Annotated in this window: 44 protein-coding genes and 1 pseudogene (1 of these 45 running past the window's edge); 23 read left to right on the top strand and 22 right to left on the bottom strand. The window is 75.8% G+C overall.

Annotated elements, in window-relative coordinates:
* A partial coding sequence (locus ACI79X_RS14095; protein WP_457026033.1) for a PRC-barrel domain-containing protein occupies positions 1 to 618 on the bottom strand: 618 nt, incomplete at its 3' end.
* Between the two features lie 313 nt (positions 619 to 931).
* Between ACI79X_RS14095 and ACI79X_RS14090 the strand changes: the two genes are divergently transcribed.
* Positions 932 to 1,741 carry a DUF3097 domain-containing protein gene (locus tag ACI79X_RS14090; RefSeq protein WP_457026032.1) on the top strand — a complete coding sequence of 270 codons (810 nt, stop codon included), beginning with the start codon at positions 932 to 934 and terminating at the stop codon, positions 1,739 to 1,741.
* A gap of 83 nt (positions 1,742 to 1,824) precedes the next feature.
* Here ACI79X_RS14090 and ACI79X_RS14085 read toward each other — a convergent pair whose 3' ends face one another.
* Together ACI79X_RS14085 and ACI79X_RS14080 are read right to left on the bottom strand one after the other, a co-directional pair.
* Positions 1,825 to 2,664 carry an aldo/keto reductase gene (locus tag ACI79X_RS14085; RefSeq protein WP_457026031.1) on the bottom strand — a complete coding sequence of 280 codons (840 nt, stop codon included), beginning with the start codon at positions 2,662 to 2,664 and terminating at the stop codon, positions 1,825 to 1,827.
* A gap of 72 nt (positions 2,665 to 2,736) precedes the next feature.
* The gene (locus ACI79X_RS14080; RefSeq protein WP_457026030.1) at positions 2,737 to 3,993 is read right to left on the bottom strand and encodes an MFS transporter; all 1,257 of its coding nucleotides are present in this window, start codon (positions 3,991 to 3,993) and stop codon (positions 2,737 to 2,739) included.
* A 281-nt stretch (positions 3,994 to 4,274) separates the two neighbouring features.
* On the opposite strand from ACI79X_RS14080, the gene moaA reads away from it, so the two are divergent.
* The 5 genes from moaA (at position 4,275) to ACI79X_RS14055 (ending at position 8,313) form a co-directional block, all read left to right on the top strand.
* The gene (moaA, locus tag ACI79X_RS14075) at positions 4,275 to 5,336 is read left to right on the top strand and encodes a GTP 3',8-cyclase MoaA (RefSeq protein WP_457026029.1); all 1,062 of its coding nucleotides are present in this window, start codon (positions 4,275 to 4,277) and stop codon (positions 5,334 to 5,336) included.
* 4 nt (positions 5,337 to 5,340) lie between these two features.
* Positions 5,341 to 5,583: a MoaD/ThiS family protein gene (locus ACI79X_RS14070; RefSeq protein ID WP_457026028.1), complete on the top strand. Its 243-nt coding sequence runs from the start codon at positions 5,341 to 5,343 to the stop codon at positions 5,581 to 5,583.
* Positions 5,584 to 5,667: 84 nt separating this feature from the next.
* On the top strand, positions 5,668 to 7,056 hold the full coding sequence (locus tag ACI79X_RS14065) for a hemolysin family protein (protein WP_457026027.1): 1,389 nt from the start codon (positions 5,668 to 5,670) through the stop codon (positions 7,054 to 7,056).
* On the top strand, positions 7,049 to 8,098 hold the full coding sequence (locus ACI79X_RS14060; protein WP_457026026.1) for a hemolysin family protein: 1,050 nt from the start codon (positions 7,049 to 7,051) through the stop codon (positions 8,096 to 8,098). Before ACI79X_RS14065 ends, ACI79X_RS14060 begins: the two co-directional genes overlap by 8 nt.
* On the top strand, positions 8,095 to 8,313 hold the full coding sequence (locus ACI79X_RS14055; protein ID WP_457026025.1) for a hypothetical protein: 219 nt from the start codon (positions 8,095 to 8,097) through the stop codon (positions 8,311 to 8,313). The genes ACI79X_RS14060 and ACI79X_RS14055 overlap by 4 nt, the downstream gene beginning before the upstream one ends.
* 6 nt (positions 8,314 to 8,319) lie before the next feature.
* Here the strand turns inward: ACI79X_RS14055 and ACI79X_RS14050 are convergent, their stop codons facing one another.
* The 8 genes and pseudogenes from ACI79X_RS14050 to ACI79X_RS14015 all read right to left on the bottom strand — a co-directional run bounded on the left by ACI79X_RS14050 (position 8,320) and on the right by ACI79X_RS14015 (position 14,236).
* Complete coding sequence (locus tag ACI79X_RS14050) at positions 8,320 to 9,891, bottom strand: SpoIIE family protein phosphatase (protein ID WP_457026024.1); 1,572 nt, start codon at positions 9,889 to 9,891, stop codon at positions 8,320 to 8,322.
* 136 nt (positions 9,892 to 10,027) lie between these two features.
* The gene (locus ACI79X_RS14045; protein WP_457026023.1) at positions 10,028 to 10,453 is read right to left on the bottom strand and encodes a molybdenum cofactor biosynthesis protein MoaE; all 426 of its coding nucleotides are present in this window, start codon (positions 10,451 to 10,453) and stop codon (positions 10,028 to 10,030) included.
* Positions 10,450 to 11,031 carry a nucleotidyltransferase family protein gene (locus ACI79X_RS14040; protein WP_457026022.1) on the bottom strand — a complete coding sequence of 194 codons (582 nt, stop codon included), beginning with the start codon at positions 11,029 to 11,031 and terminating at the stop codon, positions 10,450 to 10,452. Before ACI79X_RS14040 ends, ACI79X_RS14045 begins: the two co-directional genes overlap by 4 nt.
* 117 nt (positions 11,032 to 11,148) lie before the next feature.
* The gene (locus tag ACI79X_RS14035; RefSeq protein ID WP_457026034.1) at positions 11,149 to 11,604 is read right to left on the bottom strand and encodes a TOBE domain-containing protein; all 456 of its coding nucleotides are present in this window, start codon (positions 11,602 to 11,604) and stop codon (positions 11,149 to 11,151) included.
* Positions 11,605 to 11,724: 120 nt separating this feature from the next.
* Positions 11,725 to 12,168 (bottom strand): annotated as a pseudogene (locus ACI79X_RS14030) (ATP-binding cassette domain-containing protein); the annotation flags it as partial.
* A 29-nt stretch (positions 12,169 to 12,197) separates the two neighbouring features.
* The gene (locus ACI79X_RS14025) at positions 12,198 to 12,995 is read right to left on the bottom strand and encodes an ABC transporter permease (RefSeq protein WP_457026021.1); all 798 of its coding nucleotides are present in this window, start codon (positions 12,993 to 12,995) and stop codon (positions 12,198 to 12,200) included.
* A 10-nt stretch (positions 12,996 to 13,005) separates the two neighbouring features.
* Entirely contained in the window at positions 13,006 to 13,797 is a 792-nt protein-coding gene (gene modA / locus ACI79X_RS14020; RefSeq protein WP_457026020.1) for a molybdate ABC transporter substrate-binding protein, read from the bottom strand.
* Between the two features lie 43 nt (positions 13,798 to 13,840).
* Positions 13,841 to 14,236: a TOBE domain-containing protein gene (locus ACI79X_RS14015; RefSeq protein WP_457026019.1), complete on the bottom strand. Its 396-nt coding sequence runs from the start codon at positions 14,234 to 14,236 to the stop codon at positions 13,841 to 13,843.
* A gap of 119 nt (positions 14,237 to 14,355) precedes the next feature.
* On the opposite strand from ACI79X_RS14015, the gene ACI79X_RS14010 reads away from it, so the two are divergent.
* From ACI79X_RS14010 to ACI79X_RS13995, 4 genes are all read left to right on the top strand, one after another.
* Positions 14,356 to 14,574: a hypothetical protein gene (locus ACI79X_RS14010; RefSeq protein WP_457026018.1), complete on the top strand. Its 219-nt coding sequence runs from the start codon at positions 14,356 to 14,358 to the stop codon at positions 14,572 to 14,574.
* A 255-nt stretch (positions 14,575 to 14,829) separates the two neighbouring features.
* On the top strand, positions 14,830 to 16,542 hold the full coding sequence (locus tag ACI79X_RS14005; RefSeq protein WP_457026017.1) for a RecQ family ATP-dependent DNA helicase: 1,713 nt from the start codon (positions 14,830 to 14,832) through the stop codon (positions 16,540 to 16,542).
* 106 nt (positions 16,543 to 16,648) lie between these two features.
* On the top strand, positions 16,649 to 16,849 hold the full coding sequence (locus ACI79X_RS14000; protein ID WP_457026016.1) for a hypothetical protein: 201 nt from the start codon (positions 16,649 to 16,651) through the stop codon (positions 16,847 to 16,849).
* A 4-nt stretch (positions 16,850 to 16,853) separates the two neighbouring features.
* Positions 16,854 to 18,245 (top strand): amidase, encoded by a 1,392-nt coding sequence (locus tag ACI79X_RS13995; protein ID WP_457026015.1) that lies wholly within the window; start codon positions 16,854 to 16,856, stop codon positions 18,243 to 18,245.
* 22 nt (positions 18,246 to 18,267) lie between these two features.
* Here the strand turns inward: ACI79X_RS13995 and ACI79X_RS13990 are convergent, their stop codons facing one another.
* Positions 18,268 to 18,918: an FMN-dependent NADH-azoreductase gene (locus tag ACI79X_RS13990; RefSeq protein ID WP_457026014.1), complete on the bottom strand. Its 651-nt coding sequence runs from the start codon at positions 18,916 to 18,918 to the stop codon at positions 18,268 to 18,270.
* Between the two features lie 145 nt (positions 18,919 to 19,063).
* Between ACI79X_RS13990 and ACI79X_RS13985 the strand changes: the two genes are divergently transcribed.
* The 4 genes from ACI79X_RS13985 to ACI79X_RS13970 all read left to right on the top strand — a co-directional run bounded on the left by ACI79X_RS13985 (position 19,064) and on the right by ACI79X_RS13970 (position 23,320).
* Entirely contained in the window at positions 19,064 to 19,558 is a 495-nt protein-coding gene (locus ACI79X_RS13985; protein ID WP_457026013.1) for a MarR family winged helix-turn-helix transcriptional regulator, read from the top strand.
* Positions 19,559 to 19,668: 110 nt separating this feature from the next.
* Positions 19,669 to 21,318, top strand: a complete 1,650-nt coding sequence (locus ACI79X_RS13980; RefSeq protein ID WP_457026012.1) for a carbamoyltransferase family protein — start codon at positions 19,669 to 19,671, stop codon at positions 21,316 to 21,318.
* Positions 21,319 to 21,531: 213 nt separating this feature from the next.
* Positions 21,532 to 21,984, top strand: a complete 453-nt coding sequence (locus tag ACI79X_RS13975; protein WP_457026011.1) for a DUF4383 domain-containing protein — start codon at positions 21,532 to 21,534, stop codon at positions 21,982 to 21,984.
* A 124-nt stretch (positions 21,985 to 22,108) separates the two neighbouring features.
* Positions 22,109 to 23,320: an acyl-CoA dehydrogenase family protein gene (locus ACI79X_RS13970; RefSeq protein WP_457026010.1), complete on the top strand. Its 1,212-nt coding sequence runs from the start codon at positions 22,109 to 22,111 to the stop codon at positions 23,318 to 23,320.
* Between the two features lie 67 nt (positions 23,321 to 23,387).
* On the opposite strand, the gene ACI79X_RS13965 is transcribed toward ACI79X_RS13970, so the two are convergent.
* Both ACI79X_RS13965 and ACI79X_RS13960 read right to left on the bottom strand, forming a co-directional pair.
* Positions 23,388 to 23,588 carry a hypothetical protein gene (locus tag ACI79X_RS13965; RefSeq protein WP_457026009.1) on the bottom strand — a complete coding sequence of 67 codons (201 nt, stop codon included), beginning with the start codon at positions 23,586 to 23,588 and terminating at the stop codon, positions 23,388 to 23,390.
* Between the two features lie 81 nt (positions 23,589 to 23,669).
* Entirely contained in the window at positions 23,670 to 23,921 is a 252-nt protein-coding gene (locus ACI79X_RS13960) for a hypothetical protein (RefSeq protein ID WP_457026008.1), read from the bottom strand.
* A gap of 117 nt (positions 23,922 to 24,038) precedes the next feature.
* On the opposite strand from ACI79X_RS13960, the gene ACI79X_RS13955 reads away from it, so the two are divergent.
* Positions 24,039 to 24,332, top strand: coding sequence for an ArsR/SmtB family transcription factor (locus ACI79X_RS13955; protein ID WP_457026007.1), 294 nt, complete (start codon positions 24,039 to 24,041; stop codon positions 24,330 to 24,332).
* The gene (locus ACI79X_RS13950; protein ID WP_457026006.1) at positions 24,317 to 24,709 is read left to right on the top strand and encodes a VOC family protein; all 393 of its coding nucleotides are present in this window, start codon (positions 24,317 to 24,319) and stop codon (positions 24,707 to 24,709) included. The genes ACI79X_RS13955 and ACI79X_RS13950 overlap by 16 nt, the downstream gene beginning before the upstream one ends.
* Before the next feature lie 4 nt (positions 24,710 to 24,713).
* Here ACI79X_RS13950 and ACI79X_RS13945 read toward each other — a convergent pair whose 3' ends face one another.
* A complete protein-coding gene (locus tag ACI79X_RS13945; protein ID WP_457026005.1) occupies positions 24,714 to 26,315 on the bottom strand; it encodes an LCP family protein in 1,602 nt (533 codons plus the stop codon).
* Between the two features lie 243 nt (positions 26,316 to 26,558).
* Between ACI79X_RS13945 and ACI79X_RS13940 the strand changes: the two genes are divergently transcribed.
* On the top strand, positions 26,559 to 27,371 hold the full coding sequence (locus ACI79X_RS13940) for an exodeoxyribonuclease III (protein WP_457026004.1): 813 nt from the start codon (positions 26,559 to 26,561) through the stop codon (positions 27,369 to 27,371).
* A gap of 30 nt (positions 27,372 to 27,401) precedes the next feature.
* On the opposite strand, the gene ACI79X_RS13935 is transcribed toward ACI79X_RS13940, so the two are convergent.
* On the bottom strand, positions 27,402 to 27,692 hold the full coding sequence (locus ACI79X_RS13935) for a hypothetical protein (RefSeq protein ID WP_457026003.1): 291 nt from the start codon (positions 27,690 to 27,692) through the stop codon (positions 27,402 to 27,404).
* A gap of 61 nt (positions 27,693 to 27,753) precedes the next feature.
* Positions 27,754 to 28,284, bottom strand: a complete 531-nt coding sequence (locus ACI79X_RS13930) for a gamma carbonic anhydrase family protein (protein ID WP_457026002.1) — start codon at positions 28,282 to 28,284, stop codon at positions 27,754 to 27,756.
* 88 nt (positions 28,285 to 28,372) lie between these two features.
* Here ACI79X_RS13930 and ACI79X_RS13925 point away from each other — a divergent pair, with 88 nt between their 5' ends.
* From ACI79X_RS13925 to ACI79X_RS13910, 4 genes are all read left to right on the top strand, one after another.
* Positions 28,373 to 29,509 (top strand): spore photoproduct lyase family protein, encoded by a 1,137-nt coding sequence (locus tag ACI79X_RS13925; protein WP_457026001.1) that lies wholly within the window; start codon positions 28,373 to 28,375, stop codon positions 29,507 to 29,509.
* A gap of 99 nt (positions 29,510 to 29,608) precedes the next feature.
* Positions 29,609 to 30,355: a peroxide stress protein YaaA gene (gene yaaA / locus ACI79X_RS13920; protein ID WP_457026000.1), complete on the top strand. Its 747-nt coding sequence runs from the start codon at positions 29,609 to 29,611 to the stop codon at positions 30,353 to 30,355.
* A 153-nt stretch (positions 30,356 to 30,508) separates the two neighbouring features.
* A complete protein-coding gene (locus tag ACI79X_RS13915) occupies positions 30,509 to 33,121 on the top strand; it encodes a SpoIIE family protein phosphatase (RefSeq protein WP_457025999.1) in 2,613 nt (870 codons plus the stop codon).
* A gap of 97 nt (positions 33,122 to 33,218) precedes the next feature.
* Entirely contained in the window at positions 33,219 to 33,665 is a 447-nt protein-coding gene (locus tag ACI79X_RS13910; RefSeq protein ID WP_457025998.1) for an iron chaperone, read from the top strand.
* Between the two features lie 9 nt (positions 33,666 to 33,674).
* Here the strand turns inward: ACI79X_RS13910 and ACI79X_RS13905 are convergent, their stop codons facing one another.
* Positions 33,675 to 35,372, bottom strand: coding sequence for a DEAD/DEAH box helicase (locus ACI79X_RS13905; protein ID WP_457025997.1), 1,698 nt, complete (start codon positions 35,370 to 35,372; stop codon positions 33,675 to 33,677).
* 52 nt (positions 35,373 to 35,424) lie between these two features.
* Between ACI79X_RS13905 and ACI79X_RS13900 the strand changes: the two genes are divergently transcribed.
* Positions 35,425 to 36,849 (top strand): amidase, encoded by a 1,425-nt coding sequence (locus tag ACI79X_RS13900; protein WP_457025996.1) that lies wholly within the window; start codon positions 35,425 to 35,427, stop codon positions 36,847 to 36,849.
* 60 nt (positions 36,850 to 36,909) lie between these two features.
* On the opposite strand, the gene ppk2 is transcribed toward ACI79X_RS13900, so the two are convergent.
* The 4 genes from ppk2 to ACI79X_RS13880 all read right to left on the bottom strand — a co-directional run bounded on the left by ppk2 (position 36,910) and on the right by ACI79X_RS13880 (position 44,260).
* Positions 36,910 to 37,929: a polyphosphate kinase 2 gene (gene ppk2 / locus ACI79X_RS13895; RefSeq protein WP_457025995.1), complete on the bottom strand. Its 1,020-nt coding sequence runs from the start codon at positions 37,927 to 37,929 to the stop codon at positions 36,910 to 36,912.
* 24 nt (positions 37,930 to 37,953) lie between these two features.
* Complete coding sequence (locus ACI79X_RS13890; RefSeq protein ID WP_457025994.1) at positions 37,954 to 38,700, bottom strand: 1-acyl-sn-glycerol-3-phosphate acyltransferase; 747 nt, start codon at positions 38,698 to 38,700, stop codon at positions 37,954 to 37,956.
* A 202-nt stretch (positions 38,701 to 38,902) separates the two neighbouring features.
* Entirely contained in the window at positions 38,903 to 43,810 is a 4,908-nt protein-coding gene (locus ACI79X_RS13885; protein ID WP_457025993.1) for an NAD-glutamate dehydrogenase, read from the bottom strand.
* A gap of 81 nt (positions 43,811 to 43,891) precedes the next feature.
* A complete protein-coding gene (locus tag ACI79X_RS13880; protein ID WP_457025992.1) occupies positions 43,892 to 44,260 on the bottom strand; it encodes a phage holin family protein in 369 nt (122 codons plus the stop codon).
* A gap of 257 nt (positions 44,261 to 44,517) precedes the next feature.
* Here ACI79X_RS13880 and ACI79X_RS13875 point away from each other — a divergent pair, with 257 nt between their 5' ends.
* Positions 44,518 to 45,187, top strand: the 5' portion of a protein-coding gene (locus ACI79X_RS13875) for an AAA family ATPase (protein WP_457025991.1). The gene runs 518 nt beyond the window's last position; the window shows 670 of its 1,188 coding nt (coding positions 1–670); the start codon lies at positions 44,518 to 44,520; its stop codon lies off the right edge, out of view.

Below are 45,187 nucleotides of genomic sequence, written 5' to 3'. Positions count from 1 at the left end.
GACGTACTTGCGCAGGCGGGCGCGGCCGGCCTCGACCCGCTGGGTGCCCACGTTGAGGTGCTCCTCGGAGCGGGTCATCGCGTTGTCGGTGGTGGGGCCCGAGGTGTCGTGGCCCACCGCGCCGCGGGTCTCGAGGTCGTCACGGACGCCGTCGTGGTCGCGGTCGGTGCCCGTGCCCGCGGTGCCGGTGCCCGCGGTGCCGGCCATGCCGGTGCCCGCCGTCGTCAGGTCCTGCTGGCTGCGGGTCTGGTCCATCGAGTAGGTGCCGGCGGTGCCGGTGTCCGTGGTGGTCTGCGTGCCGGAGCCGTAGCCCAGGCCGTAGTACCGGTACAGCTCCTGCTCCTCCTGCGGGGAGAGGTGGCCGTCGGTGTCGACCTTCGGGGCGTCCTTGACCTGGGCCTTGGTGACGCTCACGCGCAGGCCGTCGTTGGTCAGGTCGGCGTCACGCAGCGGGACGAAGGACTCCTTGGTGCCGAACAGACCGGTGCGCACCGTGGCCCACTCCGGCTGACCGGTCTCGTCGTCGAGGTAGACCTCGGAGGCGGACCCGATCTTCTCGCCCGACTGGTCGTAGACGTCCTGTCCGATCACACGGCTGATGGTGTCGGTGCCGATCATCGTCGTTTCGCGCTCCCATCTGAGCTCTGGTGTAACGGTCGACTCAATGGGTGACCGGCCTCGGCGGACCGAAACGAGCGGATCGGATCTTCGTCCGCCCGTCACCGTCCGTCCCCGTTCCGGCAACCGCGGCCCTCCCCCGCCGGGACGTCGTCCGCGCAGGTCAGCGCGGTGTGTCGGAGGACGCGGCCGTCCCGCTCCCCGAGCGACGACTCGTCGCGGTACGTGACCGTCCGGTCGCCCGGGCGTGTCGGGCTCGTCCCGCCCGGCGCGTCTCCACGGCTGCCGCGCCGTCATCGGCTCTATTGGAGGCGTGCCGCCCCGCTCGCCCTACGACAACCTGGTGCACCCCCGCACGGTGAAGAAGCCGCCGCCGCAGGTGGCCGCCGAGCGCGACCTCGTCGTCGAGGACCCGTCGTCCGGCTTCGTCGGCGCCGTCGTGCGCTGCGAGAAGGACGTCGTCCACCTCGAGGACCGGTTCGGGAAGGTGCGCGCCTACCCGCTCGGCCCGGGGTTCTGGGTCGACGGCCGGCCGGTGGTGCTCGTGCGCCCGACGCCGAAGGGCCCGGCGACGCCGACCCGCAGCGCCTCGGGCTCGACCTACGTCGCCGGCGCCCGCGCCCGCGTCGCCCGCGAGGGCCGCATCTACGTCGAGGGCAAGCACGACGCCGAGTTGGTCGAGAAGGTGTGGGGCCACGACCTGCGCATCGAGGGCGTCGTGGTGGAGCCGCTCCACGGCGTCGACGACCTGCCGGCCATCGTCCGCGAGTTCCGCCCCGGCCAGGGCCGGCGGCTCGGCGTGCTGGTCGACCACCTGGTGCGCGGGTCGAAGGAGTCGCGGATCGCCGAGCAGGTGACCGGGCAGCACGCGCTCGTCGTCGGGCACCCGTTCATCGACATCTGGCAGGCGGTCAAGCCCTCCGTCGTCGGCATCCGCGCCTGGCCGGAGGTGCCGAGGGGCGAGGACTGGAAGACCGGCGTCTGCCGCCGGCTGGGCTGGGAGGACGACACCGGCTACGTCTGGGCGCAGCGGGTCCTCGCCCGCGTGCGCACCTGGACCGACCTGGAGCCCGCGCTCATCGGCCGCGTCGAGGAGCTCATCGACTTCGTCACGATGGACTGAGCCCGGAGACGATCACGGCGCCGTGACCGTCCCGGAGGGGTCTCCGGTGGTCACGGCGCCGTGATCGCGGGCGCGCGCCGGGGTCAGCGCGGCACGTAGTCGAACGTGTCCGGGTCCGGGCCGGTGCGCTCGCCGCGGTCGAGGCCGGTGATGGTGGCCATCTGGCCCTCGTCGAGCTCGAAGTCGAACAGCGCGAAGTTCTCCTCCACGCGCTTGCGCGTCACCGACTTCGGGAAGACGACGTCGCCGCGCTGCACGTGCCAGCGCAGCACGACCTGGGCCGGGGTGCGGCCGAGGGTCTCCGCGATGGCGGTGATCGCCGGGTCGTCGAGCACCTTGCCCTGCGCGATCGGCGACCAGGCCTCGGTGACGATCTCGTGCTCGGCGTCGAAGGCCCGCACCTCGTCGTTGGCCAGGTACGGGTGCGCCTCGATCTGGTTCACCGCCGGGCGCACCTCCGTCTCGGCGAACAGCCGGCGCAGGTGGTGCGGGTTGAAGTTGGAGACGCCGATCGCGCGGCAGCGGCCGCCGGCGTAGATCTCCTCCATCGCCTTCCACGTCTCGACGTAGTCGACGTCGATGGTCGGCAGCGGCCAGTGGATGAGGAACAGGTCGAGCTGCTCCAGGCCGAGGTCGGTCATCGTCTGGTCGAAGGCGCGCAGGGCGTCGTCGCGGCGGTGGAAGCCGTTGTTCAGCTTGCTCGTGACGAAGACCTCGGCCGGGTCGATCCCCGACTCGCGGATCGCCTGCCCGACCTCCTTCTCGTTGCCGTACATCTCGGCGGTGTCGATGTGCCGGTAGCCGACCTCGAGCGCGGTGCGCACGGCCTCGACGGTGTTCTCCGGCTCGACCTGGTAGACGCCGAAGCCCAGCTGCGGGATCTCGACGCCGTTGTTCAGGCGGATGGTGGGCACGGTGGCCACGGGTGCTCCCTCTCGTCGTGGACGGTGGGCGGCGCGCCACTCGGTGGCGCGCGCCTCTCCCGTCGAGGGCCGCTACCCGCCGACCGCGTCCTCAACCCGCGACGCGGGCTCCGTCACAGGAACCGCGGCGCCCCGGCGCAGCAGCGGGGCCCCGGCCAGCGCGATGAGCGCCGCCCCCGCAGCGGCCACGGCCGGCACGGCGAAGGCGGCCTGCGCGCCCCAGGCGTCGACGGCGGCGCCGGCCAGCGCCGAGCCCGCGGTGACGCCGACGGTCAGCCCGGTGTTGGACCACGACAGCGCCTCGGTGAGCGCCGCCCGCGGCACCCGCGACTCGATGAGCGAGGCGCCCGAGACCAGCACCGGCGCGACGGCGAGCCCGGCGAGGAAGCCGGCGCCCACCAGCAGCGGCAGCGACGTCACCGCCCACAGGCCCTGGGCCGCCACCCCGAAGAAGACGGCGGTGCCGAGGAAGCGGGCCGCGAGCGTGCCGGGCAGCCGGGCGACGCCGTAGGCCAGGCCCGCCACGAGGCTGCCGCCGGCGTAGAGCGCCAGCGCGACGCCGGCCAGCGCCGGCACCCCGAGGGACTCGGCGAACCCCACGACGACGACGTCCATGGCGCCGAAGACGGTGCCCACGCCGAGGTACGCGGCGCAGACGAGCAGCACCGCGGGGCCCAGCGCGGCCAGGCGCCGCGACCCGACGCCCTCGCCGGTCGGGGTGACGACCGGCTCGGTGGCGCGCTGGCGCGCCAGCCACAGCCCGCCGACCGTGCCGAGCACGATGCCGGTGGTGAAGCCGGCGGCCGGGGCCACGAGCGTGCCGAGCACGGTGACCAGCGGCGGGCCGACGACGAACACCACCTCGTCGACGACGGACTCGAAGGCGAACGCGGTCTGGCGGCGCTCGGCGTCCTCCAGGGCGGCCACCCACCGGGCGCGCACGAGCGCGCCGATGTTGGGCAGGCTCGCGCCGGTGAGCGCGGCGAGGCCGAACCACGTCCAGCGCGGCGCGTCGGCGACGACGACGCCGACGAACGCCAGGCCGGTGATCAGGTAGGCCGCCATGGCCACCTGCAGCACCCGGCCCTGGCCGCGGCGGTCCATGGCGCGCGCCCACTGCGGGCCGGCGACCGAGGCGGTCAGCGCCAGCGTGCCGGAGACGGCGCCGGCGAGGGCGTAGCTGCCCGACTCGCCCTCGACGAGCAGGACCGCACCGAGGCCCAGCATCGGCAGCGGCAGGCGGGCGACCCAGCCGGCGAAGGAGAACCAGGCGGCTCCGGGGACGGTGAACAGGCGTCCGTAGGGACCGAGGAGGGTGCGGGGTGACACGGGCTTCTCTCGCGCTTCCTGGCCACAGGCGAGTGCGGGACTGCCCGCCGGACTCTCGGGTGGCGACCCGACCGTAACAACGGGCGGGGACGGCGTCGTCCCGGTTTCCCGGCCGACCGCGTGCCGCCGGCCGCCCTCCCCCGGGCGTGCAACGTCGGTGCAGCACACGCATCCGCGGACGCGGCCGGGACGACCCGGCGGCGTCCGCGGATGCGGCGTCTCCGGCCCCGGAGGCCGCGCGCCCGGGGACGGGCGGGCCTCCCGCGGCTACATTCGCCAGCGTGAGTGCCACCCCGCTGCCCGACCCCCGGCCCCGCGCGAGCGCGCTCCCGGCCGGCGCGGCCCCGGGGACCGGCGGCCTGGTCGACCGGCACGGCCGGGTCGCCACCGACCTGCGGGTGTCGCTCACCGACCGCTGCAACCTGCGGTGCTCCTACTGCATGCCGCCCGAGGGGCTGCAGTGGCTGCCCAAGGTCGAGCAGCTCACCGACGACGAGGTCGTCCGGCTGGTGCGCATCGGCGTCGAGCAGCTCGGCATCCGGGAGGTCCGCTTCACCGGCGGCGAGCCGCTGCTGCGCCCCGGCCTGCCCGGCATCGTCGCGGCCGCCACCGCCCTCGCCCCGCGCCCCGAGGTCAGCCTGACCACGAACGCGATCGGGCTGTCCCGCGTGGCCCCGGCGCTCGCCGAGGCCGGGCTGGACCGGATCAACGTCAGCCTCGACACCCTCGACCGCGAACGCTTCAAGGCCCTCACCCACCGCGACCGGCTCGACGACGTGCTGGCGGGCCTGCGGGCCGCGCACGACGCCGGGCTGACCCCGGTGAAGGTCAACGCCGTCCTGCTGCGCGGCGTCAACGAGGAGGACGCCGTCCCGCTGCTCGACTACTGCCTCGAGCACGGCTACCAGCTCCGCTTCATCGAGCAGATGCCGCTCGACGCCCACCACGCCTGGACCCGCGGCGAGATGGTCACCGCCGAGGACATCCTCGAGCGGCTGTCGGCGGCGCACGTGCTCACCCCCGACACCGAGGAGCGCGGCTCGGCGCCCGCCGAGCGGTGGCTGGTCGACGGCGGCCCCGCCACGGTCGGCGTCATCGCCTCGGTCACCCGGTCGTTCTGCGGCACCTGCGACCGCACCCGGCTGACCGCCGACGGGCAGATCCGCAACTGTCTGTTCGCCCGCGACGAGTCCGACCTGCGGACGGCGATGCGCGAGGGCGCCACCGACGCCGAGCTGGCCGACCGCTGGCGGATCGCCACGCTGGGCAAGCTCCCCGGCCACGGCATCGACGACCCGAGCTTCCTGCAGCCCAGCCGGCCGATGTCGGCCATCGGGGGCTGAGACCGTGCCGGTGACCGTGCGCTACTTCGCCGGCGCCCGCGCCGCGGCCGGGGTCGACACCGAGACCTGCGAGGCCGCCACGCTCGAGGAGCTGGTCGGCCGGATCGTGGCGGCCCACGGCGAGCGCCTCGAGCGGGTGCTCACCGCCTGCTCGTTCCTGGTCGACGGAACGCAGACGCGCGACCGCGCGTTGCAGCTGGGACCCGGGGCGGTCGTCGACGTGCTGCCCCCCTTCGCCGGAGGATGACCGCCCCCTCGTGAGCTCGCCTCACCATACGAGCCGCCCCCGTACCGCCCCCGCCGCCGGGGCCCGCCCGCGCGAGGCCCGGCCGTGATCGAGTGGCTGCTCGTCCTCGTCGGCGTCCTGCTGGTCGCCGCCTGCGCCGCGTTCGTGGCCTTCGAGTTCTCCCTCGTGACCGTCGACCGGCCCACCGTGGAGCGCGCGGCCGACGCCGGCGACCGGCGGGCCGGCGGCGTGCTCGCCGCCCTGCGCACCCTCTCCACGCAACTCTCGGGCGCCCAGCTGGGCATCACCGTCACCAACCTGGCGATCGGCTTCGTCGCCGAGCCCTCGATCGCCGAGCTGCTGCGCGGGCCGCTGGAGTCGGCCGGCCTGTCCGGCGCCGCCGCGCGGTCGGTGTCGATCACGCTCGCGCTGGTGCTGGCCACCGTGCTGACCATGGTGTTCGGCGAGCTGGTGCCCAAGAACGTGGCGATCAGCGAGCCGCTGCGCACCGCCCGCGCCGTCGCCGGCTTCCAGCGCGGCTTCACCCGGGCCACCGCGCTGGTCATCCGGTTCCTCAACGGCTGGGCCAACGCGCTGCTGCGCCGGCTGTTCGGCGTCGAGCCGCAGGAGGAGCTGGCCTCCGCCCGGTCGCCGGAGGAGCTGACCTCGCTGGTCCGCCGCTCGGGCCGGCAGGGGACGCTGCCCACGGAGACCGCCGCCCTGCTCGAGCGCGGCCTGGCCTTCGGCGAGCTGCGCGCCAGCGACGCCGCCACCCCGCGCACCCGCATGACGACGGTGCCCGCCGACGCCCCCGTCGACGAGGTGCTCACCGCGGCCCGCGACTCGGGCCACTCGCGCTTCCCCGTCGTCTCCGGCGCCGGCATCGACGACGTCGTCGGCATGGTCCACGTGAAACACGCCCTCGCCGTCCCGCGCGACCGGCGCGCCGCCACCGCCGTGTCCGCGGTGATGCTGCCGGCGCTGTTCGTACCCACCTCCCGCCGCCTCGACGACCTGCTCGGCGACCTGCGCCGCGGCGGCCTGCAGATGGCCGTCGTCGTCGACGAGTACGGCGGCACCGACGGCGTGGTGACCGTCGAGGACCTCGTGGAGGAGCTGGTCGGCGACCTCGCCGACGAGTACGACGAGGAGGCCGGCGACGACGTGGTGGACCGCGGCGACGGCACCTGGTCGGTGTCGGGCCTGCTGCGCCCCGACGAGGTGGCCGCCGCGACCGGCCTGGCGGTGCCGGCCGACCGGCACTGGGAGACCGTCGGCGGCCTCGTGCTGCACGTGCTCGGCCGGATCCCCGGGGTCGGCGACCGCATCGAGGCCCGCCCGATCCTGCCGCCGGAGCTCGCCGCCGAGGCCGAGGGCCTGCCCGCCGGGGTGTGGGTGCAGGTCGAGCGGGTCGACGGCACGCGGGTGGAGCGCGCCGTCGTCGGCGGCCTGCCCGCCACCACCGGCGACGACGAGGAGGACGACCGTGGGTGACTGGCTCGGCGTCCTGGTCGCCGTCGTCCTGCTCCTGGCCAACGCGTTCTTCGTCGGCGCGGAGTTCGCGCTGATCTCCGCGCGGCGCTCGTCGATCGAGCCGCTGGCCGAGGCCGGGTCCCGCCGCGCCCGCACGACGCTCGCGGCGATGGAGCGCGTCTCGCTGATGATGGCCGGCGCGCAGCTGGGGATCACCGTCTGCTCGCTGGGCCTCGGCGCCATCGGCGAGCCGGCCGTGGCGCACCTGCTGGAGCCGGTGTTCGAGGCGCTGTCGGTGCCCGAGGGCCTGGTGCACCCGATCTCGTTCCTCATCGCGCTGACCGCCGTCGTCGCCCTGCACGTGGTGATCGGCGAGATGGTGCCGAAGAACCTGGCGCTGGCCGGTCCCGACCGGGCGGCACTGCTGCTCGCTCCCCCGCTGCGCGCTGTCGTCACCGTCCTGGGGCCGGTCATCGTGGCGCTCAACGCGCTGGCCAACGGCGTGCTGCGGCTGCTGGGCGTCTCGCCCAAGGACGAGGTGACCAGCGCGTTCACCCGCGACGAGGTGGCCGGGCTGCTCGACGAGTCCCGCGCCGGCGGCCTGCTCGACGAGCGCGGCCACGAACTGCTCACCGGCGCGCTGCAGCTGGAGGACCGCGACACCCGTTCGGTGCTCATCCCGCGCGCCGCGCTCACCACCGTGGCGCCCGGCGACGGGACCGACGCCGTCGAGCGGGCGGCCGCGGCCACCGGCTTCTCCCGGTTCCCCGTGGCCGACGGCGACCGGCTGCTGGGCTACGTGCACGTCAAGGACGTGCTGGTGGCCGACGGCGCCCCGGAGCCGCGGGTCCGCGACATCACCCGGCCGCTGCCGCGGGTGGCCGCCGACGACGACCTGCGGCGCACGCTGGGCGTGATGCAGGCCGGCCGGGCACAGTTCGCGGCGGTGACCGACGGCGGCCGGGTGGTCGGCGTCGTGGCCCTGGAGGACATCCTCGAGGAGCTGGTCGGCGAGATCCGGGATGCTGCACACAGGGGTACGGAGAGGACGGGAACGCGATGAGCTTCGTGGACAAGGCGAAGGCGAAGGCCGAGGAGCTGCTGGGCCGGGCCGAGGAGGTCTACGGCCAGTCGCACGGCGACGCCGCCGCGCAGGTGGCCGGTGAGGCGCACCGCCTGGAGGCCGAGGTGGAGCTCGAGGAGGAGCGCGCCGAGGAGGCCGCCCGCGGGCACGGTGCCGCACGCCCGACCGACGAGGACGGCCGCACCGTCGGCTGAGCCCGCTCAGCCGCCGAGCCGCAGGGCCACCAGCGCCACGTCGTCCTCGGGAACGCCCTGCACGAGCCGGTCGACCAGCTCGTCGCACAGCGCCTCGAGCGGCCGGCCGGCGAGCTCGGTGACGGCCTGCGCCAGCCGGGCCAGGCCGGTGTCGAGGTCGAGGCCGCGCCGCTCGACCAGGCCGTCGGTGTACAGGAGCACCGTGCTCCCCCGCTCCAGCGGCAGCGAGCTCTCCGTCCGCGGGCTGTCCGGGTCGACGCCGAGCAGCAGGTCGCCGGGGGTCGCGGGCAGCGGGACCAGCCGGCCGGCGGGGTCGAGGACGACCGGGGGCAGGTGCCCGGCGCTGGACCAGCACATGCGGGCCCGGCCGGCGGCGGCCTCCTGCGGCGTCTGCTCGAAGCGGGCCACCGCGGCCGTGGCGTAGGTGTCCACGCCGAGGGTGGCCATCGCGGAGTCCAGGCCGCGCAGCACCTCGGCCGGGCCGGCGTCGCTGTACGCGGCGATGCCGCGCAGCAGCGACCGCAGCTGGCCCATCGCGGCCGCCGCGGCGGTGTCGTGCCCGACGACGTCGCCGATGACCAGCGCCGTCGCCCCGCCGGGCTGGGCGAACGCGTCGTACCAGTCGCCGCCCACGCGGGCCGCCTCGGCCGCCGGGGTGTAGCGGACGACCACCCGGCCCAGCCGTGACCGGCGCGGCGTGGTGAGCAGGCTGCGCTGCAGCGCCTCGGTGAGCTGCCGCTGGCGCGCGAGCAGCCGCGCGTCGTCGAGCGCCAGCCCGACCCGGCCGGCCACCTCCTGCGCGGTGAGCGGGTCGGCCGGGACGCTGCCGGCGAGGAACGTGAGCGCCCCGATGACCCGGTCGCGCCCGGGCAGCGGCACGGCGAGCACGCCCGGCGCGCCGAGCTCGCGGTAGAGGTCGCGGGCCTCGTCGTCGGCGATCGCGGCGAGCACCTCGGCGCCGGTGGCCCGCACGGCCTCCCCCGCCAGGGCGCGCACCACCGGTGCGGCCGACGGCATGCCGGGCAGCCGGACGGCGGCGTAGCGGGCCAGCAGGCCGCGCCGGGCCGGGTCGCGGTGCCACGATGCGAGGTCGCGGGGGCGGCCGTCGTCGTCGACGACGGTGAGCAGGCAGCCCTCGCCCAGCTCGGGCACGACCAGCCGCGGGATGCGGCGCACCGCCTCGGTCAGGTCGAGGGTGCCGGCGAGCTGCGCGCCGACGCGGGCCAGCAGCGCGAGCCGGTCCTGGGCGAGGCGGCGGGCGGTGACGTCGGTGAAGTACATGGCCACGCCGTCGGGCAGGGGGACGGCGTCGACCTCGAACCAGGCGTCGAGCGGCTCGGGGTAGAAGGCCTCGACCGTGCGGGGCTGCCCGGTGGCGGCCACCTCGCGGTAGGCCCGGCCGAACTCGTCGTCGACGGTGGCGGGGAAGGCCTCCCAGTAGGAGCGGCCGACCAGCTCGTCCCACGTCGCGCCGACGACGGCCTCGCCGTTCGCGTTGACGTAGGTGATCCGCCAGTCGCCGTCGACGGCGATGTAGCCCAGGGGCATCGCCTCGAGGACGGGGTCGCGCTGCGGCACGGGGGGCTCGTCGTCCTCCTGCGGGGTGCCCGAGGTACCGCCCCGCCTCTGGAGCCCTCGGACCGTGTTTGTGACACGGTGCACGGTGAGCGTCAAGCCGCCGGGCGGCGTCGTCACCCGGTTGCAACCCACCGCCTCAGGGGCAGGCGACCCACTCCTCCTCGCCGTCGGTGAAGACCTGGCGCTTCCAGATGGGCAGCCGCTTCTTCACCTCGTCGACGAGCTCGGCGCACGCGGTGAACGCCTCGCCGCGGTGCGCGGAGCTGACCGCGCAGGCGAGGGCGACGTCGCCGATGCCGAGCAGGCCGACACGGTGGGAGACCGCGACCGCGCGCACGCCGGGACGGGCGGCGAACTCCTCGGCCAGCTCGGTGATGACCTGCTCGGCGGTCGGGTGGCCGACGTACTCGAGCTCGGTGACCGAGCGGCCGCCGTCGGTGTCGCGGACGACGCCGGAGAAGGAGACGACGGCGCCGGCGCCCGCGTCGGCGACGGCCTGCTCGTGCTCGGCGACGGACAGCGGCTCGTCGACGACTCTGGCGATCAGGTGGCCGGCGATCACGGGCCCGAAGCTACCCCGCCGGGCGGCACGTCGAGGTCGACCGGGTCGGCGAGGCCGGTGCAGTCGACCTCGGTCACGTCGTGCGCGGCCAGGTAGCGGCGGGCGCCCTCGTCGCCGGTCGCCGTCGCCGCCACCCCGGCCCAGTGCTCGCGGCCGAGCAGCACCGGGTGCCCGCGGGCGCCGTCGTAGGTGGCGACGGCGAGCGCCCCGGGGTGGGCGTGCGCGGCGACGGCCCGCAGCGCCTCCGGCGTCATCCCCGGCATGTCGACGAGCGTGACCAGGGCGGCGTCGATCGCCCCGGGCCAGCCGCGCAGGCCGTCCAGGCCGGTCCGCAGGCTCGAGGCCATGCCGGTCTCCCAGTCGCGGTTGGCGAGCACCGTGGCGCCGGTGAGGTCGGCGGCCTGCCAGACGTCGACGGCGCGGGCGCCGAGGACGACGAGCACCGGGTCGCAGACGCCGCGCGCCGTCCGCACCGCCCGCTCGACCAGCAGGCTGCCGCCGTACTCGACCAGCGCCTTGGGCATCCCGTAGCGGCGTCCCCCGCCCGCGGCGAGGACCAGCCCGGCGACCGTGCTCATGCCCCCACCCTCTCCTCCCGCGGACGATCAGCCGGCCTGGTCATACCGCGTCCTGGCTCACCGCCGACCGTGAGCCAGGACGCGTTCCGGTGATCCCACCTGATCATCCGCCGGGTCTCAGCGCGCGTAGACGGCGACCTCGGAGGCCTTCACCACCGCCCACACCGGCGATCCCGGCGCGAGGCCCAGCTCCGCGAACGCGGTGGCGGTGACGTCGGCGAGCAGCGGCACCTCGCCGTCGAGCTCGCACCGCACCGTGGAGCCGTGCGGCGTCGCGCCGGCCACCGTGGCGGGCCAGGCGTTGCGCGGGCTGCCCGCGGGCCGCGACGGGTACAGCGCCACCGACTCCGGGCGGACGGCGACCAGCACCGGCCCGCTCGCCGGCTCGGCCACGGTCACCGCTCCCCCGCCGTCGAGGCGCACGGTGGTGCCCTCGGCGGTGCCGGGCAGCAGCGAGAGGCCGACCAGCCGGGCCACGTAGTCGGTGCGCGGGTGCCGGGCGACGTCGGCCGGCTTGCCGGCCTGCACCACGACCCCGTCCTCGACGACGAGCACGCGGTCGGCCAGCGCCATCGCGTCGACCGGGTCGTGGGTGACCAGCACGGTGCTGCCGGCGAAGTCGGCCAGGTGCCGCCGCAGCTCGGCGCGGACGGCGAGGCGGGTGCGGGCGTCGAGCGCCGACAGCGGCTCGTCGAGCAGCAGCAGCGCCGGGTCGCCGACGAGCGCCCGGGCCAGCGCGGCCCGCTGCGCCTGCCCGCCGGAGAGCTGACCGGGCCGCCGCGGGCCGTGCTCGGCCAGCCCGACGCGCTCCAGCCACGCGGCCGCCGCGGCCCGCGCCTCCCGCTTCGGCACCCCGCGAGTGCGCGGGCCGAAGGCGACGTTCTCCAGCACCGACAGGTGGGGGAAGAGCAGGTGGTCCTGGAACACCATCCCGAGCGGGCGGCGGTGGGCGGGCAGGTGCACCCGCGCGGCGACGTCGTCCCACGGCGTGCCGTCGACGGCGACCCGCCCGCCGTCGGGCGCGAGCAGCCCGGCGAGCACCCGCAGCACGGTGGACTTGCCCGCACCGTTGGGACCGAGGACGGCGAGCACCTCGCCGTCGGCCACCTCGAGGGCGACGTCGACGGTGAGCGGCCCCCGGCGGACGACGACGCGCGCCTCCAGGCTCACGCGGCCGCTCCCCCGCGGCCGAGCCAGCGGTCGCGCAGCAGCAGGAGGGTGGCCACCGAGACGACGAGCAGGACGAGGGAGAGCACGATCGCCGCCTGCGGGTCGCGCTGCAGGGCGAGGTAGACGGCGAGCGGCATCGTCTGCGTGGTGCCGGGGAAGTTGCCGGCGAAGGTGATCGTGGCGCCGAACTCGCCGAGCGCGCGGGCCCAGCACAGCACCGCGCCCGCGGCGACACCCGGCGCCACCAGCGGCAGCGTGACGCGGCAGAAGGTGGTCCACCGGTCGGCGCCGAGGGTGGCGGCGGCGTCCTCGTAGCGGACGTCGGCAGCCCGCAGCGCGCCCTCGACGCTGATGACGAGGAACGGCATGGCCACGAACGTCTCGGCGATGACCACCGCCGTCGTGGTGAACGGGATGGTCAGGCCGAAGGCGTCGTCCAGCCAGCTGCCGACGATCCCCTGCCGGCCGAGCACGAGGAACAGCGCGACGCCGCCGACGACCGGTGGCAGCACCAGCGGGACGGTGACCAGCGCGCGCAGCACCGACCGCCCGCGGGCGCGCGAGCGGGCGAGCACCCAGGCCAGCGGCACGCCGAGGACGACGGAGACCAGCGTGGCCAGCGTCGCCGAGACCAGCGACAGCCGCAGCGCCTGCCCGACGCCCGGCGCGGTGAGCAGGGCGCCCAGTTGCGACCAGGGGGTGCGGACCAGCAGCCCGGCCAGCGGCAGGACCAGGAAGGCGACGGCCAGGGCCGCCGGGACCAGCAGCGGCGCCGGGGTGCGGGCCCCTCTCACGGTGCCCGTCCTACGGGGCGCGGAAGCCGGCGTCCTCGAGGGCCCGCTGTCCCTCGTCGGAGAGCACCAGGTCGACGAAGGCGCGGGCGGCGTCGGGGTCGGGGGCGTCGGCCAGCGTGCAGAGCGGGTAGTCGTTGACGGCGTCCTCGGCCTCGGGGAAGGCGATGCCCTCGACGGCGTCCCCGGCTGCCACGACGTCGGTGGCGTAGACCAGCGCGGCGTCGACCTCGCCGAGCTCCACCTTGGTCAGCGCGGCGCGGACGTCCTCCTCCTGCGTGTCCGGGCGCGGGCTCACGCCGGCCGCCGCGAAGACGTCCTCGGCGGCGGCCCCGCACGGCACCTCGGGCGCGCAGACGGCGAGGGCGAGCTCCTCGCGGGCGAAGTCGGCGAGGCCGGTGACCCCGGCGGGGTTGCCCGCGGGGACGGCGATCCGCAGGACGTTGGCGGTGAAGACGGTGGGGTCGCCGTCGGCCAGGCCGGCGTCGGTGACCACCGACATCTGGGTGCTGTTGGCGGAGGCGAAGACGTCGGCCGGGGCGCCCTGGGTGAGCTGGGTGGCCAGCGCGGAGCTGCCGGCGAAGTTGAACTGCACGGTCAGCCCGTCGTTCTCCTCCTCCAGCTGCCGGCCGAGATCGGTGAAGACGTCGGTGAGCGAGGCGGCGGCGAAGACGGTCAGGGTCCCGGTGGGACCGCCGTCGTCCCCGGTGGGCGTCGTGGCGGCCGCGCCGTCGTCGCCGCTCCCGCAGGCCGACGCACCCAGGGCCACCGCCGCCAGCACCGCGAGGAACCGTCCGCTCCGCATGCGCGGGAGACTAGCCCCTCATCGACCGCTCGTGCGGACCTCGTCAGGGGACGTCCACGCTCACCTGCGTCGCCTTGACCGTGGCGACGGCCCGGACGCCGACGTCGAGGCCGAGCTCGTCGGCGGCCTCGCGGGACATGAGCGACACCAGCCGGAACGGGCCGGCCTGGATCTCGACCTGGGCCATCACGGTGTCGCGGACGACGCGGGTGACGATGCCGGCCAGCCGGTTGCGCGCCGAGGAGCCGCGGGTGGTGCCGGGATCGGGCGCCTCGTGCAGCTCGGTGGCCAGGCGGGCGAGGTCGGCGCCGCCGACGTGCGCCGGGCCGCCACCCTCCCGGGAGGCGGGCAGCCGGCCGCTGTCGATCCACCGGCGGACCGTGTCGTCGCTGACCCCGAGCAGGGCCGCGGCTTCGGCGATCCGGTAGCTCGCGCTCACGCCGGGCGACCCTAGTCGCCGCGACGACAGGACCCGGCGCCGCGCCGCGGGCGGTGGACGACGGGCCGCCGTCCCCGGGGGTCCCGCGCCGCGCCGGGCCCCGGCGCGACCATCCGGGGGTGCTCGACGACGCCTGGCTCACCGACCTGCTGCGCTCCCGCGGCGCCCCGCCCGTCCTGCGGTCGCGGCAGGGAGCGGTCGACGAGGCGTTCACCGCGCTCTTCCCGCGCGTGCGCACGAGCCGCGGCCGCTCGACGGTGGACGGTGCGGGCTCCCGGGCCGGGCGCGCCGCCGCCGACACCGCCGACGTCGGCACCCGCCGCGCCTCCCTGCGCTGACCGGCGCCCGGGGCCGACGCGGCGCCGCAGGGTCCGGCGCAGGGTCGCCGCAGGGTCGCGGCAGGGTCCGGCGCAGGTCCGGCGACCCGCGCCGTGTGCACACACCGCGCCCGGGACCCGCGCGCGGGCGCGCTGCGTGCACAGGACGCCGACCCGGGACGGGCCGCGGCGTTCCCGCCGAGACGTCCGCCACCCCGGCGGGCGGCACCACCAGCGTTCCGTTTGCCGATCACGGCGCCCGGGGAGTGGCAGCCGGTGTCACGCACCCCCAGCGACAACCCCGCCGGCGGCTCGGCCGCCGTCCGCACCCGCCGGCTGCGCGAGACGGCCCGCGACGTCCTCGGCTTCGGGGAGTTCCGGCCGGGCCAGGAGCGCGCCATGCAGACGGTCCTCGCGGGCCGGGACACGCTGGCCGTGCTGCCGTCGGGCGCGGGGAAGAGCGCCGTCTACCAGGTCGCGGGGCAGCTGCTCGACGGCCCGGTCGTCATCGTCTCGCCGCTCATCGCCCTGCAGCGCGACCAGGTCGAGCGGCTCGCGGAGCTCGGCGAGGCGGCCGGGCGCGCCGCCCAGCTGAACTCCAGCCTGTCCGCCGGCGACCAGCGCGCGGCCCTGGAGGGCATCGCGGACGGAACGGTCCGCTTCCTGTTCCTCGCCCCCGAGCAGCTGACCAAGCCCGAGGTGGTCGAGGCCGTCCGCGACGCCGGCCCGGCGCTGTTCGTCGTCGACGAGGCGCACTGCGTCTCCGCCTGGGGCCACGACTTCCGGCCCGACTACCTGCGCCTCGGCCAGGTCGTCGAGCAGCTCGGCCACCCGACCGTGCTGGCCCTCACCGCCACCGCCGCGCCCCCTGTGCGCGCCGAGATCGTCGAGCGGCTGGCCATGCGCGACCCGGAGGTGGTCGTCGCCGGGTTCGACCGCCCCGAGATCCGCCTGGAGGTCGACCACCACGCCGACGCGCACGCCAAGCGCGCCGCCGTCCTCGACCGGGCCGCCGGCGAGGTCGAGGCCGGCCGCGGCCCCGGCATCGTCTACAGCGCCACGCGCAAGGGCACCGTCGACCTCGCCGACGCGCTCACCGAGCGCGGCCTGCGCGCCCGGCCGTACCACGCGGGCCTCAAGAAGAGCGAGCGCGAGGACACCCAGCGCGCGTGGATGGAGGACGAGCTCGACGTCGTCGTCGCCACCACCGCCTTCGGCATGGGCATCGACAAGCCCGGCACCCGCTTCGTGGTGCACGCCGAGCCCGCCGACTCCGTCGACAGCTACTACCAGGAGATCGGCCGGGCCGGCCGCGACGGCGAGCCCGCCCTCGCGGTCCTCGTCTACCGCCAGGAGGACCTCGGCCTGCGCCGGTTCTTCGCCGCCGGCGCCCCCGCCGAGGAGGAGCTCCAGCAGGTCGCCGGACTGGTCGCCGCCGCGCCGGCGGCCGGCCTCGACGACGGCGTCGACGTCAGGAAGCTCCGCGAGGAGACCGGCCGCGGCGCCACCCCGCTGGCCCGCGACCTCAACCTGCTCGAGCAGGTGTCGGCCGTCGTCCTCGACGAGGAGGGCGCCGCCCACCCCGCCGAGGGCGCCCCCGCCCCCGGCGACGCCGCGGCCGCCGCGCGGGAGCTCGCCGAGCACCACGAGCGGGTCGACCAGAGCCGCGTGGAGATGATGCGCGGCTACGCCGAGACCACCGAGTGCCGCCGCCAGTACCTGCTCGGCTACTTCGGCGAGCAGCTCGAGGAGCCGTGCGGCAACTGCGACACCTGCTCGGCCGGCACCTCGCACGAGCAGCACGTCGGCGACGACGCCGAGACGCCCTTCCCACCCGAGACCCCGGTGACCCACACCGAGTGGGGGCCCGGCGTGGTCATGCGGGTGGAGGACGACCGGGTCGTCGTCCTGTTCGAGGAGGTCGGCTACAAGACCCTGGCGCTCAAGGCGGTCGAGGCCAACGACCTGCTGCAGGTCCGCGGCACCTGACGGGGGACGACGGGGAGGACCGTCGGGGACGATCCTGCGCGGGCGCGGGCGGGGGCAGCCGGGCATGCTGTGCGGCACGTCACACCTCGACCGGAAGAGGGAGCCCATGGCCTCGACCCCGCGGTCGCCGCTCGGCGACGAGGCGCTCGACCAGCTGCTCGCCCACGCCCGCCTGGAGCTCGGCCCGGACCGGCGCACAGCCGCCACCCCCGCCGTGACCATGGTCCTGGGCCTGTACGACAGCCTCGACGGGATCGCGGTGGGCGAGACCCCGCCGGCCACCGGCTTCGACGCGCGGTGGGAGTGAGGACGTGCAGCCCTTCGAGCTGAGCATCGCCGAGGCCGCCCGGCAGATCGAGCAGCGCGCACTGTCCCCGGTCGAGCTCGTGCAGTCCGCCCTCGACCGCATCGAGGAGGTCGAGGACCGGCTGGGCGCCTTCGTCGTGGTGACCGCCGACGCGGCGCTGGAGGCCGCCCGCCGGGCGGAGGAGGAGATCGGCGACGGCGGGTACCGCGGCCCGCTGCACGGCATCCCCGTGGGCATCAAGGACCTCTACGACGTGGCAGGCCTGCCGACGACGTCCAGCTCCGCGGTGCGCTCGGGGCACGTCGCCACGGAGGACTCCGCCTGCGTCGCCCGGCTCCGCGACGCCGGGGCGGTCGTGGTGGGCAAGACGCACACCCACGAGTTCGCCTACGGCGTGCTCACGCCGACCACCCGCAACCCCTGGGACACCCGGCGCGTGCCGGGCGGCTCCAGCGGCGGGTCCGGGGCCGCGGTGGCCGGCGGGGAGTGCCTGATGGGGATGGGCACCGACACCGGCGGCTCCATCCGCATCCCGGCGTCCGTGTGCGGCACCGTCGGCCTCAAGCCGACCTACGGCCGGGTGTCCCGCGCCGGGGTCACCTCGCTGTGCTGGTCGCTCGACCACGCCGGTCCGCTCACCCGCACCGTGCGCGACGCGGCCCTGACGCTGCAGGCGATCGCCGGGTTCGACGCCCGCGACCCCGGGTCGGCGAAGGAGCCGGTCCCCGACTTCACGGCCGGCCTCGACGCCGGGGTCGCCGGCCTGACGCTCGGCGTCCCGGCCAACTACTTCTTCGACGACGTCGACCCCGAGGTGGAGGCGGCCGTCCGGGAGGCGATCGGCGTCCTCGAGGCCCGGGGAGCGCGGCTGCGCGAGGTGGAGATCCCCTACGCCGAGCACATGATGGCCGTCGAGTTCGGGGTCCTCGTGCCCGAGGCCAGCGCCTACCACCAGGAGATGCTGCGGGAGTCCGGGGACCTCTACACCGACGACGTCCGGGTCTTCCTCGAGGCCGGCGAGACGGTGCTCGCCACGCAGTACATCAAGGCGCTGCGCGTCCGGACGCTGGTGCAGCAGGCGTTCCGCCGCGCCTTCGAGGGCATCGACGCGCTCGTCTGCCCGACCCTGCCGGCCGCGGCGGCCGAGGTGGGGCAGCAGACCTTCACCTTCCCCGGCGGCACGGAGAAGGCGGTCATCGACGCCTGGGTCGGGCACTCGGCCCCCGGCAACGTCACCGGCCTGCCGGCGCTCACCGTCCCGTGCGGCTTCACCTCGGCCGGGCTCCCGATCGGCCTGCAGGTCATCGGCCGGCCGTTCGACGAGGGAGGCGTGCTCCGCGTGGGGCAGGCCTACGAGTCCGCGACCGACTGGGGGGCGCGGCGCCCTCCGCTGTAGGAGGGCGCCGGCGCCCGGGGCGTCAGCCCACCGGCAACGCGCCCAGCGCCCGGCCGGCCTCGCGGGCGGCACTGAGGGCCGCCACGTGCATCTCGGCGGCGGTGTCGGTGAAGGCGTCCAGGGCGGGGTTGACGCCGACCAGCGTGAACTCCCGCTCGACGACGGTGAGGTCGGCGCCCCAGACGTCGGCGAGGATCCGCCGCAGGTAGGCGGTGGAGTGGTCCCAGCCCTCGCGCGGGGTGCCGGCGCCGTAGGCACCGCCGCGGACGGTGGCCAGCACGGTGGGCGTGCCGGCCAGCAGCGGCGCGGAGCCACCGGCAGCGCGCGGGTCGGCGATGACGAGGTCCATCCACGCCTTCACGTGCTGGGAGATGCCGAAGTTGTAGAGCGGCACCGCCAGCAGCACGGCGTCGGCGGTCGTGAGCTCGTCGACCAGCGCGGCGCTCAGCGCCAGCGCCGCGCGCTGCTCGGGGCTGCGCAGCTCCTCCGGCGTCGCCGCCCCCGAGACGGCGGCGGCCCAGGCGCCGGAGGGCAGCGGGTCCAGGCCCACGTGCCGGCGGACGACGACGTCGCCGGGGTGGGACTGCTGCCACTCGGCCTCCACGACGTCGGCGATCTCGCGGCTGGCGGAGCCCTCGGGGCGGATGGTGGCGTCCAGGCGGAACAGGGTCACGGCGGTCTCCCAGGGATGAGGAACGGGGGTGTCCCCGGGTGGCGGCGTCGCCGGCGGGGTACCCGGAACATTCCGCCGTGAGATGTTCTGTGTCAAGAAGTTCTGAGGACGGAAGGCTGGTTGTCCCCCTCGGTACCGTGGGGACGTGACCGCGACCGAGGACGACACGGGCCCCGCGCCCGTGCACTCGGCGCTGACCGGCGACCTCACCTGGCTGCTGCAGCGCGTGGGCAGCGGGCTGGCGGGCGCGATGGACCACGTCGCCCGCGTACACGGCGGCAGCCTGCGCAGCGTCGTCGTCCTGCGGCTGCTGGCCGCCTGCCCGCCGGCGACGCAGCTGGCGCTCGGCTCGTCCGCCGGCCTGGACAAGACGACGGTCACCTCCGCCCTCGACGCGCTCGAGCGCGCCGGCTGGGCGGTCCGCCGCCCGTCGGCGCACGACCGCCGCGTCCGCCTGGCCGAGATCACCGACGCCGGCCGCGAGTGGCTGGCCGCCGTCGAGCCGGAGCTCGCGCGGGTCGAGGACGAGCTGCTCGCCGACCTCCCCGCCGCCGACCGCGAGCACCTGGTGGGCACCCTGCACCGGCTCGCCGCCGGCCGGTTCGCCAGCGCCGCGCCCCCGTCGGGGTCCTGCGTCTAGGTCGCCCGACCGGGCTCCCCCGGCCCGCTCGCCCTGCGGGACCGCCGCCGCGCGCCGAAGATCAACCGCAGAGAGCCGGGCACCGCGCCCGGTGCGGGAGGAGTGCGCACGTGAAGGTCCTCGGCATCAACGCCATCTACCACGACCCCGCAGCGGCGCTCGTCGTCGACGGGAAGGTCGTGGCCGCGGCCGAGGAGGAGCGCTTCAGCCGGCGCAAGCACGGGAAGCGGCCCCTGCCGTGGAGCGCCTGGGAGCTGCCCGAGCTGTCGGCGGCCTGGTGCTTGGAGCAGGCCGGCATCCGCCCGGAGGAGCTCGACGCCGTCGCCTACTCCTTCGACCCCGCCCTCATGGGCACCCCGGAGGACTCCGGGCTGTTCGACGACGGCGACACGATGCGCAAGCGGTACGCCGAGATGGCGCCGGACTTCCTCGCGCACGCCCTCCCCGGCCTGGACCCCGCGAAGGTCCGCTTCGTCAAGCACCACGTCGCGCACGCCGCCTCGGCCGGCAAGGCCGCCCCGCAGCGCGACAACGCCGTCCTGGTGCTCGACGGCCGCGGCGAGGCGCACAGCCACCTCGCCGGACGCTACGTCGACGGGCAGCTGGAGGTCCTGGCGGGGCAGTCGCTGCCGCACTCGCTGGGCCTCATGTACGAGGAGCTCACCGACCACCTGGGCTTCCTGCGCAGCTCCGACGAGTTCAAGGTCATGGCGATGGCCTCCTACGGCAAGCCGCGCTTCCTCGGCGAGCTGTCCGAGCTCATCCGCGCCACCGGCGACGGCGGCTTCCGGACCGAGCGGATCGACTTCTCCGAGTTCGCCCCCCGCCTCGCCAAGGACGAGCAGTGGACCGAGGACCACGCCGACCTCGCCGCCAGCGTCCAGACGCGGCTGGAGGAGGTCCTGGTCGACCTCGCCCGCTGGGTGCACGAGCAGACCGGCGAGAAGACGCTGACGATGGCCGGCGGCACCGCGCTCAACTGCGTGGCCAACACCCGCATCCTCGCGGAGAGCCCGTTCGAGCAGGTCTGGGTGCAGCCGGCCGCCGGTGACGCGGGCACCGCGCTCGGCGCCGCCCTGCACGTGGCCGCCGAGCTCGGCGAGCGCACCGAGCCGATGCCGGGCGCGGCGCTGGGCCGCGGCTGGAGCGACGACGAGATCGAGCGCTGGCTGCAGACCGCGGCCATCGACTACGAGCGGCCCGACGACGTCGCCGAGGCCGTGGCCGAGGTGCTCGCCGACAACGGCATCGTCGCCTGGTTCCAGGGCCGCAGCGAGTACGGCCCGCGGGCGCTGGGCCACCGGTCGCTGCTCGCCCACCCCGGCTTCGAGGCCAACCTCGAGCGGATGAACGACGTCAAGGGCCGCGAGCAGTTCCGCCCCGTGGCGCCGATGGTGCTGCTCGAGAAGGCGCCGGAGATCTTCAGCCGCGGGCCGATCCCCTCGCCGTACATGCTCTTCGTGCACGACGTCGCCCCGGAGTGGAAGGACCGCATCCCCACGGTCACCCACGTCGACGGCACCGCGCGCATCCAGACCATCGACCCGGACACCGAGCCGCTGGTGCACCGGATGATCTCCGCGTTCGAGCGGCGCACCGGGCTGCCCGTCGTCGTCAACACCAGCCTCAACACCGCCGGGCGACCGATGGTCGACGACCCCCGCGACGCCCTCGAGTGCTTCGGCTCCGCGCCGGTCGACCTGCTGGCCATCGGCCCGTTCGTCGTCCGCCGGCCGGTGCGCACGCCCCGTCCCGAGTAGCCCCGCGGCGGTCCGCCCCCTCCCCGGACGGGGGAGGGGCGAACCGGACCGGCCCGGCGTGCGAACCCCGTGTGCACGGCGGCCTCCGGCAACGATCCGGCATCGACGGTCCCCCGAACGGGGGTCCGGCGTTCCGGGCCGCGCACCGGGGGTATCCACCACCAGCGTCCGCCACGACGGCGGGCGCACCACACACGCGGAGGAACTCACACGATGGCTACTACGGGGAACACCGGCGCCCGGCCGGGGATGACCTGGCCGCAGATGCTGGCACTCGCCTTCGGCGTCATCTACCTGCTGGTCGGCATCGTCGGCTTCTTCATCACCGGCTTCGACGGGTTCGTCAGCAACCGCACGGCCGACGGCAACGACGACATGCTGCTGTTCTTCATGATCAACCCGCTGCACAACATCGTGCACATCGTCATCGGCCTGGCCGGCATCGCCCTGTCCCGCACCCTGTCCGGTGCCCGCACCTACGGCTGGCTGCTCGCGGTCGGCTACGGCGCGGCCTTCGTCTACGGCCTCATCGCCGTCGGCAAGGACTGGGACTTCCTCAACATCAACGCCGCCGACAACGTGCTGCACATCGCCACCGCCGTCATCGGCCTGGTGATCGCCCTCGGCCCCGTGAACAACACGGTCGCCCGCCCCACGCGCGCCTAGACCCAGCGCCGCTCACCGGAGCCGGTCCCCCGTCCGCGGGGGGCCGGCTCCGGTGCGTCCGGGACCGGGACGCACGCCACACCCCGCCGCGACGACCGGTCCGCCGCGGTCTACCTTCCGACGCATGGACTTCGCCCTCTCCGCCCGAGCCGAGGACGTCTGCGGCCGGATGTGGGACTTCATGCGTGAGCAGGTCTTCCCCGCCGAACCCGTCTACGACGCGTGGCGCGCCGAGCGCGGCCACGACGACCACGGCCACCCGCCGGTCCTCGAGGACCTCAAGAAGGAGGCCCGCGCCCGGGGCCTCTGGAACCTGTTCCACCACGAGCTCGCGGGGCTGACGAACCTCGAGTACGCGTCGGTCGCCGAGATCATGGGCTGGTCGCCGACCATCGCCCCCGAGGCCACCAACTGCGGTGCCCCCGACACGGGCAACATGGAGACGCTGATGCTGTTCGGGACGCCCGAGCAGAAGCAGCGCTGGCTCGACCCCCTGCTGGAGGGCGAGATCCGCTCCGGCTTCGCCATGACCGAGCCCGACGTCGCCTCCTCCGACGCGCGCAACATCCAGACGTCGATCGTCCGCGACGGCGACGAGTACGTGATCAACGGCCGCAAGTGGTGGACCACCGGCGCCGCCGACGAGCGCTGCCAGATCTTCATCGTCATGGGCAAGACCGACCCCGACGGACCGCCGCACCGGCAGCAGTCGATGGTGCTCGTGCCCCGCGACACCCCGGGCCTGGAGATCGTCCGGCACCTGCCGGTGTTCGGGTACCAGGACCAGCACGGCCACTCCGAGCTGCGCTTCACCGACGTCCGCGTGCCGGTGACCAACATCCTGGCCGGCGAGGGCGACGGCTTCATGATCGCCCAGGCCCGGCTCGGCCCCGGCCGCATCCACCACTGCATGCGCGCCATCGGCATGGCCGAGCGGGCGCTCATGCTCATGGTCGAGCGGTCCAAGCAGCGGGTCGCCTTCGGCCGCCCGCTGGCCGACCAGGGCACCGTGCGCGACGCCATCGCCCGCTCGCGGATCGAGATCGACCAGGCCCGCCTGTACGTGCTCAAGACGGCGGACCTCATCGACAAGTACGGCGCCAAGGGCGCGCGCACCGAGATCTCGGCGATCAAGGTGGCCGCGCCGCAGGTCGCGCTCGACGTCATCGACCGCGCCATCCAGATCCACGGCGGCGCCGGCGTCAGCAACGACACCGTGCTGGCCCGCTTCTACGCCAGCGGCCGCACGCTGCGCATCGTCGACGGCCCGGACGCCGTGCACATCCGCGGCGTGGCCAAGGAGGAGCTCGCCCGCGAGCGCCCCTGGGTGGGCTAGCCGCCCGACGACGGGCCCGGCACCTCCGCGAGGTGCCGGGCCCGTCGTCGTCTCCGGGGGTCCTCCCTCAGATCTGCAGGTTGCCGCCGATCGCGCCGCCGGCGAGCTTGGCCTGCAGCGTCGAGCGGTCGAGCCCCGCCGCCTCGAGCGCGTCGGCGTGGGCGTCGGTGTCGATCTCGTCGGGCAGTTGCGCGTCGACCGCGTCGGCCCGGTCGTTGTCGCCCTCGCCCCGCAGCACCTGCACGAGCTCCTGCTTGCTCAGCTTCACGCGCGTCTCCCGTCGTCGGACCCTGCCTGCTCCGGGGAGTGTGGTGCCGGTCACGGAGCCGCCGCAAACGGGCGATCCCGTTCAGCGGGCGCGGGACCGCCGCAGCAGCACGCCGCCCGCGACCAGGAGCCCGGCGGCCAGCACGAGCTGGCCGGCGCCCACGCCGGACCGGCCGCTGCCGAACCAGGTGACCGACGTCAGCAGCAGCACCGCGCCGATGCCCAGCACCAGCAGCGCCACGAGCCGTTCCCGCCCGGCCGCCCGGCCGCGGTCCCGGCCGCCACCGGCGCCGCCGGCGCCGCCGCCGTCGCCGCCCCGGGGTGCCCCCGCCATGTCGCCTCCGCTCCGGCCGGGCACCCGCCGCGGCCTGCCCCGAGCCAACCAGACGACGTCGGTGCGCGGGCGCGCGAGGTCTCGACAGGCAAGCAATCACTTGCGTATGGTTCGGCCGTGGGCGACGTGTTCAAGGCCCTCGCCGACCCGACCCGCCGCGCGCTGCTCGACGAGCTGCAGGACCGGGACGGCCAGACGCTGTTCGAGCTGTGCACCCGGCTGCTGCACCGGGGCGTCTCCTCGTCGCGCCAGGCCGTCTCCCAGCACCTCGACGTGCTCGAGCAGGCGGGACTGGTCCGGCGGCGGCGGGAGGGGCGCTACACGTTCCACTCCCTGGACACCGCGCCGCTGCGCGCCATCACCGAGCGATGGCGCACCGACCCCGAGGAGGGCCCGTGCGGATCACCCTGACCAGCGTCCTGGTCGACGACCAGGAGAAGGCGCTGCGCTTCTACACGGAGGTGCTGGGCTTCGTGAAGAAGACCGAGGTCCCCCTCGGCGAGCACCGCTGGCTGACCGTCGTCTCGCCGGACGCGCCCGACGGCGTCGAGCTGGTCCTGGAGCCGGGCGCCCACCCGGCCGTACCGCCCTTCAAGGAGGCCCTCGTCGCCGACGGGATCCCCTTCACCTCGTTCACCGTCGACGACGTGCACGCCGAGGCCGAGCGCCTCCGGGGCCTCGGCGTCCGGTTCACCCAGGAGCCGCTGGCCATGGGCCCGGTGACCACCGCCGTCTTCGACGACACCTGCGGCAACCTCATCCAGATCGCGAGCGTGCCCGCGGCCTGAGCGGTCAGCCCCGGCGCGTGGGGGGCTCGCCGGCCGCGAGCGCGGCCTGCGCCTGGGCCGGGTCGTAGGCGCAGGCGTCGGCGACGTCGGCGGCCGGTGCCGCGCCCTCGACCGGCTGCGGCGGCGAGCCGTTGGGCACCTCGGCGCCCGAGGCGCTGGTGCCCGGGGCGGGCGCCGGCGCCGGGGCCGACGTCGCCGTGCCGGCGAGGGTCTCCTGGACGATCTGGCGCATCTTCGGGTAGTCGGGGTACGCCGGGTCGATCAGGCTGGTGTCGAAGACGACGCTGCGCACCTCGGCGTCCTTGACCAGGAAGGCCAGGTCGACGAAGTCGTCCAGCGCCGAGCGCGGGATGTCGGTGCTGACGATGTCCTGCGTCGTCGCCGCCAGCTCCTGGTACTGCTCGAGCAGGGTGATCGGGTCGGCGGCGTCGATGATCGCGTCGATGGTGCAGCGCTGGCGGGCCATGCGGTCGTAGTCGGTGAGGCCGAACCGGCCGCGCGCGAAGTGCAGCGCCGTCTCACCGTTCATCGTCTGGTCCGGCCCGGGCGCGATGTAGGCGTCGGGGAGGATGCCCAGCGTCGGCTCGCCGTTGATCGGCACGTAGTAGTTGACGTTGACGGTGATCCCGCCGAGCGCGTCGACCAGCCGGCTGAACCCGTCGAGGTTGACCAGCACGAAGTAGTCGATGGGCAGGCCGAGGGCCTCCCCGACGCCGAGCTTCAGGAAGTCGGCGCCCGGGTCGTCGGTCGGGCCGAGGACGTCGGGGTGGTCGGCCGGGCCGTTGCGGTAGACGGCGTTGAGCAGGCTCTCGCTCTCGCTGCCGGACTCGAAGCCCTCGGGGTAGATGGCGGCGAGCGGGCTGCTCGCCGGGAAGGGCAGGTCCTCGAGGTTGCGCGGCAGGCTGATCAGCGTCGTCTCGCCGGTCTCGGTCTCGATGCTGGCGACGATGACCGTGTCGGTGCGCACGCCCTCGCGGCCCTCACCGCCGTCGCCGCCGAGGAGCAGCACGTTGACCCGCTCCTGGTCACCGAACGGGTCGGGGGTGTCGACGACGGTGGCCGACTCGCGGTCCTCGGCGAAGACGCCCTCGAGCAGCCCGCGCTGTGCGGCGGCCACGGTGCCGACCCGGTAGGCCGGGTAGGCGACGGCCGCGACGAGGGCGGCGACGAGCAGCCCGCCGAGCAGGTGCCGCGGCCGGCTGCTGTGGCGGGGCAGCAGCGACCGGTAACCGGTGACGATGACCGCGGCCCAGGCGACGGCGAGCACGGCGATGCCGGCGATCAGCCAGACCAGTCCGGTGGAGTCGACGGCGAGCTGCACGGCGCTGCGGCGGCCCGCGGTGGCCAGCCAGACGCCGCCGCCGACGAGCAGGAGCGCGACGACGAGCACGGCCGCGCCGACGCGGCGCCGTCCCGAGGCGAGGAAGGCGGTGCCGGGGACGGCGGCGTTGAGGGCCGTGAGCCCGAGGACGGAGGCCAGCGACCGGGACTCCGGGCGCCCGCGCCGGGACCGGCGCCCGCTCGCGGTGGCGGAGCGGCCCTGCGGGACCGGCGGCAGGTCGGGGGCCTCACCGATCGGGCGGGTGAGGTCCTGGTCGTCGGTCACGGGCGCACCCGGGACGGGACGGGTCCGTCCTCCCTGGCTCGGCTCGTCCGGATCACGGTCACCCGGCCATGATCCCACTGCCTGGGTGCGGTCACGACCGTTCCGTACCCCGCGCACGGTCGGCCCACCCGGACGGACGTGAGATGCGTCTCCCCAGGTCACGGGCGGTGTCCGGGTGGCGGCCGGCCGTGACGGACGCCGCCGGGAGGAGGCCGTCGGCGCCGTCTCCTAGGCTCGGGTGCCGTGCGACTGGCCACCTGGAACGTGAACTCGATCCGCACCCGCGTCGACCGGGTGGCCGCCTGGCTGCAGCGCCGCGACGTCGACGTCCTGGCGCTGCAGGAGACCAAGTGCCGCGACGACCAGTTCCCGCAGGAGCGGTTCCGCGAGCTCGGCTACGAGGTCGCGCACGTCGGCTACTCGCAGTGGAACGGCGTCGCCGTCCTGTCCCGGGTAGGGCTGGCCGACGTCGAGGTCGGCTTCCCCGGCATGCCCACGTGGACGGCCAAGGAGGGCGCTGAGCCGGCCGCGGAGGCGCGCGCCCTGGGCGCCACCTGCGGCGGCGTGCGGGTGTGGAGCCTCTACGTGCCCAACGGCCGCCAGCTCGGCGACCCGCACTACGCCTACAAGCTCGAGTGGCTCGCGGCGCTGCGCGCCGCGGCGGGCGGCTGGCTCGCCGCCGACCCGGCGGCCCAGGTGGCGCTGGTCGGCGACTGGAACATCGCCCCGCAGGACGACGACGTGTGGGACATGTCGGTGTTCTCGCACTCGACGCACGTCTCCGAGCCCGAGCGGGCCGCGTTCCGCGCGGTCGTGGACGCGGGCTACGCCGACGTCGTCCGCCCCCTGGCGCCCGGTCCCGGCGTCTACACCTACTGGGACTACACGCAGCTGCGCTTCCCGCGCCGCGAGGGGATGCGGATCGACTTCACGCTGGCCTCCCCCGCGCTGGCCGGCCGGGTCACCGCGGCGCTCATCGACCGCGAGGAGCGCAAGGGCAAGGGCGCGAGCGACCACGCCCCCGTGGTGGTCGAGCTCGCCGACCAGCAGGCCTGACGGGCCGGCGCCTGCGGCAGCCGGGGTCGGTCAGCCCGCGGCGGGAACGGCTCCGGCCGGCCGCGGCGCGGGCGTCGCACCGGCCCGGCCGGCCTCGGGGGCCCGGAGCGCCGCCGTCGTCACGGACGCCTCGTAGCACCACCACACGCGGCCCCGGGTGTCGCGCTCGCGCCGGGGTGCGGAGACCCGCAAGCCCGCCCAGTCCGGCTCGCCGTCGTCGCCGGCGTCCTCCAGGCAGCGGCACAGCTGGGCGCGCAACGCCAGCGCCGCCCGCTCCGGATGCCTGCGCCGTAGTGCCGTCACCGCCCAGTAGGTCGCCATGGCGCACAGGGTGGGGCCGGGTCGTGCGCCCGTCGTCCCCCGGAGGGGTCGGACGCCGGGGTCAGTTCCCGTCGAGGCGCTGCACCGTCGCCGCGTGCCGGCGGGCGAGCTCCTGGTAGATCGCGGGATTGCCGTCGACCCACACCGCGGCGCCCTCGGTCAGCGGGCCGCGCACCGTCGCCGGCGCGCCGAAGGCGAGCACCTCGTCGGGCACCACCATGCCCGGCGGCACGAGGCTGCCGGCGCCGACGAGCGACCGCCGGCCGATGCGGGCGCCGTCCTGCACGGTCGACCCGTTGCCGATCAGCGCCTCGGCGCCGATCACCGAGCCGTGGACGACGCACACGTGCCCGATCGTGGCGCCGGGGCCGACCTCGGTGACCGGGTCGTCGCCGCCGTGCAGCACCGAGTTGTCCTGCACGTTGGCCCCGGCCCGGACGACGATCGCGCCGAAGTCGGCGCGCAGCACCGCCCCGTACCAGACGGAGGCACCCGCCTCGACGACGACGTCGCCCACCAGCGTGGCCGTCGGCGCCACCCACGCGTCGGGGTGCACCTGCGGCGATCGGCCCTCGAAGGAGAACAGCGGCACGGTCCGGCAGCCTAGACCGCGAGGTGGCCCACCTCACCGCCTGACCTGCGCCGATGTCCTGCGGCGGGGCATCGGCGGGGGGCCCGCGGTGTTGTACCTGCCGATGACCGCGCCCGCTCTCCTCGCCGCTCCCGACGCCGCTCCTGACGCCGCCCCCGCCCCGTCCCGCCTGTGGACGCCGAAGCGCGTCCTCGTCACCCGCTCGGCCGCCGAGCGCCCGCACGGGCAGCGCGTGCTGTCCCGGCTCGAGGCCGCCGGCGTCGACGCGATCGAGCTGCTCCCCGGCGACCGGTTGCCGTCGCTGCGGGGCGACGACGACCGCGCGGCGTTCATGGCCGCCAAGGACACGATGGCCCTGGTCGTCCCGCCGCCGTCCAAGCGCAAGCTGCAGCCCATCCCGCCGTCGGCGGACTTCCGCCTCGACCTGGCCGAGGGATGCCCCGCGCACTGCCAGTACTGCTACCTCGCGGGCTCCCTGTCCGGCCCGCCGATCACCCGCGTGTGGGCCGACCTCGACGAGGTGCTCGAGGGCCTGGACGACTACGTCGGCCGCGGGACCATCACCTCCGGCACGCTCGAGCGCGGCGGCGAGGGCACCACGTTCGAGGCGTCCTGCTACACCGACCCGCTGGCCATCGAGCACCTGACCGGCGGCCTGTCCCGCATGGTCGAGCACTTCGGCACCCACGCCTGGCCCGGCCCCGTGCAGCTGCGCGCCACCACCAAGTTCGATGACGTGGCCGGCCTGCTCGACCTCCCCCACGGCGGGCGCACCCGGCTGCGCTTCTCGGTCAACGCCACGGCCGTCGACCGGCGTTTCGAGGGCGCGACGGCGAAGGTGCCGGCCCGGCTGCGCGCGCTCGCGGCGGTGGCCGCGGCCGGTTACCCGGTCGGCGTCACCATCGCGCCGATCATGCCGGTGGAGGGCTGGCGCGAGCAGTACGCCGAGCTCCTCGACGGCATCGCCGCCGCCGTCCCGGCCGGGCACGACCTCACCGTCGAGTGCATCACCCACCGGTTCACGCCGGGTTCCAAGGAGACGCTGCTCGACTGGTACCCGCGGACCAAGCTCGACATGGACGAGTCCCGCCGCACCACCAAGCGCGGCAAGTTCGGCTCGGTCAAGCACGTCTACCCCCGGGAGACGATGGCCGAGCTGCGCGGCTGGTTCGAGCGCGAGGTCGCCGAGCGGCTGCCCGGCGCCCGCCTCCTCTACTGGACCTGAGGGCACCGGGAGCTCCACGCACGTCCTGAGCCCGCAGACGTGCGCATCGCTCCCCATGCCTCGACGGGGCCCCGCCACGCGCACGTAGCCTGGCCCCTCGTGCTCGTGCTCCTGCCCCCGTCGGAGACCAAGTCGCCCGACGGCGACGGCGCCCCGCTGGACCTGGCCGCGCTGTCCACGCCGGAGTTGACACCGGTCCGCGAGCGGCTGGTCGACGCGGTCGTCCGGCTGGCCGCCGACCCGGCCGCCGCCCGCGCCGCGCTCGGCCTCTCCCCCGCCCAGGACGCGGAGGTCGCGCGCAACGCGGCGCTGCGCACGAGCCCGACCGTGCCGGCGATCGAGCGCTACACCGGCGTCCTCTACGACGCGCTGGGCATCCGCACGCTCACCCGCGCGCAGCGGGCCCGCGCCGACCGGCGGCTGGCGGTCGGCTCGGCGCTGTTCGGCCTGGTCCGCGCCGGCGACGCCATCCCCGCCTACCGGCTGTCGGCGGGGTCCGCGGTGCCCGGCCTGCCCACCCTGCGCGCGCTGTGGCGGCCGGCGCTCGGCCCGGTCCTCGCCGCGAGCGGTGAGCTCGTCGTCGACCTGCGCAGCGGCGCCTACCAGGCGCTCGCCCCGGTGCCCGGCGCGGTGACCGTCGACGTGCTGAGCGAGCGACCCGACGGCAGCCGCACCGTCGTCAGCCACGCCAACAAGGCGCACAAGGGCCACGTGGCGCGGCTGCTGGCCACCACCGCCGCGGAGCCGGACTCCGCCGTCCGGCTGCGGGCCCTGCTCCGGCGGGCGGGGTTGCACGTGGAACACGACGGCGGCACGGCGCTGACGCTGGTGCTGCCGCCGTCCTGAACGCGCGTCGCCACGCGATGTGATACGGAGCGCACCATTCGTGAGGCCTGTTGGCCACAACGGGTGCCGCTTACGATGTACACCGCGCCCGGACCGAGACACGGCCGGCGGCGCGGTGCGACGAGTCGGCTCCGAGCCGGACGGGAAGGTTCGGTGGACGACACGACACGGCCCCGGGGCACGGGGCCGGTCGCGAGCACGCGCGCCGCGGCCGACGCCCTGCAGGCCGACCGCTCCCGCACGCGCGCGGCGCGGCGGCTGCGCCTGCGCGACGCCAGCGCCGCTCTCGACCGGCTGGCCGAGCTCGCCGCCCGGCTGCTCGGCGCCCCCATCGCGCAGATCTCCCTGCTCGACGACGTCGAGGTGGTCATCGCCGGCGCCGGGCTGCCCCCGGGCACGGTCGGCCGCGAGGCCCCGCTGGACGCCACCGCCTGCGCGGTCCCGGCCGCGGAGGGCGCGCCCGTCGTCGTCCCCGACGTGCACGCCGAGCCCCGCGCCACCGACCTCCCCCAGGTGCGGGCCGGGATCGTCGGTTCCTACCTCGGGGCGCCGATGGTCGACTCCGACGGCTTCGTCGTCGGCGTCGTCTGCGTGGCCGCCCCCACTCCGCGGCCGTGGTCGGACACCGACGTCGCCACCGTGCGCGAGATCGCCGCCGCCGCCGTCACCGAGCTCGAGCTGGCCGCGCTGCGCACCGCCTACGAGGGCGACCGTCTGCGCTACGGCCTGGCGATCGACGCCGCCGGCATCGGCACCTTCGACTGGGACCTGCGCACCGGCGAGCTGACCTGGGACAGCCGGCTGATCGAGATGTTCGGCTACGACGCCGAGTCCTTCGGCGGCACCATCGAGGCCTTCAACGACCGGGTGCACCCCGACGACCTGCCGCGGGTCACCGACGCCCTGCAGGCGAGCATCGCCGCGATCGGCGACTACGAGGCCGAGTACCGCGTCGTGTGGCCCGACGGCGAGACCCGCTGGGTGCAGGCCCGCGGCCGCACCCTGGCCGACGGCGACGGCGGCGCCGCCCGGGTGCTCGGCGCCGCCTACGACACCACCGCCGAGCGGGCCGCCGGGCTGCGGGTCACCCGCGTGCTCGAGGCCATGCCGGCCGGCTTCTACTCCCTCGACCGCGAGTGGCGCTTCACCCACGTCAACGCCGAGGCCGAGCGCCTGCTGGGCCGCGGCCGCGAGGACCTGCTCGGCCAGGAGCTGTGGACGGCGTTCCCCGCCGCGCGGGGCAGCGTCTTCGAGGAGAGCTACCGGGAGGCGGTGCGCACCGGGAAGCCGGTGCAGTTCGACGCGCACTACCCCGCGCCGCTGCACGGCTGGTACGAGCTGCGCGCCTGGCCGAGCCCCGAGGGCCTGTCGGTGTACTTCCTCGAGGTCACCGAGCGCCGCCGCGTGCAGGAGCGGGCCGAGCGCGGCGCCCAGCGGCTGGCGCTGCTCGCCCAGGTCAGCGCCGAGCTGGCCGGGGCGCTCGACGCCCAGACCGCCACCGCGCACCTGCCCCGGCTGGTGGTCCCCGCGCTGGCCGACTGGTGCATCGTCACCGTCGTCGACCCCGACGGCCGCCCGCGCGACGTCGGGCACTGGCACGCCGACCCGGCGGCGCGCCCGCTGGTCGAGCGCTACGCCGGCCTCCGGATCGACGCCATGCCGGCCACCGCGCCGCTCATGCGGGCGCTGCTCACCGGCGAGGCGGTCATGGAGCGCACCCGCGCCGTGATCGACCTGCTGCCCGAGGGCGAGGCGCGCGACCTGCTCACCGCGCTGGGCCCGGAGTCCGCCGTCGCGCTGCCCCTGCGCGGCCGCGACCGGACCCTCGGCGTCATGACCCTGTACTTCCGCCGGGGCTGGGCCCCGCGGGAGGAGGACCTCGCCACCGCCCAGGACGTCGCCGACCGGGCCGGCCTGGCGCTGGACAACGCCCGGCTCTACGGGCAGCAGCAGGCGCTGGCCGAGGGGCTGCAGCGCAGCCTGCTCACCGAGCCGCCGGAGCCCGACCACGCCGAGATCGCCGTCCGCTACCTGCCCGCCGCCGAGGCGGCGCGGGTGGGCGGCGACTGGTACGACGCGTTCCTGCAGCCCGGCGGGGCGACGATGCTGGTCATCGGCGACGTCGTCGGCCACGACACCGAGGCCGCCGCGGCGATGGGCCAGCTGCGCGGCCTGCTGCGCGGCATCGCCACCTACAGCGACGCCGGCCCCGGCGAGGTGCTGCGCGGCCTGGACGCCTCCATGGCGCTGCTGCAGACCCACGTGATGGCCACCGCCGCGGTCGCCCGCTTCGAGCAGACCGACGACGAGCGCGTCCGCGGCGTCACCCGGATGCGCTGGGCCAACGCCGGCCACCTGCCGCCGCTGGTCGTCAACCCCGACGGCAGCGTGGCCGAGCTCGCCTCCTGGCGCGGCGACCTGCTGCTCGGCGTCGACCCCGAGGCCCGCCGCGAGGAGTCCGTGGTCACCCTCGACCGCGGCGCCACCGTGCTGCTGTTCACCGACGGGCTCATCGAGCGGCGCGACGCCGACCTCGACGCCGGCATGGCACGGCTGCGGGAGGCGCTGCGCGAGCTCGCCGGCCGGCCTCTCGAGGAGGTGCTCGACGAGGTGCTGGACCGGCTGGTCGACGGGCGCCCGGAGGACGACGTCGCGCTCGTCGCCGTCCGGCTGCACCGCCAGGACCGCCCGCGCCCGCTCGACGCCGGCCCGAACCGGGTGCCCGACGTCGTCCCCGACGACCCCGCGAGCCCGACCACCCGCTGACCCGCCCGCGGGACCGGTCAGGAATCGAGAAGCTCCCGGGGCCGGCCCGCCCCTAGCGTCGACCGCACCGACACCGGACGACGAGAGGGAGCGGGACGTGACCAGCAGCGACGTCGAGGAGAGCACCGGCTTCAGCGCCGAGGAGCGCGCGGCGATGCGGGAGCGCGCGGCCGAGCTGCGCGCCGAGGGGCGCAAGGGCGCGAAGAAGGCCGACGGCTTGACGGCGGTCCTCGACCGGATCGCGGAGATGGCGCCGGAGGACCGGGTCCTCGCCGAGCGGGTGCACGTCGTCGTCACCACGCACGCCCCGCACCTGGCGCCGAAGACCTGGTACGGGATGCCCGCCTACACCAACGCCGAGGGCAAGGTCGTCGTCTTCTTCCAGGACGCCGGCAAGTTCGGCACCCGGTACTCGACCCTCGGGTTCAACGACGCCGCGATGCTGGACGACGGCGACCTGTGGCCGGTGTCGTTCGCGCTCCGCGCCTGGAGCCCGGCGGTGGAGGAGCGGGTGGTCGCGCTGGTGCGGACCGCCACCGCCTGAGCGCGCGGGTCAGTCGCGGCCCTTGTCGCGGCGCACGGTCACCTTCCGGCCCTTCACCGAGCTGGCCTCGAGCGCGGCGATGACCTCCTCGGCCGCGGCCGCGGGCACCTCGACCAGGCTGAACCGCTCGGCGATCTCGATCGCGCCGACGTCGCGGCCGCGCAGGCCGGTCTCCCCCGCGATCGCGCCGACCAGGTCGCCGGGCCGCACGCCGGCGCTGCGGCCGGCACCGATGAACAGCCGGACGCTGTCGCCGGAGCCGCCCGACCGGGAGCGGGGCGGGCGGCCCTGGCCGCGGTCCCCGTCGCGCTGGGGCCGCTCCGGGCGCAGCGTGACCTCGGGGATCTCCTCGTCGTCGTCGGGGCCGGTGGTGGCCTCGTGGGCGAGCTTGACCGCCGCGAGGGCCACCTCCATGACGTCGAACTCGTCGGTGAGCGTCTCGACGACGGCGCGGAAGCGCTCGAGGTCGTCGCCGAGCAGGCTCTCGCGCAGTGCGGCGCGGGTGAGCTCGAGGCGGCGGGCACGCAGGTCGGCGACGGTGGGGACCCGCTCCACCTTGATCGGGGCGCCGGTGACGCGCTCGATCGTCTTGAGCATCCGGTGCGCCCGCGGCTCGACCAGCGTGATGGCCACGCCCTCGCGGCCGGCCCGGCCCACCCGGCCGATGCGGTGCACGTAGGTCTCCGCCGCGGCCGGGACGTCGTAGTTGACGACGTGGGTGAGCTGCTCGACGTCGAGCCCGCGGGCGGCGACGTCGGTGGCCACCAGCAGCTCGGCGGTGCCGCCGCGCAGCCGGCCCATCACCCGGTCGCGCTGCTCCTGGCTCATCCCGCCGTGCAGCGCCTCGGCGCGGTAGCCGCGGCCGTTGAGCGTCTCGGTGAGGTCGTCGACCTCGTCGCGGGTGCGGCAGAAGACGATCGCCGCCGTCGGGCTCTCGACGTCGAGCACGCGCCCCAGCGCCGCCGGCTTGGCCGCGCGGGAGACGACGAAGGCGGTCTGGCGCACCCGCGGCGCCTCGCCCTCGGTGGGTACCTCGCGGGCCACCTGGATGCGCAGCGGGTCGCGCAGGTGGCGGCGGGCCATCGCGTCGAGCCGGCGCGGCATCGTGGCGCTGAAGAGCACCGTCTGCCGCTCCTCGGGCACCTCGTCGAGCAGCGCCTCGAGGTCCTCGGCGAAGCCCATGTCGAGCATCTCGTCGGCCTCGTCGAGCACCACCGTGGCCACGCCGCCCAGGTGCAGGCTGCCGCGCTGCAGCAGGTCCAGCGCCCGGCCGGGGGTGGCGACGACGACGTCCACCCCGGCCTCCAGCGCCCGGAGCTGGCGCGGGATCGGCTGGCCGCCGTAGACGGGGACCACCCGGGCGCCGAGGTCGCGGCCGTAGCGGTGCAGCGCCTCCGACACCTGGATGGCGAGCTCGCGCGTGGGCACGAGCACCAGGGCGAGCGGGTCGCCGCCGGGCCGCTCGTCGGGCAGCCGCTGCAGCACCGGCAGCGCGTAGGCCGCCGTCTTGCCGGTGCCGGTGGCCGCCTGGCCGAGCAGGTCGCGGCCGGCGGCCATCGGCGGCACGGCCTCGCGCTGGATCGGTGTGGGCTCCTCGTAGCCGAGCCGGGTCAGCGCCGCCAGCAGCTCCTCGCGCAGCCCGAGGTCGGCGAAGGTCACCCCCTGCTCGTCGCGCTCGGTCGCCTGGTCGCTCGTCTCGCCGTCCACCCGCCCAGTGTCGGCCATGTGCCCGTCCGGCCCGACGTGGCACCCTCCCCCGGTGAGCCCCGCGACCGCTGACGACCTCTGCCTCCGGCCGGCCACCGAGCTGGCCACCCTCGTGCGGAAGAGGGAGGTGTCCGCCCGCGAGCTGCTCGACGCGCACCTCGCCCGCATCGAGCGGGTCGACCCGCAGGTCAACGCGATCGTCACGCTCGACGCCGAGGGCGCCCGGGCCGCCGCGGACGCCGCGGACGCCGCGCTGGCCGCCGGGGAGCCGGTCGGCCCCCTGCACGGGCTGCCGGTGGCGCACAAGGACACCCACGCCACCGGCGGCATGCGCACCACGTGGGGTTCGCCGCTGCACGCCGACACCGTCCCCGCGCGCGACGAGCTCGTCGTCGAGCGGCTGCGGCGGGCCGGGGCGATCCGGGTGGGCAAGACCAACGTGCCCGAGTTCGCCGCCGGCTCGCACACCTTCAACACGCTGTTCGGCGCGACGCACAACCCCTACCGGCACGGGCTCTCGGCCGGCGGGTCCAGCGGCGGCGCCGCGGCCGCGCTCGCCGCCGGGCTGGTGCCACTGGCCGAGGGCAGCGACATGGGCGGCTCGCTGCGCAACCCGGCCGCCTTCTGCAACGTCGTCGGCCTGCGGCCCACGCCAGGCCGGGTGCCCACCTGGCCGGCCGCGATGGGCTTCTCCACCCTGTCGGTGCAGGGGCCGATGGGCCGCACGGTGGCCGACGTCGCCCTGACCCTCTCGGCGATCGCCGGACCCGACCCGCGGGTGCCGATCTCGCTGGCCGACGACCCCGCCGGGTTCGCGGCGGCGCTGCCGGAGGACCTGCGGGGCCTGCGGGTGGCCTGGGCGCCCGACCTCGGCGGGCTGGTCCCGGTCGACCCGGTGATCCCCGCCGTGCTGCGCGAGGTGCTGCCGGTGGTGGAGTCCCTCGGCGCCACCGTGGAGGAGGCCTGCCCCGACCTGCGCGAGGCCGACGAGGTGTTCGGCACGCTGCGCGCCTGGCTGTTCGAGGCCACGTTCGGGGAGGCCGTGCGCCGCTCGCCGGAGAAGGTGAAGGCGGCCATCCGCGGCAACGCGGCGATCGGCGCGGCGCTCACCGGGGCCGACGTCGGCCGGGCCGAGGTGGCGCACACCCGGCTGTACGAGCGCGTCGTCGGCTTCTTCGACCGCTACGACGTCCTGCTGGCGCCCACCACGCAGGTGCTGCCCTTCCCCGTCGAGCAGGAGTACCCCACGGAGGTCGCCGGGGTGCCGCAGGCCGACTACCTCGGCTGGATGCGCGCCTGCACGCTGATCTCGGCCACCGGCTGCCCCGCCCTGTCGCTGCCCGGCGGGTTCACGGCCGACGGGCTGCCGGTGGGCCTGCAGCTGGTCGCCGCCCCGCGCGCCGACCGGCGGCTGCTCGAGATCGCCCACGCGATCGAGCAGGCCACCGGCTTCGGCCGCCGGCACCCGGTCCTCTGAGACCGTCTGCGGCTCTCTAGTTCCCCGGCTAGAGAGCCGCAGACGGGCACATGGACGCCGTCAGCGGCGCCCGATCCGGGGCGGCGGCGGGGCCACCGGGGTGTCGGAGTGCTCCTCCAGGACGTCGGCCGCCGACCCCACGATCAGCGGGTCGGGGTCGCCGACGACGTCGCAGTCCTTGCCGTCGTAGTCCAGCCGGCACAGCACGTGCCGCATGGCCTCGAGCCGGGCGCGCTTCTTGTCGTTGCTCTTGATCACCGTCCACGGCGCGTGGGCGGTGTCGGTGTGGAGGAACATCGCCTCCTTGGCCTCGGTGTAGGCGTCCCACTTGTCGAGGCTGGCGAGGTCGGTGGGCGAGAGCTTCCACTGCCGCACCGGGTCGATCTGCCGCACGATGAAGCGCGAGCGCTGCTCCCCGCGGGACACCGAGAACCACAGCTTGAACAGCAGGATCCCGCTGTCGACGAACATCCGCTCCAGCTCGGGAGCCTGCAGCAGGAACTGCTGGTACTGCTCCTCGGTGCAGTAGCCCATGACCCGCTCGACGCCCGCGCGGTTGTACCAGGACCGGTCGAACATCACGATCTCGCCGGCCGCCGGCAGGTGCTGCACGTAGCGCTGGAAGTACCACTGCGTCTGCTCGCGCTCGCTGGGCTTGTCCAGCGCGACCGTGCGGGCACCGCGCGGGTTCAGGTGCTCGGTGAACCGCTTGATCGTGCCGCCCTTGCCCGCCGCGTCGCGGCCCTCGAAGACGATGACCAGCCGCTGGCCGGTGTCCTTCACCCAGCCCTGCAGCTTGAGCAGCTCGATCTGCAGCCGGCGCTTCTCGATCTCGTACTCCCGGCGCTCCATGCGCTCGGTGTACGGGTAGCCCTCCCGCCAGGTCTCGACGCGCTCGCCGTCGGGCCCGAAGAGCTCGCGGTCGTCGTCCCAGTCCTCGTCGCTGTTCTCGTCGGGCAGGGAGTTGAGCCGCCACTTCGTCAGGTCGAGGACCTCGGCCTTGTGGGGGACCCGGACGGGCGGGGCCGGTTCGGCGTCGGCGTCGACGTCGGCGCGGTCGACCAGGGTGTCGGGCTGCACGGGGCGTCTCCTCCCGGGGAGGGGTCAGGGACGCTCGCGGCCGTACCCCGGACGGGCGCGGACAGTCCTGTTCCGCCGGACCGGAGCCGGGCGCGCGGGGCCGGGGTCCCCCGCCTCCAGCACGTGGGCGACGGCGTACTCGGCCAGCGCGGCCAGCGCGCGGGCGTCGGAGCCCGGCTGCAGCGCGGGCAGCAGGTGCACCTCGACGACGCGCCCGCCCTCGGCCGACCGGACGGCGACCGGGCAGACCGGCACCTGGGCGTCGACGGCCGCGGCCACCGCGCGGGCGCGGAACCGGCCGGGCTCGCCGTCGGCCGCGGCGCCGCCGGGGTGCGTGGTGACGCTGACGCCGGCGCGCAGCAGCGCGCTGACCTCGGCGCGGACGGCGCCGCTGCCGTCGTCGACGAGCAGGCCGCCGCGGCGGGCCAGGGAGCGCAGCAGCGGGTTGTCGACGAGGGCGGCGTCGACCACGGGGGTGGCCGGGACGACGGTGGCCAGGGCCAGCACGTCGAGCCAGCCGGCGGCATTGGCGACGACCAGGCGCGGCCCGCGCGGCCAGGCGACCGGGGAGGAGACGACGCGCACCCGCACGCCCTGGGCGCAGAGGATGTCGGCGGCGGTGCAGACGAGCAGGCGCCGGCGTCGGCGGTCCCCGCCCCACGAGGCGGTGGCGGCGCGGACGGCGGTGCGGGCGACGGTGCTCGCGACGGCGGGGCTCAGGGTGGCGGGCGTCAGGGTGGCGGGCGTCAGGGTGGCGGGCGCGCTGTCCATGGGGCCTCCCGGTCGTGGTCTACCGGGAGCCAGGGTCGGCGGCGCAGGTGTCCTCCGGGTGACGGCCGTGCGGAGATCTGCCGTCGGGGCCGTGCACTCCCTCCCGGTGGACACCCGTCCGGGCGGCACCTCGTCCGCGAGATCTGCACACTCGGGGCTACCGGGCGCGCGAGAGCCCCGGGTGTGCAGATCTCGCGGGGCCCTAGCGGCGGCGGAGGCCGCGCAGCGTGCGCACCGCGACCACCAGTTCGGGCAGCTCGTGCCGGTCGCCGGCGGCGATGTCGGCGAGCTGGGCGGCGGCGCGGCGCTGCGGGCCGTCCCAGCCCTCCGCCCACTCCCCCACCAGGTCGGCGGCGTCGCCGCTCCCCCGCCCCGACAGCACCTCGACGGCGAGCTCGGCCTGCTCGGCGGCCAGGTCGTCGCGCAGCGCCGCGCGGGCCATCGACGGCCAGCGGCGGTCCCGCGGCAGCGCGATGACCAGCTCGCGCAGCGGCACCAGCGCCAGCCGGTCGGCCAGCTCCTGCGCCACCCGCCCGGCCAGCTCGATCGGCGCCCCGGTGCGCTCGGCGACGACGGCGAGGTCCAGCGCCGCCGGCAGCAGCGGCGCCGCGGCCACCTCCCCCGCCAGCGCCTCGGGCACCCCGGCCGCGCGCAGCCGCTCGGCCCGCGCCGCGTAGGACGCCGCCTCGTCGCCCAGCAGCCACCCGGGCAGGCCGGCGCGCACCGCCGCCACGGGGGCGGCGAACCGCTCGGTCACCGCGGTGATCCCCGCGGCGGGGCGGGTGACCAGCTCGGGCAGCCGCAGCAGCCACCGCGCGGCCCGCTCGGAGAGCCGGGTGGCCTCCGTGCGCACCTCCACCTGCACCGGCGCGGGCACCCGGTTGTCCAGCGGCCGGACGGTGTCCCACAGCCGGTCGACCTCGAACACCGCGCGGGCCACCGCGTGCGCCCGCACGACGGCGGCCAGGTCCAGCCCGGTCTCCTCGGCCAGCCGGTAGAGGCCCGTGACGCCGGCGGTGTTGACCGCCCGGTTGGTCAGCGCGGTCGCGATGATCTCCCGCCGCAGCGGGTGGGTGTCGACGGCCGCGGGGAACCGCTCGCGCAGCGGCGCCGGGAAGTAGTCGCGCAGCAGCCGGGCCAGGGCCGGGTCGTCGGGCAGGTCGCCGTGCAGGACGGCGTCGTTGACCTCGAGCTTGGCGTAGGCCAGCAGCACCGACAGCTCCGGGCTGGTCAGCGCGTGCCCGTCGCGGCGGCGCTGGGCGAGCGCGCGGTCGTCGGGCAGCGCCTCCACGGCGCGCACCAGCCGGCCGGTGCGCTCCAGGTGCCGGATGAACCGCTCGTGCGCGTCGAGCAGGCTGCGCGACGACGTCACCTCCGCGGCGAGGGTGGCGTTCTGCGCGTGGTTGTCGGTGAGGACGGCGGCGGCGACCTCGTCGCTCATCTCCTCGAGCAGCGCGGCGCGGCCGCCGGCGTCGAGCGCGCCGGCGTCGACCACGCCGTTGAGCGCGATCTTGATGTTCACCTCGTGGTCGGAGGTGTCCACGCCGGCGGAGTTGTCGATCGCGTCGGTGTTCACCCGGCCGCCGGCCAGCGCGTACTCCACGCGCCCGCGCTGGGTCAGGCCGAGGTTGCCGCCCTCCCCCACCACCCGCACGCGCAGCTGGTGCCCGTCGACCCGGACGGCGTCGTTGGCCTTGTCGCCGACGTCGAGGTGGCTCTCGGACGCCGCCTTCACGTAGGTGCCGATGCCGCCGTTGAACAGCAGGTCCACCGGCGCGAGCAGCACCGCGCGGATGAGCTCGACGGGCGAGAGCGTGTCGACGTCGTCGGGCAGCCCCAGGGCGGTGCGCATCGGCCCGCTCACCGGGATCGCCTTCGCCGTCCGCGGCCAGACCCCTCCCCCGGCGCTGATCAGCGTCGGGTCGTAGTCGGCCCACGACGAGCGCGGCAGCTCGAACAGGCGGCGCCGCTCGGCGAACGACACCGCGGCGTCCGGCGTGGGGTCGACGAACACGTGCCGGTGGTCGAAGGCGGCCACCAGCCGGATGTGCTCGGACAGCAGCATCCCGTTGCCGAACACGTCGCCGGACATGTCGCCGACGCCGACGACGGTGAACTCCTGGCTCTGCACGTCCAGGTCGAGCTCGCGGAAGTGCCGGGTCACCGACTCCCACGCGCCGCGGGCGGTGATGCCCATGGCCTTGTGGTCGTAGCCGACGGAGCCACCGGAGGCGAAGGCGTCACCGAGCCAGAACCCGCGCTCGAGCGCGACGGCGTTGGCGAGGTCGGAGAAGGTCGCCGTCCCCTTGTCCGCCGCGACGACCAGGTACGGGTCGTCGCCGTCGTGCCGGACCACCCGCTCCGGCGGCACGACCTCCCCGCCGACCAGGTTGTCGGTGAGCGACAGGAGCGCACCGATGAACAGCCGGTAGCAGGCCTGCCCCTCGGCCAGGACCTCCTCGCGGGAGGCCCCCTCGGGCGGCGGGTTGCGGACGACGAAGCCGCCCTTGGCGCCGGTGGGCACGATGACGGTGTTCTTGACCATCTGCGCCTTGACCAGGCCGAGCACCTCGGTGCGGAGGTCCTCGCGGCGGTCGGACCAGCGCAGCCCGCCGCGGGCGACCGCGCCGAAGCGCAGGTGCACGCCCATCACCCGGGGGCTGCTGACGAACACCTCGCGGGCCGGCCGCGGCTCGGGCAGGTCGGGCACGGCGTGCGGGTCGAGCTTGATCGCCAGCGGCCCGCCCGCGTAGTAGGTGGTGCGCTGGGTGGCGGTGACGGCGGCCAGCAGGCTGCTGAGCACGCGGTCGGCGTCGAGGGAGTCCACCCGGCCGATCGCCTCGCGCAGCGACGCGGCCAGCGCCTCCTGGCGGGTGCCCCGGCCGGCCTCGCGCCCCGGCGAGAAGCGGGTCTCGAACAGCGCCACCAGCCGGGCGACGACGTCGGGGTGCGCGGCCAGCGTGGTCTCGACGTACCGCTGGCCGAAGGGCAGGCCGGCCTGGCGCAGCCACTGCACGTAGGCGCGCACCACGGTGACCTGCCGCCAGTTCAGCCCGGCCAGCAGCACCAGGGCGCCCAGGCCGTCGTCCTCGGCGTCCCCGCGCCAGACGGCGGCGACCGCCTCGGTGAACCGCTCCGGCAGCGACCCGGGGAAGGGCAGCTCGCCGCCGGGCAGCGTGGCCGGCGGCACGGTGAGGCCGAAGTCGTAGATCCAGGCCGGCCGGGCGCCGATCCGGTCGATCTCGTAGGGCCGCTCGTCGACGACGTCGACGCCCATGTGCTGCAGCACCGGCAGCACGTCGGACAGCAGCAGCCGCTCCCCCACCCGGTACACCGTCAGCCGCGGCTCACCCTCCGCGGCGCCGCGGGGGCGGCGCAGCCGCAGGCCCAGCTCGCCGGGCCCCAGCGCGTCGAGCCGGGTGAGGTCCTCCACGGCCGTCGTCGCCGGGAAGTCCTCCTGGTAGGAGGCCGGGAAGGCGTCGGCGACGCGGGAGAGCACCTGCTCGGCCTCGGCGCCGTACCGCTCGGCGAGGGCGTCGGCGAGGTCGTCGGTCCAGCTGCGGGCGACGGAGGACAGGCCGTGCTGCAGCGCGTCGACGTCGACGTCGGACAGCGCCGGCACCCCGCCGCGGGCCACCGGCACGCGGACGACGAAGTGCAGCCGGGCGAGGACCGACTCGGTGACGTGGGCGCTGAACTCGATGTCGCGGCCGCCGAGGCGGGACAGCAGCTCCTGCTGCATCGCCAGCCGCACCTCGGTCGTGTACCGGTCGCGCGGCAGGTAGACCAGCGCCGACCAGAACCGGCCGTAGGGGTCACGGCGGAGGAACAGCCGGGTCTGGCGGCGTTCCTGCAGGTAGAGCACCGACATCGCGACCGGCAGCAGCTCGCCGGCCGCCGCCTGGAACAGCTCGTCGCGCGGGAGGGTCTCCAGGACGCCGACCAGCGTCTTGCCGGTGTGGCTGTCGGCGGGCACCCCGGAGCCCTCGACCACCTCGTCGACCTTCCGGCGCACCAGCGGCACGTCGCGGACGCCGGCGGCCGCCGCGGTGCTCGGGAACAGCCCGACCAGGCGGTGCTGGCGGGCCGGGCCGCCGCCCTCGGCGGGCAGCGTGACGGCGACGAGGTCCAGCCAGGCGCGGCGGTGCACGGTGGAGCGGATGTCGGCCTTGGTCACGGTGACCAGCGCGGGCCCGAGCGCGCCCGCGGCCTCCGGGAGCGCGCCGCCGGAGTCGCTGCGCAGCACGCCCAGGCCCGAGCCGGGGACGGCGCGCACCTCGTCGCCGCTCACCTCGACCTCGCGGGCGCCGAGCAGCACGAGGTTGCCGTCGGCCAGCCAGCGCAGGAGCGCGGCCACCTCGGCGGGGTCGTCGGCCGGGTCGGCGGTGGCCTGCGAGCCGATCTCCTCCAGCCGCGTGGCCAGCTCCAGGGCGCGGGCGGCGATGCGCGGTGCGTCCTCGTCGACGGCGCGCACGTCGGCCAGGGCGGTGCGCAGGCCGGCGACCAGGTCCCCGGAGGCCTCGTCGTCCAGCGGCCCGTCGAGGACGACGGCCATCCACGACTCGGCCAGCGCGTCGGGCCCGCAGTCGCCGACCTCGGTGCCGCCGCTGTCGCAGAAGGCCCGCAGCGCCCCGGAGACGTCGCGGCGCACCACGACCACCGGGTGCACGACGTGCTGCAGGCCCACGCCCTGGCGGACCACCTCGGCGGTCACGGAGTCGACGAGGAAGGGCATGTCGTCGGTGACGACGAGCAGCAGCCCGCGGCCGTCGGTCAGCCGCTCGACGACGACGGTGGCCGAGCCCTGCGGGCGGACGGCGGCGACCCGCAGGTGCCGCAGCGCCAGCGCCGCGAGGTCCCCGGGGTCGTGCCCGAGGACCTCGGCCGGCGGCTCGCTCCAGTAGTAGCGCTGCAGCAGGGCCGGGAGGTCGGTGACGTCGCAGCCGGCCGGCAGCCCCGGGCCGCCGTCGAGGGCGCCCTCCGCCGCCGCGGCGGCCTCGGCCAGCAGTGCCCGCTTGCGGTCGTTCGCCGCCTCGAGGGCGACCAGCCCGGGCGGGGCGGCGTCCTCCGGTCGGCCGGGGACGACGGTGTCCACGCCGATGGTGCTCATGACCACCGACGCTAGTGCGGGCGGCAGGCCGCGTCATGGCGACGCGGCCTGCGGCGGGTCGGGCCCCTGCGGGGGCCTGGCTCAGCGGCGGTCGAGCACCAGGTCGGCGGCCCAGCCGACGACCGCGAGCACGAGGCCACCGAGCACCGCGGTGCCGAAGCCGTCGACCGCCAGCCGGTCCGACAGCGCGGCGGTCAGGCCGAGCAGCGCGGCGTTGACCACGAGGAGGAACAACCCGAGCGACAGGAGGATCGCCGGGAACGAGAGGAACCGCAGGATCGGCCCGACGATCGCGTTGACCACCGCGAAGACCAACGCGACCCAGAGGAACGTGCCGCTGATGCCCAGCGCCCCGTCCTCGTTGCCGTCGATCCGGATGCCGGGCAGCAGCCGCGTGAGGCCGTAGAAGGCCAGGGCCATGACGACGACCTTGAGCGCGAACCTGATCACGGACGCCACGCTAGCGGCGCGACCTGTGAGGACCGGCCCTCTGCGCCCGTCTACGGCTCTCTCGGGTCGGAGCTAGAGAGTGGCAGATGACGCCATCTACCCGGCCCGCGGTGACCGTCTCCCGTCCACGGCGGTCCGCGGGCCGGCTCGGACCACCACAGGCGCGTCGTGATCACCGGCGGCCGGGTCGCGACACGCGCTACGCCGTTCTACGGATCTCTACGGTCCGGGCTAGACGGGGCCATACGGTGCTCGACGTGGACCCCGTGCGGAACCCCTACGCGCCCGGTGCCGGACAGCGCCCGCCCGAGCTGGCCGGCCGCGACGACGAGCTGTCGGCCTTCGACGTCGTCCTCGAGCGGATCGCCCGGGGCCGGCCGGAGCGGTCGCTGGTGCTCACCGGGCTGCGCGGCGTGGGCAAGACCGTGCTGCTCAACCAGCTGCGATCGGCGGCGATCGGCCGCGGCTGGGGGACCGGGAAGATCGAGGCGCGGCCGGACCAGTCGCTGCGCCGGCCGGTGTCCTCGGCGCTGCACATGGCGCTGCGGGAGCTGCGGCACCCCGACCAGGAGTCCATGGACAGCGTGCTCGGCGTCCTCAAGGCGTTCGCGCAGCGGCAGACGCCGGCCGACGCGAAGCTGCGCGACCGGTGGCAGCCCGGCATCGACGTCCCGGCCACCAGCGGCCGCGCCGACTCCGGGGACATGGAGATCGACCTGGTCGAGCTGCTCAGCGACGCGGCCGGGCTCGCGGCCGACGTCGGCAAGGGCATCGCGCTGTTCATCGACGAGATGCAGGACGTGCAGGCCCCCGACGTCTCGGCCATCTGCGCCGCCTGCCACGAGCTGTCGCAGCAGGGCGCGCCGCTGATCGTCGTCGGGGCGGGCCTCCCCCACCTGCCCGCGGTGCTGTCGGCGTCGAAGAGCT

The organism is Geodermatophilus sp. SYSU D01119, assembly GCF_054049975.1.
This window is presented reverse-complemented; position numbering and strand designations above follow the sequence as displayed.

Bases quoted from the DNA above. Each gene is read 5' to 3' on its own strand.
- ACI79X_RS14055 (WP_457026025.1), top strand. From the start codon at position 8,095: ATGAGCTTCGTGGACAAGGCGAAGGCGAAGGCCGAGGAGCTGCTGGGC.
- ACI79X_RS14040 (WP_457026022.1), bottom strand. From the start codon at position 11,031: ATGAGCACGGTCGCCGGGCTGGTCCTCGCCGCGGGCGGGGGACGCCGC.
- ACI79X_RS14035 (WP_457026034.1), bottom strand. From the start codon at position 11,604: ATGGCGCTGGCCGACCGCGTGCTCGTCGTCGAGGACGGGGTCGTGGTG.
- modA (WP_457026020.1), bottom strand. From the start codon at position 13,797: ATGCGGAGCGGACGGTTCCTCGCGGTGCTGGCGGCGGTGGCCCTGGGT.
- ACI79X_RS14000 (WP_457026016.1), top strand. From the start codon at position 16,649: ATGGCCTCGACCCCGCGGTCGCCGCTCGGCGACGAGGCGCTCGACCAG.
- ACI79X_RS13975 (WP_457026011.1), top strand. From the start codon at position 21,532: ATGGCTACTACGGGGAACACCGGCGCCCGGCCGGGGATGACCTGGCCG.
- ACI79X_RS13970 (WP_457026010.1), top strand. From the start codon at position 22,109: ATGGACTTCGCCCTCTCCGCCCGAGCCGAGGACGTCTGCGGCCGGATG.
- ACI79X_RS13960 (WP_457026008.1), bottom strand. From the start codon at position 23,921: ATGGCGGGGGCACCCCGGGGCGGCGACGGCGGCGGCGCCGGCGGCGCC.
- ACI79X_RS13935 (WP_457026003.1), bottom strand. From the start codon at position 27,692: ATGGCGACCTACTGGGCGGTGACGGCACTACGGCGCAGGCATCCGGAG.
- ACI79X_RS13890 (WP_457025994.1), bottom strand. From the start codon at position 38,700: ATGGACAGCGCGCCCGCCACCCTGACGCCCGCCACCCTGACGCCCGCC.
- ACI79X_RS13885 (WP_457025993.1), bottom strand. From the start codon at position 43,810: ATGAGCACCATCGGCGTGGACACCGTCGTCCCCGGCCGACCGGAGGAC.